The organism is Streptomyces sp. DH12 (genome assembly GCF_020873895.1).
Lineage (GTDB): Bacteria > Actinomycetota > Actinomycetes > Streptomycetales > Streptomycetaceae > Streptomyces.
In genome coordinates this window covers 57,672-113,828 of record NZ_JAHWGT010000023.1, presented here as the reverse complement: position 1 = coordinate 113,828, position 56,157 = coordinate 57,672, and the positions used below count along the sequence as shown (strand labels likewise).

General features: G+C 75.6%; 47 protein-coding genes (1 of these 47 cut by a window edge). 24 read left to right on the top strand and 23 right to left on the bottom strand.

Annotated elements, in window-relative coordinates; all coding sequences use genetic code 11:
• The first annotated feature begins 121 nt into the window (after positions 1 to 121).
• The 3 genes from LPA54_RS21780 to LPA54_RS21770 all read left to right on the top strand — a co-directional run bounded on the left by LPA54_RS21780 (position 122) and on the right by LPA54_RS21770 (position 3,630).
• The gene (locus LPA54_RS21780) at positions 122 to 1,273 is read left to right on the top strand and encodes a protein phosphatase 2C domain-containing protein (RefSeq protein WP_308112881.1); all 1,152 of its coding nucleotides are present in this window, start codon (positions 122 to 124) and stop codon (positions 1,271 to 1,273) included.
• Between the two features lie 27 nt (positions 1,274 to 1,300).
• Positions 1,301 to 3,043: a pyruvate dehydrogenase gene (locus LPA54_RS21775; protein ID WP_228980355.1), complete on the top strand. Its 1,743-nt coding sequence runs from the start codon at positions 1,301 to 1,303 to the stop codon at positions 3,041 to 3,043.
• A 167-nt stretch (positions 3,044 to 3,210) separates the two neighbouring features.
• A complete protein-coding gene (locus LPA54_RS21770) occupies positions 3,211 to 3,630 on the top strand; it encodes an ATP-binding protein (protein WP_228980354.1) in 420 nt (139 codons plus the stop codon).
• Positions 3,631 to 3,810: 180 nt separating this feature from the next.
• Here the strand turns inward: LPA54_RS21770 and LPA54_RS21765 are convergent, their stop codons facing one another.
• Positions 3,811 to 4,872, bottom strand: a complete 1,062-nt coding sequence (locus tag LPA54_RS21765) for a DUF2637 domain-containing protein (protein ID WP_228980353.1) — start codon at positions 4,870 to 4,872, stop codon at positions 3,811 to 3,813.
• A gap of 279 nt (positions 4,873 to 5,151) precedes the next feature.
• On the opposite strand from LPA54_RS21765, the gene LPA54_RS21760 reads away from it, so the two are divergent.
• A complete protein-coding gene (locus LPA54_RS21760) occupies positions 5,152 to 6,123 on the top strand; it encodes a carbohydrate kinase (protein WP_228980351.1) in 972 nt (323 codons plus the stop codon).
• A 34-nt stretch (positions 6,124 to 6,157) separates the two neighbouring features.
• Here LPA54_RS21760 and LPA54_RS21755 read toward each other — a convergent pair whose 3' ends face one another.
• On the bottom strand, positions 6,158 to 7,009 hold the full coding sequence (locus LPA54_RS21755) for a (2Fe-2S)-binding protein (RefSeq protein ID WP_228980350.1): 852 nt from the start codon (positions 7,007 to 7,009) through the stop codon (positions 6,158 to 6,160).
• Positions 7,010 to 7,159: 150 nt separating this feature from the next.
• On the opposite strand from LPA54_RS21755, the gene LPA54_RS21750 reads away from it, so the two are divergent.
• Positions 7,160 to 8,095 carry a GntR family transcriptional regulator gene (locus LPA54_RS21750; protein WP_228980348.1) on the top strand — a complete coding sequence of 312 codons (936 nt, stop codon included), beginning with the start codon at positions 7,160 to 7,162 and terminating at the stop codon, positions 8,093 to 8,095.
• Between the two features lie 14 nt (positions 8,096 to 8,109).
• Complete coding sequence (locus tag LPA54_RS21745; protein WP_228980346.1) at positions 8,110 to 9,213, top strand: hypothetical protein; 1,104 nt, start codon at positions 8,110 to 8,112, stop codon at positions 9,211 to 9,213.
• 46 nt (positions 9,214 to 9,259) lie between these two features.
• Here LPA54_RS21745 and LPA54_RS21740 read toward each other — a convergent pair whose 3' ends face one another.
• The 4 genes from LPA54_RS21740 to LPA54_RS21725 form a co-directional block, all read right to left on the bottom strand.
• Positions 9,260 to 9,664, bottom strand: a complete 405-nt coding sequence (locus LPA54_RS21740; RefSeq protein ID WP_228980345.1) for a ChaB family protein — start codon at positions 9,662 to 9,664, stop codon at positions 9,260 to 9,262.
• Between the two features lie 251 nt (positions 9,665 to 9,915).
• Positions 9,916 to 12,045, bottom strand: coding sequence for an FG-GAP-like repeat-containing protein (locus tag LPA54_RS42900; RefSeq protein ID WP_228980343.1), 2,130 nt, complete (start codon positions 12,043 to 12,045; stop codon positions 9,916 to 9,918).
• A gap of 273 nt (positions 12,046 to 12,318) precedes the next feature.
• A complete protein-coding gene (locus LPA54_RS21730; RefSeq protein WP_228980341.1) occupies positions 12,319 to 13,080 on the bottom strand; it encodes a hypothetical protein in 762 nt (253 codons plus the stop codon).
• Between the two features lie 282 nt (positions 13,081 to 13,362).
• Positions 13,363 to 15,219, bottom strand: a complete 1,857-nt coding sequence (locus tag LPA54_RS21725; protein WP_228980339.1) for a PucR family transcriptional regulator — start codon at positions 15,217 to 15,219, stop codon at positions 13,363 to 13,365.
• Positions 15,220 to 15,596: 377 nt separating this feature from the next.
• Here LPA54_RS21725 and LPA54_RS21720 point away from each other — a divergent pair, with 377 nt between their 5' ends.
• The 6 genes from LPA54_RS21720 to LPA54_RS21695 all read left to right on the top strand — a co-directional run bounded on the left by LPA54_RS21720 (position 15,597) and on the right by LPA54_RS21695 (position 22,974).
• Positions 15,597 to 16,487, top strand: a complete 891-nt coding sequence (locus LPA54_RS21720; RefSeq protein WP_228980337.1) for a xanthine dehydrogenase family protein subunit M — start codon at positions 15,597 to 15,599, stop codon at positions 16,485 to 16,487.
• Between the two features lie 3 nt (positions 16,488 to 16,490).
• Positions 16,491 to 17,081, top strand: a complete 591-nt coding sequence (locus LPA54_RS21715) for a (2Fe-2S)-binding protein (RefSeq protein ID WP_228980335.1) — start codon at positions 16,491 to 16,493, stop codon at positions 17,079 to 17,081.
• 5 nt (positions 17,082 to 17,086) lie between these two features.
• Positions 17,087 to 19,504, top strand: a complete 2,418-nt coding sequence (gene pucD, locus LPA54_RS21710) for a xanthine dehydrogenase subunit D (RefSeq protein WP_228980332.1) — start codon at positions 17,087 to 17,089, stop codon at positions 19,502 to 19,504.
• 323 nt (positions 19,505 to 19,827) lie between these two features.
• Complete coding sequence (locus tag LPA54_RS21705; protein ID WP_228980331.1) at positions 19,828 to 21,270, top strand: NCS2 family permease; 1,443 nt, start codon at positions 19,828 to 19,830, stop codon at positions 21,268 to 21,270.
• A gap of 52 nt (positions 21,271 to 21,322) precedes the next feature.
• A complete protein-coding gene (locus LPA54_RS21700) occupies positions 21,323 to 22,459 on the top strand; it encodes an XdhC/CoxI family protein (RefSeq protein ID WP_228980329.1) in 1,137 nt (378 codons plus the stop codon).
• A 98-nt stretch (positions 22,460 to 22,557) separates the two neighbouring features.
• Positions 22,558 to 22,974 carry a hypothetical protein gene (locus LPA54_RS21695; RefSeq protein ID WP_228980327.1) on the top strand — a complete coding sequence of 139 codons (417 nt, stop codon included), beginning with the start codon at positions 22,558 to 22,560 and terminating at the stop codon, positions 22,972 to 22,974.
• A gap of 67 nt (positions 22,975 to 23,041) precedes the next feature.
• On the opposite strand, the gene LPA54_RS21690 is transcribed toward LPA54_RS21695, so the two are convergent.
• Both LPA54_RS21690 and LPA54_RS21685 read right to left on the bottom strand, forming a co-directional pair.
• Positions 23,042 to 23,362, bottom strand: coding sequence for a 4a-hydroxytetrahydrobiopterin dehydratase (locus LPA54_RS21690; RefSeq protein WP_228980325.1), 321 nt, complete (start codon positions 23,360 to 23,362; stop codon positions 23,042 to 23,044).
• A gap of 1 nt (position 23,363) precedes the next feature.
• Complete coding sequence (locus tag LPA54_RS21685; RefSeq protein WP_228980323.1) at positions 23,364 to 24,620, bottom strand: Twin-arginine translocation pathway signal; 1,257 nt, start codon at positions 24,618 to 24,620, stop codon at positions 23,364 to 23,366.
• Between the two features lie 160 nt (positions 24,621 to 24,780).
• Here LPA54_RS21685 and LPA54_RS21680 point away from each other — a divergent pair, with 160 nt between their 5' ends.
• The 10 genes from LPA54_RS21680 to LPA54_RS21635 all read left to right on the top strand — a co-directional run bounded on the left by LPA54_RS21680 (position 24,781) and on the right by LPA54_RS21635 (position 32,468).
• A complete protein-coding gene (locus tag LPA54_RS21680; RefSeq protein WP_228980322.1) occupies positions 24,781 to 24,942 on the top strand; it encodes a hypothetical protein in 162 nt (53 codons plus the stop codon).
• Entirely contained in the window at positions 24,939 to 25,133 is a 195-nt protein-coding gene (locus LPA54_RS21675) for a hypothetical protein (RefSeq protein ID WP_228980320.1), read from the top strand. The genes LPA54_RS21680 and LPA54_RS21675 overlap by 4 nt, the downstream gene beginning before the upstream one ends.
• The gene (locus LPA54_RS21670) at positions 25,130 to 25,303 is read left to right on the top strand and encodes a hypothetical protein (RefSeq protein WP_228980317.1); all 174 of its coding nucleotides are present in this window, start codon (positions 25,130 to 25,132) and stop codon (positions 25,301 to 25,303) included. Before LPA54_RS21675 ends, LPA54_RS21670 begins: the two co-directional genes overlap by 4 nt.
• Before the next feature lie 364 nt (positions 25,304 to 25,667).
• The gene (locus LPA54_RS21665) at positions 25,668 to 26,768 is read left to right on the top strand and encodes a glutamate--cysteine ligase (RefSeq protein ID WP_228980315.1); all 1,101 of its coding nucleotides are present in this window, start codon (positions 25,668 to 25,670) and stop codon (positions 26,766 to 26,768) included.
• Positions 26,769 to 26,987: 219 nt separating this feature from the next.
• Positions 26,988 to 27,158, top strand: a complete 171-nt coding sequence (locus LPA54_RS21660; protein ID WP_228980314.1) for a hypothetical protein — start codon at positions 26,988 to 26,990, stop codon at positions 27,156 to 27,158.
• A gap of 82 nt (positions 27,159 to 27,240) precedes the next feature.
• Positions 27,241 to 27,414, top strand: coding sequence for a CsbD family protein (locus LPA54_RS21655; RefSeq protein WP_228980313.1), 174 nt, complete (start codon positions 27,241 to 27,243; stop codon positions 27,412 to 27,414).
• Positions 27,415 to 27,750: 336 nt separating this feature from the next.
• Positions 27,751 to 28,296, top strand: a complete 546-nt coding sequence (locus LPA54_RS21650; protein ID WP_228980312.1) for a (2Fe-2S)-binding protein — start codon at positions 27,751 to 27,753, stop codon at positions 28,294 to 28,296.
• Positions 28,293 to 29,288 carry a xanthine dehydrogenase family protein subunit M gene (locus LPA54_RS21645; RefSeq protein WP_228980311.1) on the top strand — a complete coding sequence of 332 codons (996 nt, stop codon included), beginning with the start codon at positions 28,293 to 28,295 and terminating at the stop codon, positions 29,286 to 29,288. The genes LPA54_RS21650 and LPA54_RS21645 overlap by 4 nt, the downstream gene beginning before the upstream one ends.
• A 47-nt stretch (positions 29,289 to 29,335) precedes the next feature.
• The gene (locus tag LPA54_RS21640) at positions 29,336 to 31,468 is read left to right on the top strand and encodes a xanthine dehydrogenase family protein molybdopterin-binding subunit (protein ID WP_228980308.1); all 2,133 of its coding nucleotides are present in this window, start codon (positions 29,336 to 29,338) and stop codon (positions 31,466 to 31,468) included.
• A gap of 37 nt (positions 31,469 to 31,505) precedes the next feature.
• Entirely contained in the window at positions 31,506 to 32,468 is a 963-nt protein-coding gene (locus LPA54_RS21635; protein WP_228980306.1) for a glutaminase, read from the top strand.
• On the opposite strand, the gene LPA54_RS21630 is transcribed toward LPA54_RS21635, so the two are convergent.
• Positions 32,437 to 34,527, bottom strand: coding sequence for an MMPL family transporter (locus LPA54_RS21630; RefSeq protein WP_228980304.1), 2,091 nt, complete (start codon positions 34,525 to 34,527; stop codon positions 32,437 to 32,439). The two genes, LPA54_RS21635 and LPA54_RS21630, sit on opposite strands and share 32 nt — an antisense overlap.
• A gap of 234 nt (positions 34,528 to 34,761) precedes the next feature.
• On the bottom strand, positions 34,762 to 35,256 hold the full coding sequence (locus tag LPA54_RS21625; RefSeq protein ID WP_228980302.1) for a MarR family winged helix-turn-helix transcriptional regulator: 495 nt from the start codon (positions 35,254 to 35,256) through the stop codon (positions 34,762 to 34,764).
• A gap of 154 nt (positions 35,257 to 35,410) precedes the next feature.
• Between LPA54_RS21625 and LPA54_RS21620 the strand changes: the two genes are divergently transcribed.
• Together LPA54_RS21620 and LPA54_RS21615 are read left to right on the top strand one after the other, a co-directional pair.
• A complete protein-coding gene (locus LPA54_RS21620; RefSeq protein ID WP_228980300.1) occupies positions 35,411 to 36,934 on the top strand; it encodes an SDR family oxidoreductase in 1,524 nt (507 codons plus the stop codon).
• Positions 36,931 to 38,301, top strand: coding sequence for a deoxyribodipyrimidine photo-lyase (locus LPA54_RS21615; RefSeq protein ID WP_228980298.1), 1,371 nt, complete (start codon positions 36,931 to 36,933; stop codon positions 38,299 to 38,301). Before LPA54_RS21620 ends, LPA54_RS21615 begins: the two co-directional genes overlap by 4 nt.
• A 143-nt stretch (positions 38,302 to 38,444) precedes the next feature.
• Here the strand turns inward: LPA54_RS21615 and LPA54_RS21610 are convergent, their stop codons facing one another.
• The 13 genes from LPA54_RS21610 to LPA54_RS21550 all read right to left on the bottom strand — a co-directional run.
• Positions 38,445 to 40,523, bottom strand: a complete 2,079-nt coding sequence (locus LPA54_RS21610) for an iron ABC transporter permease (protein WP_228980296.1) — start codon at positions 40,521 to 40,523, stop codon at positions 38,445 to 38,447.
• Positions 40,520 to 41,530 (bottom strand): ABC transporter substrate-binding protein, encoded by a 1,011-nt coding sequence (locus LPA54_RS21605; RefSeq protein ID WP_228980295.1) that lies wholly within the window; start codon positions 41,528 to 41,530, stop codon positions 40,520 to 40,522. The genes LPA54_RS21610 and LPA54_RS21605 overlap by 4 nt, the downstream gene beginning before the upstream one ends.
• Before the next feature lie 54 nt (positions 41,531 to 41,584).
• A complete protein-coding gene (locus LPA54_RS21600; protein ID WP_228980294.1) occupies positions 41,585 to 42,394 on the bottom strand; it encodes an ABC transporter ATP-binding protein in 810 nt (269 codons plus the stop codon).
• Complete coding sequence (locus LPA54_RS21595; protein WP_228980293.1) at positions 42,391 to 44,193, bottom strand: IucA/IucC family siderophore biosynthesis protein; 1,803 nt, start codon at positions 44,191 to 44,193, stop codon at positions 42,391 to 42,393. The genes LPA54_RS21600 and LPA54_RS21595 overlap by 4 nt, the downstream gene beginning before the upstream one ends.
• 71 nt (positions 44,194 to 44,264) lie before the next feature.
• On the bottom strand, positions 44,265 to 45,824 hold the full coding sequence (locus tag LPA54_RS21590; protein WP_228980292.1) for an aspartate aminotransferase family protein: 1,560 nt from the start codon (positions 45,822 to 45,824) through the stop codon (positions 44,265 to 44,267).
• Positions 45,821 to 46,606 (bottom strand): hypothetical protein, encoded by a 786-nt coding sequence (locus tag LPA54_RS21585; protein ID WP_228980291.1) that lies wholly within the window; start codon positions 46,604 to 46,606, stop codon positions 45,821 to 45,823. The genes LPA54_RS21590 and LPA54_RS21585 overlap by 4 nt, the downstream gene beginning before the upstream one ends.
• The gene (locus LPA54_RS21580; RefSeq protein ID WP_228980290.1) at positions 46,603 to 47,154 is read right to left on the bottom strand and encodes a GNAT family N-acetyltransferase; all 552 of its coding nucleotides are present in this window, start codon (positions 47,152 to 47,154) and stop codon (positions 46,603 to 46,605) included. Before LPA54_RS21580 ends, LPA54_RS21585 begins: the two co-directional genes overlap by 4 nt.
• Positions 47,151 to 48,875 (bottom strand): IucA/IucC family siderophore biosynthesis protein, encoded by a 1,725-nt coding sequence (locus tag LPA54_RS21575; protein ID WP_228980288.1) that lies wholly within the window; start codon positions 48,873 to 48,875, stop codon positions 47,151 to 47,153. The genes LPA54_RS21580 and LPA54_RS21575 overlap by 4 nt, the downstream gene beginning before the upstream one ends.
• On the bottom strand, positions 48,872 to 50,272 hold the full coding sequence (locus LPA54_RS21570) for a lysine N(6)-hydroxylase/L-ornithine N(5)-oxygenase family protein (protein WP_228980287.1): 1,401 nt from the start codon (positions 50,270 to 50,272) through the stop codon (positions 48,872 to 48,874). The genes LPA54_RS21575 and LPA54_RS21570 overlap by 4 nt, the downstream gene beginning before the upstream one ends.
• Complete coding sequence (locus LPA54_RS21565) at positions 50,269 to 51,774, bottom strand: aminotransferase class V-fold PLP-dependent enzyme (protein WP_228980369.1); 1,506 nt, start codon at positions 51,772 to 51,774, stop codon at positions 50,269 to 50,271. The genes LPA54_RS21570 and LPA54_RS21565 overlap by 4 nt, the downstream gene beginning before the upstream one ends.
• 17 nt (positions 51,775 to 51,791) lie before the next feature.
• Positions 51,792 to 53,132 (bottom strand): diaminobutyrate--2-oxoglutarate transaminase family protein, encoded by a 1,341-nt coding sequence (locus LPA54_RS21560; RefSeq protein ID WP_228980286.1) that lies wholly within the window; start codon positions 53,130 to 53,132, stop codon positions 51,792 to 51,794.
• Positions 53,133 to 53,445: 313 nt separating this feature from the next.
• Positions 53,446 to 55,827: a glycoside hydrolase family 65 protein gene (locus LPA54_RS21555; protein ID WP_228980285.1), complete on the bottom strand. Its 2,382-nt coding sequence runs from the start codon at positions 55,825 to 55,827 to the stop codon at positions 53,446 to 53,448.
• On the bottom strand, positions 55,824 to 56,157 hold the 3' end of the coding sequence (locus LPA54_RS21550) for an HAD family phosphatase (protein ID WP_228980283.1). 440 nt of this gene lie beyond the right edge of the window; only the last 334 of its 774 coding nucleotides appear in the window; its start codon lies off the right edge, out of view; the stop codon is at positions 55,824 to 55,826. The genes LPA54_RS21555 and LPA54_RS21550 overlap by 4 nt, the downstream gene beginning before the upstream one ends.

The following is a 56,157-nucleotide window of genomic DNA, read 5'->3' as shown; positions in this document are numbered from 1 at the left end:
GATTCGGCGAGCTCCGAGATGTAATCAAGTTGATTCGTCGGGAGGGTCAGTTTTGTATTAGAGAGAGCCTCAGAAGCAGTCAGTCTGGGATGGTGGCGGCACCGCGGGCATACGCTGGAGCGTGTTCGGCGCGTACTGCGTCGTGGCGCGCGACTCCGCGGAGGACGGGCGCGGGCCAGGCGGGCCGGCCGGGGCGCCACCCCGCGGCGGCGCCGCCGCCGATCCCCGCGCGCCCCTCGCCCCCGCCCACGTCGGCGATGGGCCGCCCCTCCGCGACCCCGAACCCACCGCCCTGCCCCAGGCACGCGCGGAGGGGCTGGGCGAACTCGTCCACGACACCGTGCTGGACGGGGCGCGGTACGGCACGTGCACGCTCCGCGCGGCCTCCAGCCGAGGTGACGCGGCGCGCCACCGCGGCGAACCCCGGCGCGACGCCCTGCTGACCGCCCGCTTCGGGACCGGTGACGACACGCTCCTGCTGCTCGCCGTCGCCACCGGCACCAGCGTCGGCGAGGCTTCCCACCAGGCCGCCGGCGACGCCTGCCGGTGGATCGGCGAGGCCGTCGGCCGCAGCCACGCCCGGCTCGCCCGGGACATCCGTGCCGGGCGCCGCGACGACCTCAGGTCGGGGCTGCACCGCCTCACCGACCGTGCCTGCGGCAAGCTCCGCGCCCGCGCCGGCGACCTCGGCGCCGAGCCGGACGCGTACACCGCCGACCTGCGCTGCCTGCTGCTGACCGCCGACCCCGACTGCCGTACGCGCGTCCTGTTCGGCGTCGGCGCCGGCGGCCTGTTCCGGCTGCGGAACGGTGCCTGGCAGGACCTGGAACCGCCGCGACCCGCGGCGGCCGCCTCCGGCGAGTCCGTCGACGGCTGCGGCTCCCCACCGCCCGCCCCGGGCGACGACGGGGCCGGCCCGGCGGGCGACCGGCTCACCCTGCGGCTCAGCGTGGCCCGGCACCCCGGCGCCCCGCCCGCCGAGGAGCCCGCCCCGGCCGCCGGCCCGGGGGAACGCCACCCCGCTCCGTCCGCGCCGCCGCCCGTGCCGTTCCGCTTCCGCGCCTCCGTCGCCCGCCCGGGCGACACCCTGCTGCTCGCGACCAGCGGCCTCGCCGAGCCGCTGCGCCGCGAACCGGCGTTCGCCGCCGAGCTGGCCGCCCGCTGGGGCCCGCGCGAGCGGCCGCCGGGCCTCGCCGCGTTCCTCGCCGACACCCGGCTGGGGGCCGAGGGGTACGCCGATGACCGTACGGCGGTGGCCGTCTGGGAGGCGTGAGACCGCGGGCCGTGCGTGGATGGTGCCATGGGCAGACAGAACGTGGCGGAACACTACGTCGACACCCTGGTCCGCGCCGGGGTCCAGCGGATCTACGGGGTCGTCGGCGACAGCCTCAACCCCGTCGTGGACGCCGTGCGGCGCACCCGCGGCATCGAGTGGATCCAGGTGCGGCACGAGGAGAGCGCCGCCTTCGCGGCCGGCGCCGAGGCGCAGATCACCGGCTCCCTCGCCAGCTGCGCCGGCTCCTGCGGGCCCGGAAACCTCCACCTCATCAACGGGCTGTACGACGCGCACCGCTCCATGGCGCCCGTCCTCGCGCTCGCCTCGCACATCCCGTCGAGCGAGATCGGCCTGCAGTATTTCCAGGAGACCCACCCCGACCAGCTCTTCCAGCGGTGCAGCCACTACTGCGAGATGATCTCCAACCCGCTCCAGACGCCCCGGCTGCTGCGGACCGCGATCCAGCACGCCGTCGGCCGCGGCGGCGTCAGCGTCGTCACCCTCCCCGGCGACGTGGCCGCCCAGCCGGCCCCGGAGGAAGCGGCAACGCACGACCTCGTCACCGCGCGCCCCAGTGTGCGCCCCGGCGACGCGGAGATCGACGCCCTGGTGCGCATGGTCGACGCCGCCGACCGGATCACCCTCTTCTGCGGCAGCGGCACGGCGGGCGCCCACGCGGAGGTCATGCAGTTCGCCGAACTGGTCAAGGCCCCGGTGGGCCACGCCCTGCGCGGCAAGGAGTGGATCCAGTACGACAACCCGTTCGACGTCGGGATGAGCGGTCTGCTCGGCTACGGCGCGGCCTACGAGGCCACCCACGAGTGCGACCTGCTCATCCTGCTGGGCACCGACTTCCCGTACAACGCCTTCCTCCCGGACGACGTGCGGATCGTCCAGGTCGACGTGAGGCCCGAGCGGCTCGGCCGCCGCTCCCGCCTCGACCTCGGCGTGTGGGGCGACGTCCGTGAGACCCTGCGCTGCCTCGTGCCCCGGGTGCGCCCCCGTACGGACCGGCGTTTTCTCGACAAGATGCTGAAGAAGCACGCCGCCGCGCTGGAGGGCGTCGTCCGCGCGTACACCCGCAAGGTGGAGAAGCACACGCCCATCCACCCGGAGTACGTGGCCTCCGTGCTGGACGAACTCGCCGCCGACGACGCCGTCTTCACCGTCGACACCGGCATGTGCAACGTCTGGGCGGCCCGCTACCTGACCCCCAACGGACGCCGCCGGATCATCGGCTCCTTCAGCCACGGCTCCATGGCCAACGCCCTTCCGCAGGCCATCGGCGCGCAGTTCACCGACCGGGGCCGCCAGGTCGTGGCCATGTCCGGCGACGGCGGCTTCTCCATGCTGATGGGCGACTTCCTGACGCTGGTCCAGTACGACCTGCCGGTGAAGGTGGTCCTCTTCGACAACTCCTCGCTCGGCATGGTCGAGCTGGAGATGCTGGTGGCCGGGATGCCCTCGCACGGCACGGCCAACCACAACCCGGACTTCGCCGCGGTCGCCCGGGCGGCCGGCGCCTACGGAGTGCGCGTGGAGAAGCCGAAACAGCTCGCGGGCGCCCTGAAGGACGCGTTCCGGCACAAGGGGCCCGCGCTGGTCGACGTGGTGACGGACCCCAACGCGCTGTCCATCCCACCGAAGATCCGCGCCGACATGGTGACCGGTTTCGCCCTGTCCGCCAGCAAGATCGTGCTCGACGGCGGCGTCGGCAGGATGCTCCAGATGGCCCGTTCCAACGTGCGGAACCTCCCGCGACCTTGACACCCCGCCGTGCCCCACTGCTCCCCTCCGTGCGCCCGCCCGTCCGGGCTTCGCACGCGTGACTGTCGGAGCAGGGGGGCATGGATCCCGTGAGCCTGTTCGAGGAGAAGGGCCGACAACGTGTGCGGGTGGGGGATATGAGTGGGCTTCAGGCAGGGGTCGGACCCATGGTGGACGGGCGTGACCGGTTACCCGGGGGGACACAGCTGAGGCGGCACGTCGGTGTCGGCGACCTCACGGCGGTGGCCGGCGTACGGCGGGGGCTGCGGGACATGCTGCGCGACCGGATCGCCCCCGAACCGGCGCACACCGCGGAGCTCCTCACGAGCGAACTGGTGACGAACGCGCTGATCCACACCGGACACGGCGCGGTCGTCACCGCCACCCTCGACGGGAACGCGCTGCGCGTGGAGGTCCGGGACTTCGTCCCCGACCTCCCCGACCCGTACGTCCCGGTCTCCGACGACGGCACGCACGGCAGGGGGCTGCTGCTGATCCAGGCGCTCGCCGACGCGTGGGGCATACGGGCGCAGGGCGTCGGCAAAGTGGTGTGGTTCGAGCTGACGGACGTGAAACCGCCCGAGTGAGCCGCGTACGCCGAGGGGCCCGCCCGTGGACGCGGGCGGGCCCCTCGGCGTACCGGCGGCGGGCGGAGCGCCGTCGCGGGCCACGCGGCCCGTGCGGAAGCGGACGCCTCAGCCGAAACGGGCACCTCAGCCGGAACGGGCACCTCAGCCGAAACGGGCACCTCAGCCGGAACGGGCACCTCAGCCGAACTGCTGTTCCAGGCTCTTCAGCTTCTGCTCCAGCGAGTCGAGCCGGGGGATGGCCTGGGTGTCGTCCTCCGCCGTCAGGTCGACGGTCCGCGACTCAGGTCCTTTCACCGCCTGGAGGGAGGGCCGGGAGGGTGCTGGCAGCTGTCCCGGCTCGGCTATGGCGGGCTCCGCGACGGACGCCCCCACGGCGGCCGGCGCGGAACCCTGCGGGGGGCCCAGGGCGGTCACGTCGACCTGGCGGCCGCCGCGGCCCAGCCCCCACGCGCGGTGCTGGCGGTTGAAGGCGCGCAGCCGCGCCCGGTCCAGCTTCTGCTGCTCGCGCCGGCGCCGGCGGTTCTCGTGCTTCTCCCGGCGGTCCTCGCGGACCTCCTCCACCGCGTCGTCCAGGGTGCGCACGCCCTCCAGGAGCATCAGCGACCAGGCGGCGAACGTCTCGCGGGGTGCCCGCAGCCAGCGGACGATGCGGATCTGCGGCAGCGGACGGGGCACCAGACCCTGCTCGCGCAGGGCCGCCCGGCGGGTCTGCTTCAGCGCCCGGTCGAACAGCACGGCCGCCGACAGCGACATCCCGGCGAAGAACTGCGGGGCACCGTCGTGGCCGAGCCCGCGCGGGGCGTGCACCCAGTTGAACCACGCGGCCGCCCCGGCGAAGAGCCACACCAGCAGCCGCGAGCCGAGCGCGGCGTCGCCGTGGCTGGCCTCCCGCACGGCCAGGACCGAGCAGAACATGGCGGCGCCGTCCAGGCCGAACGGCACCAGGTACTCCCAACCGCCCGAGAGGTTGAGGTTTTGCCGGCCGAAGCCGACCAGGCCGTGGAAGGAGAGCGCGGCGGCGACGGCCGCACAGCAGAAGAGCAGGAGGTAGGAGGCGATGCCGTAGACGGCCTCCTTGCGCCGTCGGCGCTCCTCGCTGCGTTCCCACGAGTCGTCGGCCGCGCCCTTGTCGCCGGCGGTGCGCCTGCCGCGCGCGAGCACCGCCACCGCCGCCACGGTGCCCGCGAGCAGCACACCGCCCGGGAGCAGCCAGTCCAGCGATATGTCGGTCAGTCTCATGCGGTGTCCCTCGCATCGCAGTGGTGCGTGTCGGTGCGCCATCTTGGTCGACCCGCGGGGCGCGTCACGAGGTTTCGGAACAAGAGAACGCCATCGGGGCCCCTGGGCCGCCGAATCGGGGCAATCCAGTCGAACTCATGTGCTGGGCGCCAGGGTCGTGTTCGACGTACTCCACCCGGGCGAGTGGCGTGGAACGCGGCACCCCCGCGGAACGCCCGCGGGCGGCCGGTGTGATGCTGGTACCCGCAGTGGCCGCTCCGGCCGTCGAGGGTGGAGATCATGACCAGTCAGCCCGTCACCGTGCTCGGCGAGTGCGTCGCCGACGCCTTCACCGACCCCGGCCGCACCGGCCCCGGCCGTGCCGCCGGCCCCGCGGGGCTCTTCCTGCGCGTGCTGCCCGGCGGCGGCCCCGCCAACACCGCGGTCGCCCTCGCCCGCCTCGGCACGCCTGCCCGTTTCCTCGGCAGGCTCTCCGGCGACGTCTTCGGCGACCTGTTCCGCGAGCGCCTCACCGCCTCGGGCGTCGATCTGACGCAGTGTGTGGCCGCCCCCGAGCCGAGCGCCCTGGCCGTGGCGGACCTGGACGTCCACGGCCGGGCGACGTACTCCTTCCTCGCCGAGGGCGCCGCCGACTGGCAGTGGACGGCCGCCGAGCTGGCCGCCGTGGAGCCGGCCGGGTCCGTCTGCGTGCACACCGGCTCCCTCGCCCTGGTCAGGGAGCCGGGCGGGCGCCGCGTCGAGGAGTACCTCGCCGTGGCCCGGCGCAGTGCCACGGTCTGCGTCGACCCCAACGTCCGCCCGCTGCTGGTGCGGCCGGCCGTCTACCGCGAGCGGATGGACCACTGGTGCGCGCTCGCCGACATCCTGCGCCTCAGCGAGGACGACCTCGGCGAGCTCCTCCCGGGCGTCGAGCCCGAGGACGCCTGCGACACCTGGCACGCCGCCGGGGCCCGGCTGGTGGTGGTCACGCGCGGCCCGCGCGGCGCCCTGGTCTCCCTCGACGGCGACCGCCGCACCGTCCCGGCGCCGCCCACCGACGTCGTCGACACCGTCGGCGCCGGTGACGCGTTCACGGCCGGACTGCTGCACGCGCTCGCGGGGCTCGGCCGGCTCGGCGGCCGGCTGGAGGACCTGACGCTCGACGAGGCCGCCGCCTGCTGCGCGTACGCGGCGCTGGTGGCCGCCCGCACCTGCGCGGTGCCCGGCGCGGACCCGCCGTGGGGCGGCGAACTGCCCCGCCCGCCGGGCTGACCCCGGCACTCGGGGCCGGGCGGACGGGAGCGCGTCAGGTCGCGGCGGCGGTCAGCCGGCGCACCCGGTCGGCGTCGCAGGTGCGCGGGCACGTCACGCACGTGTCCTCGGGGCGCAGCGTGTAGAAGAGGCAGCAGCTCGCCCGGTCGCGGGTGGGCAGCGGCCGGCCGTCGGGAGCGGACAGCTCGCGGAACCCGGCCGGACCCACGTACGGCTTGGCCGTGCCCGGCAGCAGCAGCTCCAGCTCGGCCATGGCCCGGGGCTCCTCGCCGAGCAGCCCGGCTACGTACCACAGGCCCTCGACGACCTCGTCCGTCGCCATGCCCCACAGGGCCCGCCCCCGTCGCCGCATCCGCGGCCCGAACCCGTCGAGCACCGGGCCGATGTGCTCGGCCACCGCCGCCCGCACCTCGGCACGCAGCGCCTCCTCGTCCGCCACGACGCGGGCGCCCGGAAGGCCCGCCGCCGGGTCGTCCGGCAGGCACGCGAACTCCCGCACCCGCACCGCCATCCGGCCCATGGCCCGCTGGAACGCCACGTCGCCGACCGGCACGCGCGGGACCCGGCGGTGCAGGAACCACGGCACCGTCACCAGCAGGCAGGCGGGCCACGCGTACCGGTGGAGGCCGAAGCTCGCGACGACGTCCGGACGGGCCTGCTTGCCGTAGTCGCGCAGCACCTGCGCGGCGTCCCACGAGAGGAACGCGTCGAGGGCGGGGCCGCCGGCCGCCAACTCGTCCGCGCCCACCCATCCCGCGCCGCGCGGCGTCGTCTCGTCCTCGCGCAGTTCGCGCACGCGCAACCCGGGGAAGACCTCGGCGAGGCGGGCGTACGACGCCGCGACGGGCGACGCGGGGACCGAAGGCAGCAGTGTGGGGAGGGACATGCAGGACCACCGAATCGCGATCGTTTGCAGGTTAGCCTTACCTTACCCGATCTGATCGATGTGTGCCCCGCCGCCCCGTGCGCCTATCGTGCACAGCGGGCCCCCGCACCGCGAGCCGGGCCACACACGCGCGGCGGCAGGAGGACCCGAGTGGAGCAGGGCAGGGCCCGGGGGGCCGCGGACCACCCCGAGCGGTGGCCGCACACCGCCGACCGCGTCCCGGAGCAGGCCCGCGGCGAGCACACCCACGGCGCGCACCCGCAGGGCCCGCACCCGCGGGACGCACACCCGCGGGACCCGCTCGCCGGGCAGGCGCACCCGCGGGACGCACACCCGCGGGACCCGCTCGCCGGGCAGGCGCACCCGCGGGACGCGCACCCGCGGGACCCGCGACCGGGAGACGCCCAGCCGCACCGCGGGTCCGCCTCGCAGGCTGGGGCCCCCGCTCCCGGCGGGCCCCGGCTCGTCCGGCGCCACTCCGTGCGCGGACAGGTCCTCGACGCGCTGCGCGCCGCGCTCGTCGGCGGCGAACTCGCCCCCGGCGCCGTGTACTCCGCGCCCGCGCTCGGCCTGCGCCTCGGCGTCTCCGCCACGCCCGTCCGCGAGGCGATGCAGCAACTGGCCGTCGAGGGCGCCGTGGAGGTCGTCCCCAACCGCGGTTTCCGCGTCGTCGAGCGCACCCCGCGCGAACTGCGCGAGCTCGCCGAGGTCCGCGCCCTGATCGAGGTACCGGTGATGCTGCGGCTCGCCCGTACGCTGCCCACCGGCCGCTGGGAGGAGCTGCGCCCCCTCGCCGAGGCGACGGCGGCGGCCGCGGTCCACGGCGACCTCGCCACGTACGCGGAGGCCGACCGCGCCTTCCACCGCGCGCTGCTCGGCCTCGCCGGCAACGAGCAGCTCGTCGCGGTCGCCGTCGACCTGCACCGCCGTTCGCAGTGGCCGCTCGTCAGCCCGCCCGCCACGCGCCGCGCCGACCTCGTCGCGGACGCCGCCGAGCACGGCGCCCTGCTCGACGCGCTCGCCGCCGGGGACCTCCCGGTCGTCGAGTCGCTGGTCAGGGAGCACTTCACGGGCGCCGGGAACTGAGGGCGGGCGGAACGGTGCGCGCCACGGTCTGGACGGTCGCCAACGCCCTCGGGGTGGTCGCGGGGACCCCCGGGGAACTCCTCACCGCGCTCCTCGCCGGGCCGCGCCGGCGCCCCGACCGCGTCGCGCTCCCCGCGGACGCGCCCGGCCTGCCGGAACTCGCCGCCGACCTGCGGGCCGTCGGCCGCGTCGAGGTGACCGTGGCGGGACCCGCACCGGACGGCGCCGCGCCCGGCGAGCAGCCGCCCCTCTCCGACCCGGCCGCCGTCTGCGCCGCCGACCCCGTACGGGTGACCCGGGCGTACGAGGCGGAGCCCGCCGGCCACGGCGGACTGCGCACGGCCTGGCTCCGCGCCGGCCAGGCACTCGTCCGGCAGGGGCAGACCCCCGCCACCCGCGCGCTCACCCTCCTGGCCGCCCTGCCCGCGGACGCCGTCCCGCGGCTGCGCCCCGCCCTGGCCGCCCTGGCCGCCGACGCGCCCTGGGCGGTGGCGGACGTGCGCGACGCGCGGGCCGGGGCGCTGACGGTGCGGGCGGGCCGCCTGGTCGAGGCGGACGACCCCCGGGCCCGGGCCGTGGCGTGTCTGGAGGACGGCACCGTGTTGACGCTCGACGAGCGCGGCCGTCTGCGTACCGCCGGCTCGGCCGCGCCCCGCCTGGTCGCGGCGGTGGCCGCGACCCTCGCGACGCACCCGGCGACGGCGCTCGCCGCGGCGGGCGACGCGGTCCTCACCGGGGACCGCATGGGCTCCGTCCACGCCTTCACCCTGGGCGGGCTCCACCAGGCTTCCCTGCACGCGGGCCGGGTCACCGCCCTGGCGGCGGCCGGGCCCCGCGTCTACAGCGGGGGCGACGACGGCACGGTCCTCGCGTGGCGGCCCGGCGCCGGGGACGGCGTCCCGGTGGCCCGCCGGCCCCACCCGGTGGTCGCCCTGCACGCCGGGCCGCGCACCCTCGCGGTGGCCTGGGCGGACGGCCTGGTGGAGCTGCGCGACCCGCGCACGCGCCGGGTCCGCCCCTTCCGTCCCGGCCCGGCCGTCCACGCGGTGGCCGTCTTCCCGGACGGCTCCCTGACGGTCGCCACCGACACCTCGACGGTCCGCCTGCGCCCCACCTGACCCGAGGCCCCCCGGCCGGCCGGCCGGGAGGCCGCCGGGAGCCGCGTCAGCGCTCGCGCGCCTGCCGGGTCCGGGTCCGGTTCTCCTTGCGCAGCGCCTCGGCCAGCTCCGCCTTCGACATCCGCGACCGGCCCTCGACGCCCAGGCGCCGGGCCAGCTCGTACAGGTGCCGCTTCGAGGCGTTCTCGTCGACGCCCTCGCCGCTGCGGGCCGGCCGGTCGCGCGGTGCGACGGCCCGGGGGTCGGAGGGGCCCTTGCGGCCCTTCTCCTTCTCCTCCCAGTGGTCGCCCACCTTCTCGTACGCGTGCTTCAACGCGCTGAAGGCGACGCGGTGCGCCCGTTCGCCCTCGCCGTAGCTCTCCACGGCCGAGTCGTGGGCCGCGATCCAGGTCCGCCGCGCGCCCTCCGGGGACCGCTCCAGCGTCGACGGCAGCTCCTCACGCCCTGGCACGGGACCTCACCTCCGCAACCACCCGGGGACCGGGACGCCCCCCGTGTGCCCCTCCCCACCCCACCGAAACACGCCCCCGGCGGGGGCGGCTCGGCCGGCCGGGGGTGCCGAAACGCCGGAAACAGGGAGACGGGGGCGCCGGAAGGGGGACGGGGGGCGGAAGGGGGACAGGGGCGCCGGAAAGGGCGGCGGGGGCGGCCCACCGGCCTCTGCCCGACGTGGGCCGCCCCCGCGCACGGTCACCGTGGCCGTCAGCGGCCGGAGTAGCGGTCCAGGAAGGACGTCCGGGCGAACTCCCACGAACTGGCCGTGGCGCTGGCCCAACCGACCTTGACGGCGTCGAGCGTGCCGTCCGCCTTCGCCGGCCAGGTGAACATCTTCACGTTGCCGTCGGTGTAGCCGTACATCGCACCGAGGTCCTCGCGCCCGTCACCGTTGTGGTCACCGACGACGATCTGCATCGCGGACCGGGTGAGGCTGCCGGCCGCGACGGACAGGGCGGTCCTCGGGGCGGCGACCGTTCCGTCGGCGTTGCCCTTCAGGACGAAGAAGCCGTCCCGGCCGTCGGTGTAGTCGTACCAGATCGCGGCGTCGTCCCGGCCGTCGCCGTCGAAGTCACCGGCGTGCACGTCGGCCCGGGCCCAGTCGCCGAAGGTGGGACCGTCCCAGGCGGCCTTCGGGGCGGCGAAACCACCGGAGGGCGTGGCGAGGAACGTCCAGAACTTCACGGCGGCGGCGTCGTAGTCGTACAGGACCCCGATGTCGTCGCGGCCGTCGCCGTTGAAGTCGCCGGTGACGTACTGGCTCTTCGACGCGGTCCAGTTGTTCGGGGCGGACCAGCCGGTGATCGGGGTGCGGAAGCCGCCGCGCTCGTCGGAGAGGAAGGTGAACAGGGTGTCCTTGCCGCTCGCGTAGTCGTACCAGGCGGCCACGTCGTCGCGGCCGTCACCGTCGAAGTCGCCGCTCTGCAGGCGGGCGCGGGACCACTCGAAGCTGCCGGCCGGCGCGGACCACGAGGGGAAGGGGGTCCCGAAGGTGCCGTTGGCGCGGCCGGGGTAGGTCCACAGCTTCACGGAGCCGTCGGGGTACCCGTAGAGCAGTGCGACGTCCGCGTGGCCGTTGCCGTCGAAGTCGCCGGTCACCTTCTTGACCCGGGCGTGGTCGATGCTGCCGGCGGGACTCACGTAGCCGATGCCCGGTGCGGCGAGGGCGCCGGTGGCCGAACCGGGGAAGCGGTGCAGCCGGTCGTGGCCGTCGGCGTAGTCGTACCAGTCGATCATGTCGGCCCGGCCGTCGCCGTCGACGTCGTTGCGGATGGACGTGCCCGTCGTCCACCGCGACGCGCCCTGGGCGTCGTACGCGACGAGGTTGCCGCGCTCCTGGAGGACGAGGGCGCCGCCGGCCGCGCCGGTGGCGGCACGCCACAGGGTGGTGGTGTCGGCGGCGTCGCGGACGGCGAGTTCGCCGTCCGCGCCGAACACCGCGGTGGCGCCGGCGTGACCGCCGGTGCCGGCGGACCACAGGACCTGGCCGGTCCGGGAGGTGACGGCCAGCTTGCCGTCGGTCCCCATGGTGAGCGTCGCGGTACCGGAGGCGAGGGACTCACCGGAGCGCAGGCGCTGCCCCGCCGCGAGACGGGCGCCGGAGGCGACGTCGTCGGTCCGCGTGGCCACGGCGCCGTTGCGCGTCTCGTCGACGCCGAAGCAACCGCCCTGCCAGGACCGGCTGCTGACGCCGACCAGCTCCGGCACGCCGTCGCGTTCGCGCAGGACGGGACCGCCGCTGTCACCGCGGCAGACCGAGTCGGCGGCGGTGCTGCCGGCGATGCCGAGCGCCGTCGCGTCGACGGAGTCCACGCCGAAGGAGGCCACGTGGAGCCGGTCCGGGACCCACTGGCTCTTCGTGCGCCCGTAGCCGGCGACCTTCAGGGAGTCCCCGCCGGCGGCGGGGGTGGTGGCCATGGCCACGGGGGTGATCCCGGTGGCGGGCGTGGCCAACCGCGCGAACACCAGGTCCCGTCCGGCGCGCGGCAGGAGCCGGACGACCTCGGAGACGTGACCGCCGGTGGTCGCCGTCAGGTCGGCGCGGCCGATGGTCGCCACCGTCTTCCACGCCGGTGCGCCGGGGGCCACCTGGCCGCCACTCTGCGGGTCGGCGGCGAAGCAACTGGCCGCGGTGGCCACCCAGTACGGGTCGACCAGGGCGCCGGAGCAGGCGCGGGCCTGTTCGCCGGTGCCTATCTGCAGGTGGGCGGTGAAAGCGTGGGCGGTGTCGGTGACCGGTGTACCGACGATCGCCTGCGCGGGCGTCGGGGCGGTCACGAGACCGACCGCGACGGCGGCGACGACGGCCACCCCCGCGCGTGGACGGGATCCGTGCACTGTGGAGTCCTTCGTGATGTCGGAAGCAGTGGGCTCGCCGCGCGGGCGAGCGAACCAGGCCGGGGCGGCGGACGATGCCCTGCGAAAGACGTGCACGTTCCCCCCGGAACCCCCCTGCGGCGCGCGTGGTCGTCGCGTGCCGCTCCCCGCGCTTGACGCGCCGCGAACCTACCACTCCGTCAAGGGAGGGCGACAGTCCGTCACCCGGCGGTCTCCCGGCGGAGACCGCCGCCGCACGGCCCGCGCCCGCCGGAGCGGTCCTTCGGGGGCCGGTCAGGCCGCCGGGTGCGGGGCGAACTGCGTCGCCAGCCACGTCGGTACGCCGCCGAGGAGCCGGAACAGCCGCTGCGCCTCCGCCCGCAGGCGGCTCGCCTCCGGTTCCGGCTCGGCGTCGGCCAGCGCGGCCAGCGCGGGGGCCGTGCCCACCAGGTAGCCCAACTCCTCGCGCAGCCTCAGCGACTCGGAGAAGCCGTGCCGGGCCTCCGCCAACTCGCCCTCCCGCAGCGCGAGTCCGGCCAGGTGCCGCCAGGTGAACGCCAGCAGCAGCGTGTCGCCCTGGGCGGTCGCCGCAGCGTGCGCGCGCCGGTAGGCGGCGCGGGCCGCCTGCGGCGCGTCCGCCAGGTACTGGGCGACCAGCCCGCGCCGGAAGTCCAGCAGCGCGCGGCGCGGTGAGGACGGTCCGAGCAGCGCCGCGGAGCGGCCGAGCGCCGCCCGCGCCTCGTCGGCCCGGTCCCGCACGCCGTGCAGGGTGGCGGCGTACGCGAGGTAGCCGCGCTCGCAGGCGGCGGCGCCGCGCTCCTCGTCGTCCTGCGCGACGGCCTCGGCGGCGCGCAGCGCGTCCTCGGCGTCCGCCCAGCCGGCCTCGGTGTACAGGCACCGCTCGATCAGCAGCGAGGCCCGCTGGACCGCCACGGTCGGGTCGTCGGCCGTGGGGGTGAGCAGGGCGGCCGCGTCCGCCCAGCAGCCGCGGGAGCGCAGCCGCCATACCGCGGTCTGGAGGGGATCGTCAGCATCGGTCGTTCCGGAACCAGACATGGCGGTATGCGCCACGTTGCCCTCCCCGAGCGCACCATCGAGCTGTTGGGACGGACGCATCACAGCACGGAACGGCACACCCGGCCAAGGGGTCAGGTGAATTGATTCACAATCACCCGGCGGGCGCGCGGGGCCGCGGACCGCCCCCGGGGCGAGCGGAGGCGGGGCGCGGCGGGAGCGAACGGCGCCGGGAGCGGTGGGGGAGCGGCGGTGCGGCGGTGGGCCGTCGTTCCCTCGGAAGAGTGAAGCGTGGTGAGGGTGTGGACGTGCCGCCGTCCGTGCTCAGGACATCCGCAGCGCCAGGAAGAAGTCCAGCTTGTCCTCCAGCCGGGACAGGTCGCGCCCCGTCAGCTGCTCGATCCGGCCCACCCGGTACCGCAGCGTGTTCACGTGCAGGTGCAGCCGCGCCGCGCAGCGCGTCCAGGAGCCGTCGCAGTCGAGGAACGCCTCCAGGGTGGGGATCAGCTCGGCGCGGTGGCGCCGGTCGTAGTCGCGCAGCGGGTCCAGGAGCCGCGCGGTGAACGCCCGGCGCACGTCGTCCGGCACGAACGGCAGCAGCAGGACGTGCGAGGCCAGCTCGTGGTGGCCGGCCGCGCAGACCCGGCCGGGGCGCGCCGCCGCGACCCGGCGGGCGTGCCGGGCCTCCTCCAGCGCGCCCCGCAGCCCCTCCGCGGAGTGCACGGCGGCGCTGACGCCCAGGGTGAGCCGCCCGTCGTCGGCGAGGCCCGCCGACAGCGGCGTCCGCACGGCGGCCAGCAGCGTCTCGGCGTGCAGCCCGAACGCGCCCGCACCCGCGCCTGCGCCGCCCGCGCCGGAGCCGCCGGTGCCGCCCGCACCCGCGCCGCCGGTGCCGCCCGCGCCGGAGCCGCCTGAACCGGCGGCCGAGCCCGCGCCGCCCGCGGTCGCGCCGCCGTCACCCGCGCCCGCCTCCCCGGCGGTGCCGTCCTCGGCGTCCCCGTGGGGTCCCGTGGCGCCCGGCGCCGCCGGGGCGGTGGCGGGCAGCGGTACCAGCGCGACCGCCTCGTCCCCCGAATGGGCGACCGCGATGCGGTCGGCCGAGTCCGGCCCGCTCGTCGCCGGGTCGACGAGGATCTCCTCGAGCAGCGACTGGGCGACCGGGCCGGTCTCGACGGCGCCGTCCTCGCCCCACTCGACGCGGGCGACGACGACCTGCCAGTGCGGCGCGGTACCGAGCCCCGGCAGCAGCACGGGCGCGGCGACCCGCAGCCGGGCGGCGATCTCCGCCGGGGCGGCGCCGGTCTGCACCAGCTCCAGGACCTCCTGCGCCAGCCGGCGGCGGACCGTGCGCGCGGCGTCCCTGCGGTCGCGCTCCACGGCGATGAGCTGGGTGACCCCCTGGAGGAGGTCCAGCCGGGCGGCCGGCCAGTCGCCCGCGTCGGCCTCCACGGCCAGCAGCCAGTCCGAAAGGACCGTCTCGCGGACGTCCCTGGCGGCCGGCGCGGCCCCCCGTCCGGTGTTACGGATCGGGAAGAGCGAGTACGTCGAGCCGCCCACCTGCGCCCGGTGCGGGCCGCGCCGGCCGGTGCGGGTCGCGGCCAGGTGCTCCCCGGCCAGTACCGCGCCGACCTCGGCGGGCAGCGGGGTGCCGGCGCCGGCGATCCGCCGGCCGGTGGGGGAGAGGACCCAGGCCCGCAGGTCCAGGTCGGAGCCGAGCAGGTCGAGCACCACCTCGGGGCCGCCCCCGGTCGGCCCGGAGGTCATCAGCCGCCTGTGGCGATCGACGACGGCCGCCAGGTCCCCCGCGCGCTCGCCCGACACCTGTCGAACGACGTGCTCGGTGATCGTTGCGAATGCGACTGATTCGTTCACTGCGAAGAGCGGAAGGCGGTGGCGCAAACACGCCTGGACGAGGTCGTCCGGGATCGCGCCCAGCTCCGCTTCGCCGGCCGCGAGACCGGCGACCCCGGCGGCCGCGAGGATGCGGACGAACGGCTCCGAGTCCGCCTCGTCGCGACGCCAGGCCAGACCCGTGAGCACCAGCTCGCCGCCGGACAGGTACCGGCTGGGATCCCTGAGGTCCGTGGTCATCACGCCGCGCACGGTGCGGTCGAGCTCGTCCTCGCCGCCGAGCAGCCGCAGGCCCAGCACCTCGGTCTCCAGCAGTGCGCGCAGCCGCATGTCGTCGCCGCCGATCCTTCTCGTGGTGTCTCGTTGTGGACGGTGGGCCCTCGCCACCGTTTCCGGGGGGAAACGAAGAGGTTACTGATCCCCGCCTTTCGTTCGAATCTACAAGACCGGGGGTGCCGCCAGCCAACTCCTTCATGGTTTCGGTGACTGCACCGGGTGGAGCACCGCTGGGTGTACTGGGGCCACCAAGCGTTAACAGCAGATGAACACCTCATCGAGGGCCGGCCGTCCCCCGCGCCCCGGCGAACAGCCCCGATCACACCGATCCGCCGATCCCGGCGCCCACGCACCACCGGCCTCCGGGCCCGGGCGGCGGGGTACCCGGGGAGAAGCGCGGACCACGTCGTCACGAATGAAGAGAGCCACTCATGGACTTCCTTCGCCCCGCCAGCTGGGAGGAGGCGCTCGCCGCCAAGGCGGAGCACCCCACGGCTGTGCCCATCGCGGGTGGCACCGATGTCATGGTCGAGATCAACTTCGACCACCGACGGCCCGAGTACCTGCTGGACCTGAACCGCATCGAGTCCCTCCGTGAGTGGGAGGTCGGCGAGGAGAACGTCCGACTGGGCGCCTCGGTCCCCTACACCCAGATCATGGAGCGGCTGCGGGCCGAGCTGCCCGGCCTCGCCCTCGCCTCCCACACCGTCGCCTCGCCGCAGATCCGCAACCGCGGCGGCGTCGGCGGCAACCTCGGCACCGCGTCCCCCGCCGGGGACGCCCACCCGGCGCTGCTCGCCGCGGGCGCCGAGGTCGAGGTCGAGTCGGTGCGCGGCAGCCGGTTCATCCCCATCGACGAGTTCTACACGGGGGTCAAGCGCAACGCCCTCCAGCCCGACGAGCTCATCAAGACCGTCCACATCAAGAAGGCCGACGGCCCGCAGCAGTACTCCAAGGTGGGTACCCGCAACGCCATGGTGATCGCGGTCTGCGCCTTCGGCATCGCCCTCCACCCGGAGACCCGCACGGTGCGCACGGGCATCGGCTCCGCCGCGCCCACGCCGGTCCGGGCGCGCGAGGCCGAGGAGTTCCTGAACGCCGCGCTGGAGGAGGGCGGCTTCTGGGACAACGGAAAGATCATCACCCCGTCGATCGCCAAGCAGTTCGCGCAGCTGGCCTCCGCCGCCTGCAACCCGATCGACGACGTCCGCGGCACCGCCAGGTACCGCCGCCACGCCGTCGGCATCATGGCCCGCCGCACCCTCGGCTGGACCTGGGAGCAGTACCGCGGCAGCGCCCGCACGCTGGAAGGAGCTGCATAACCCATGCGCGTCAACTTCACCGTCAACGGACGCCCCCAGCAGGCCGACGACGTGTGGGAGGGCGAGTCCCTCCTCTACGTCCTGCGCGAGCGCCTCGGACTGCCGGGCTCGAAGAACGCCTGCGAGCAGGGCGAGTGCGGTTCCTGCACCGTCCGCCTCGACGGCGTCCCCGTCTGCTCCTGCCTCGTCGCCGCCGGCCAGGTCGAGGGCCGCGAGGTGGTCACCGTCGAGGGCCTCGCCGAGTACGCCAGGCAGCGCGCCGACGGCGGCTGCGCCACCGGCGCCTGCGGCACGGGCCTGGACGACGCCAAGCAGTGGTCCGCCCGCGGCACCGACTCGCAGACCGGCGAGGGCGCCCCGCTCTCCCCGATCCAGCAGGCGTTCATCGACGCGGGCGCCGTCCAGTGCGGCTTCTGCACCCCCGGCCTGCTCGTCGCGGCCGACGAGATGCTGGAGCGCAACCCGTCGCCGTCCGACGAGGACATCCGCGAGGCGCTCTCCGGCAACCTCTGCCGCTGCACCGGTTACGAGAAGATCCTGGACGCCGTCCGCCTCGCGGCCGCCCGTCAGGAACGTCAGGGAGAGGCGGTCTGACACCCATGACCACCGCGCAGAACACCCGGGCCGCGGCCACCCCCGCCGGCACGCCCACCAAGGTCACCCAGGGCGCCCAGGGCACCAAGGGCGGCATCGGCGAGTCCACCCTCCGACCCGACGGCACCCTCAAGGTCACCGGCGAGTTCGCCTACTCCTCGGACATGTGGCACGAGGACATGCTGTGGGGCCAGATCCTCCGCTCCACCGTCGCCCACGCCGAGATCGTCTCCATCGACACCTCCGAGGCCCTCGCCCAGGCGGGCGTGTACGCCGTCCTCACCTACGACGACCTGCCCACCGAGGTGAAGAACTACGGCCTGGAGATCCAGGACACCCCGGTACTCGCCAACGGCGTCGTACGCCACCACGGCGAACCGGTCGCCGTCGTCGCCGCCGACCACCCGGAGACCGCCCGGCGCGCCGCCGCGAAGATCAAGGTCGAGTACCGGGAGCTGCCGGTCGTCACCGACGAGGCGTCCGCCCTCGGCCCCGGCGCGCCGATCCTGCACCCCGGCCGCGACGACCACCACTCCGGGCACGTCCCGCACCCCAACATCGTGCACCGCCAGCCGATCGTCCGCGGCGACGTCGAGGCGGCCCGCGCGCGGGCCGACGTGATCGTCGAGGGCGAGTACACCTTCGGCATGCAGGACCAGGCGTTCCTCGGCCCGGAGTCCGGCCTCGCCGTACCCGCCGAGGACGGCGGCGTCGACCTGTACATCGCCACCCAGTGGCTGCACTCCGACCTCCGCCAGATCGCCCCCGTCCTCGGCCTGCCCGAGGACAAGGTCCGCATGACGCTCTCCGGCGTCGGCGGTGCCTTCGGCGGCCGCGAGGACCTGTCGATGCAGATCCACGCCTGCCTGCTGGCGCTGCGCACCGGCAAGCCGGTGAAGATCGTCTACAACCGGTTCGAGTCGTTCTTCGGCCACGTCCACCGCCACCCGGCGAAGCTGTACTACGAGCACGGGGCGACCAAGGACGGCAAGCTCACCCACATGAAGTGCCGGATCGTGCTGGACGGCGGCGCCTACGCCTCCGCCTCCCCGGCCGTCGTCGGCAACGCCGCGTCCCTCTCGGCCGGCCCGTACGTCATCGACGACGTCGACATCGAGTCCATCGCCCTCTACACCAACAACCCGCCCTGCGGCGCCATGCGCGGCTTCGGCGCGGTCCAGGCGTGCTTCGCCTACGAGGCGCAGATGGACAAGCTGGCCGCGAGGCTCGACATGGACCCCGTCGAGTTCCGCCGGCTCAACGCCATGGAGCAGGGCACCATCATGCCGACCGGGCAGCCGGTCGACTCCCCGGCGCCCGTGGCCGAGCTGCTGCGCCGCGTCAAGGCCCGCCCGCTGCCGCCGGAGCGCCAGTGGGAGTCCACCGAGGGCGCCGACGTCCGCGCGCTGCCCGGCGGCCTGTCGAACACCACCCACGGCGAGGGCGTCGTCCGCGGCGTCGGCTACGCGGTCGGCATCAAGAACGTCGGCTTCTCCGAGGGCTTCGACGACTACTCCACCGCCCGGGTGCGCATGGAGGTCATCAACGGCGAGGCCGTCGCCACCGTGCACACCGCCATGGCGGAGGTCGGCCAGGGCGGCGTCACCGTCCACGCCCAGATCGCCCGCACGGAACTGGGCGTCACCCAGGTGACCATCAACCCGGCCGACACCCGGGTCGGCTCCGCCGGCTCCACCTCCGCCTCCCGCCAGACGTACGTCACCGGCGGCGCGGTGAAGAACTCCTGCGAGCTCGTCCGCGAGAAGGTCCTGGAGATCGGCCGCCGCAAGCTCGGCACCTACCACCCCGCCTGGGCCACCGCCGAGCTGCTGCTCGAAGGCGGCAAGGTCGTCACCGACGGCGGCGAGGTCCTCGCCGACCTGGTCGACGTGCTGGAGGACGAGGTCGTCGAGATCGAGGCCGAGTGGCGCCACCGGCCGACCGAGCCGTTCGACCTGCGCACCGGCCAGGGCAACGGCCACGTCCAGTACTCGTTCGCCGCCCACCGCGCCGTCGTGGAGGTCGACACCGAGCTGGGCCTGGTCAAGGTCATCGAGCTGGCCTGCGCCCAGGACGTCGGCAAGGCCCTCAACCCGCTCTCCGTCATCGGCCAGATCCAGGGCGGCACCACCCAGGGCCTGGGCGTGGCGGTCATGGAGGAGATCATCGTCGACCCGAAGACGGCGAAGGTGAAGAACCCCTCCTTCACGGACTACCTGATCCCCACCATCCTCGACACCCCGACCATCCCGGTCGACGTGCTGGAACTCGCCGACGAGCACGCCCCCTACGGCCTGCGCGGCATCGGCGAGGCCCCGACCCTGTCGTCCACGCCGGCCGTCCTCGCGGCGATCCGCAACGCGACGGGCCTGGAGCTGAACAGGACACCGGTACGCCCCGAGCACCTCACCGGCACCGCGTAGCCCCTGGCGGGCGACGCCCCCCGAACCTCCGGGCGGTGCGCGGCTCCCGGGAACGTCACAGTCCCCCGGCCCGGCCCGCACCGTCCGGAGCACCGAACCACCGCACCGCCGCAGGGAGACCCCCACAGGCACGTCGGACCGATCGGACCGCACCGCTCGCGGTCCCCGCACCCACCACCCCCCATCCCCCCACCCCCAGCGCAGAACCCCGTCCGTCTCGGGCCGTTCCCCCGGGTCGTGCAGCCAAGCACCATCCCAAATCCCGCGCACGGGCCCGGAGTCGGAGCCCGCGGGTGCCCCTGTGAACCTTGGGAGTAGGCACCATGACCCAATCGTCAGTGGAGCCGAAGACCGTTCCGGAAGACGCGGCCGAAGGCACGCGCATCCCCGCCGGACGATCTTGGCTCGATCGGTACTTTCACATCACGCACAGAGGATCCACCGTCGCGCGCGAGGTGCGCGGCGGCGTCACGACCTTCATGGCCATGGCGTACATCCTCCTGCTCAACCCGCTGCTGCTCGGCGGCGAGGACCTGCTCGGCAACAAGCTGAGCCAGCCCGCCCTGATCACGGCGACCGCCCTCGCGGCAGCGGTCACCACCCTGGCGATGGGAATCATCGGCAAGGTCCCGCTCGCGCTGGCGGCGGGCCTCAGCGTCGCGGGTGTCGTCTCCACCCAGGTGGCGCCCCACATGACCTGGCCGCAGGCCATGGGCATGTGCGTGATCTACGGCGCGGTGATCTGCCTGCTGGTGGTCACCGGTGTCCGCGAGGTCATCATGAACGCCATACCGCTGGCCCTGAAGCACGGCATCACCATCGGCATCGGCCTGTTCATCGCGATGATCGGCTTCGTCAACGCCGGCTTCGTCGGCAAGGGCCTGGGTGGCGGTCCCGTCGCCCTCGGCGTCGGCGGCTCGCTCACCGGCTGGCCGGTCGTGCTCTTCACCGTCACCCTGCTGCTGATCTTCATGCTCCAGGCGCGGCGGGTCCCCGGCGCGATCCTGCTGGGCATCGTGGTCGGCACCGTCATCTCCGTCGTCGCCACCGCCACCGGTCTCATCGAGGAGGAGGCGTGGGGCGGCAAGGCGCCGGTCCTGCACGGCGGGTTCGTCGCCATGCCGGACTTCTCGCTCTTCGGCCAGGTCGAGTTCGGCGGCTGGGAGAAGCTCGGTTACGCCGCCGTCGGCATGATTGTCTTCACCCTGGTGCTGGCCGGCTTCTTCGACGCCATGGCGACGATCATCGCCGTCGGGCAGGAGGCCAAGCTCGCCGACGCCTCCGGCCGCATGCCGGGCCTCAACAAGGCGCTGTTCATCGACGGCGCGGGCGGTGCGATCGGCGGCGTCACGAGCGCCTCCGGGCAGACCGTCTTCATCGAGTCCGCCACCGGCGTCGGCGAGGGCGCCAGGACCGGGCTGTCCGCCTCGGTCACCGGCCTGTTCTTCGCCGCGTGCCTCTTCTTCACCCCGCTGACGCAGCTCGTGCCGGGCCAGGTGGCCTCCGCCGCCCTGGTCGTGATCGGCGCGATGATGCTGCAGAACGCCCGCCACGTCGACTGGGCCGACTGGTCCGTCGCCGTGCCGGTCTTCCTCACGGTCGTGCTGATGCCGTTCACGTACACCATCACCACCGGTGTCGGCGCCGGCGTCATCGCCTTCTGCGCGATCAAGGCCGCCCAGGGCAAGTGGCGCGAGCCCAGTGTCCTGATGTGGATCCTCTCCGCGGTGTTCGTCTTCTACTTCGTGACCGGCACCGGCCACTGACGGACCCCTCCACCCCCTCCGCACCACCGCTCCGGACCCCAAGGAGGCCGCCATGCTGGACATCGCCGAGGAGCTCGGCCAGTGGGTCGAGCAGGGACGCGACTTCGCCGTCGCCACCGTCGTGGCGGTCAGCGGCAGCGCGCCCCGGCAGCCCGGCGCCGCGCTCGCCGTCGACCGCGACGGCACGGCGATCGGCTCGGTCTCCGGCGGCTGTGTGGAGGGGGCCGTGTACGAACTGTGCCGGCAGGCGATCGAGGACGGCGACACCGTCCTCGAACGCTTCGGCTACAGCGACGAGGACGCCTTCGCCGTCGGCCTCACCTGCGGCGGCGTCATCGACATCCTCGTCACCCCCGTCCGCGGCGGGGTGCTCCCCGCCGCGCTGGCCGCCGCCGCCCGCGGCGAGTCGGCGGCCCTCGCCCGGGTCGTCGACGGCCCGTCCGACCTCATGGGCGGCGCCCTGCTCGTCCGCCCCGACGGCGCGTACGAGGGCGGCCTCGGCGGCCACCCGGGCCTCGACCGCACCGCCGCGGCCGAGGCGCGCGCCCTGCTCGACGCGGGCCGCACCGGCACCGTCACCATCGGCGAGGAGGGCGCGCGCTGCGGCCGGCCGCTGACGCTGCTCGTCGAGTCCAGCGTCCCCGCGCCCCGCATGATCGTCTTCGGCGCCATCGACTTCGCGTCGGCACTCGTGCGGGTCGGGAAGTTCCTCGGCTACCACGTCACCGTGTGCGACGCCCGACCGGTCTTCGCGACCGCCGCCCGCTTCCCCGACGCCGACGAGATCGTCGTCGGCTGGCCGCACGAGTACCTGGAGGGCACCCGGGTCGACGCCCGGACCGTGCTGTGCGTCCTCACCCACGACGCCAAGTTCGACATCCCGCTCCTGCGGCACGCCCTGCGCCTGCCCGTCGCGTACGTCGGCGCCATGGGCTCCCGCCGCACCCACGAGGACCGCAACCGGCGGCTGCGCGAGGTCGGCGTCACCGAGCTCGAACTGGCGCGCCTGCGCTCCCCGATCGGCCTCGACCTCGGCGCCCGCACCCCGGAGGAGACCGCCCTGTCGATCGCCGCCGAGATCGTCGCGGCCCGCCGCGGCGGCAGCGGCGTCTCCCTGACCGGCGCGCACACCCCCATCCACCACGACGGCCCGGCCGGCCCGACCGGCCGCATCGACTCGGTGGCGTGAGCGCCCCGGCGGCGGGCCGCGCGGGTGGGACGTACTCGGGCGGACCTTGAGTACGCGCACTCAGGCCGGCGGCCGGGGTGGTCCGCGAGGCTGATGCCATGCGACGACCTTCCCCATCCGCCGTCCCCCAGCTGGGAACCGGCCTCCTACTGGCGCTGCTGACCTCCGCGGTGTGGGCCGCGTGGCTGGGCTGGGACCAGCACCGCGACGTGCAGCCCGACGGCTCGACGACCGGCCCGTACGAGGCGTGGCAGGTGATCGGGCTGGTGGCGACCCTGCTGGCGCCGGTGGCCTGGGCGGCGTACCGGCGCCACGTCGTCGCGGCGGTGCTCGGCCCCACGGCGGGTCTGACCGCCGCCGCCTTCCACGACTGGTCGGACGACGGCAGCGGCCTCTTCGTGATCGGAGTGGGGCTGGTCTTGGTGGGAACCCTCGCCGCGACCACCGCCGTCACCGCCGTGGTCGCCGCCGTGACGCGGACCGGCCGCCCCGCGGGCGGGGCCCCCGGGGCGTAGACGCGCCGCTCCGCCCGGTCGCCGCGAGGGCTCAACTGCGGCGCCTGGCGCTGCTCCCGCCCGCGGGTCAGGCGTCCAGCGGCTCCGCGCCGTGCGCCCGGGCGATCGCGTCGATGCGCTCCGCCAGGTCGAAGTCGGCCGCCGTCAGCCGGTGCCCGGCGTCATGAGTGGTGATGCCGAACCGGACCCGCCCCCACCGCAGGTCGATGTCCGCGTGATGACCGATCAGCCTCTCCACGTCCGCGACGTGCACGATCATCGCCACACCACCGTGATACCGGATCGCGTACGACCGGGTGATCTCATGCCCCGCCCGCCGCCACCCTGGTACCCGGGCCAGGGCCGCCTGGATCTCCGCGTCCGTCAGCGGCGCCTTCTCGTCCGACACGTCAACACCCCTCCCGCACAGGAGCCAGGGCCTCCCGAAGGTCCCGGCCTACCGGGGCATCGTGCCACGGCCGCATCGCCCGCTCTAGGGCCACCAGCTCGCGCCCCATCCGCGCGGACCTCGTCTCTGCCGCGATCGTCGCAGCTTCCCGGGCGATCTCCACCGCCTGCTCCGGCTCGCGCGCGTTGGCCGCAGCGGTCGCGTACCGAGCCATGTACACCCCGCGGTCTCGCCGCGCCGTCGCCGGGACCGCGTCCAGCACCTGGGTCCACAGCCCGACCGCCTCGGTACCGAGCCCGAGACGGCCGTAGCAGGTCGCCCGCTGAATCTCCAGGTAGCCGGGCGTCCGCCTGCACGCGTTGCCCCACGGCAGGTCATCGTCCACGCGGAGCAGCAGCCCGTCGGCACCGTCGATCAGCCGGTCGACGGCCGCCCGGTCCCCGGTGAGGCTCGCGCCGTGGGCCTGCTGCTGCATCGCCATGATCCGAATCTTCGGGACCAGGCGCGTCGCGTCGTCGAGTGCAGCCTCGCACAGGTCGATGACCGCCGGCCCGTCTCCGAGGTCGGTCCGGACGAACGCCTGGTTGACGAGGCTGTACGCGATGAGGTGCGGGTCCCGTGACCGCATCGCCATCTCCTGCGTGATGCCTCGCCAGAAGCCGGCCCCGGTCATGTCCCCTGAGTCCTGGTAGAGCCAGCCGACGAGCGCCGCGTAGGCGGCCCCGACCCGGAGCAGGCCCCGGCGGGTCTCGCCGGCCGCGGACCGGGTGAGCTTGTCGATCAGCTGGTATTGCGCGGACACCGTGCCGATCAGGTCGTGCGGGCCGAGGAACATGTCGGCTCGGTAGTGCCCTTCCATCTGCTGCTGGAAGTAGTCGATGAGCGCCGGGTCGACATGCTGGCGCGCGGTGGGCCCCGGCGTGAGAGCAGCAGCGGCGATGGTGGCGAGCCCGCTGTCGGCCGGGGCGGGGTTGTCGTGGCGCTCGGGGCGGATCCACCCGGGGGGCGAGGTGAAGCCGAGGTCCTCCGGCCATGCGCCGAGCGCGTCGTGGAGGACGATGGCGGTCTGCTCGGAGGGCCACCCCGGCCGGGCCCCCTCCCAGCGGCGCCAGGTGCGCGCCGAGACGGCGAACTGCCGGTCGCCGAGGAGCTGGCGTCCGTGCTCGCTGAGTGCGTCGGCGGCCTGCTCCATCGTGCGCCAGCCGGGGCGGAGCCGGGCAGCGCGGAGTGCGTCGTTTCGTGCTGAGGGTGTCGCCATCGGGGGTGCCTTCGGCCGTGGCCGCCACGTGGCCGCGCAGTGGCCACGGGATGACCTATCTGCTGGTCAGGGGGTCCGTCCATCATCGGCGTGAACGGTCGGGGATGCACCGGTTCTGCGGAAGTACCCCTCCATCGATGCCTGCGGGGAGACAGCCGTGATGACGATCAAGGTGTACGAGGTGCGCAAGGACGGCACCACGGCCACGGTGCGGGAGCGGCAGGACGTCGAGCCTGCGGCGGACGCCCCGGTGTCGATGGCGTACCCGCCGTGCACCTGCCCGCGCTGCCGCGGCGCCGCGCCGGCCGAGGCCGCCCGGTGACCCCGCCCGCGACGGAGCAGGACACCGGCCGGTCGGCGTACTGCCACGCGGACGGGCACGAGTTCTGCCACCCGCAGGACGTCTACGTGCAGCGCCCCGGAGGGAAGCGGTATGGGCCGGTGCTCACCCTCACCTGCACCTGCCGTTGCCACCGGGGCAAGACCCGTCGAGCGCGGGGCGAGAGCCGGTGACCGGGCCGGAGCCGCGGATCTGCGCGCACTGCCACCGGGTCATCGATGGGCCGGCCGACACGTTCGTCCCGGACGCCGCGTCCGGCGCCCAGCCGGCGCAGCACTTCCACCCGGGCTGCTACTCGCCGGACAGCTGGTGGGCGCCCGCGCGGGCCCGGTACCAGCGCTGAGACCGCCCCGGCCGGAGCCTGCCCCGCGGGCTCCGGCACGCCGGTGCCGGGGCGTCGGCGCGGGCCGAGCCCCCGGAGTCCGGGCAGGTGCTGCCGGTCGGGCGCCCCCGGGGTGCCCCGGCCCGGGTGCGGAGTGGGGGAGGAGGGGCTGCTTCGCACGTCGGGGGCGTCAGGGGGGTGAGCGTCGCGGCTGTTCCGGCCGGGGGCGGCGGGAACTCGCCAGATCCCGGCGACGGGCTCCCGGGGCGGTGCGCGGCGGAGCCGGGCCGGGGATGATGGTGCGTCCAGCACGTCCGCACGTTCGGCAAGTCCGGCAGTTCCGTCAGTTGTCCCCCACAGGATGCGACCGGAAAGGCGGGTTCTTTTGCGCAGTGTCGGAGTGGAGGAGGAACTCCTCCTGGTGGACCCGCGATCGGGGCAGCCGCGCGCTGTCGCCGAGGAGGTACTGGCCCTGGCCGCCCGGCGGTACGAGGGGCGGGAGCACTCCTTCACCAAGGAGTTGCAGGGCCAGCAGCTGGAGTTCGGGACGCTGCCCCGGACCTCCATGGGCGACCTGGCCGCCGAGGTGGAGCGGTGCCGGGCGGACGCCGCGGACCTCGCCGGCGAGGCGGGCGTCGCCGTCGCGGCCCTGGCGACGTCGCCGCTGCCCGTGGACCCCTCGGTCAGCGAGGGCCGGCGGTACGACTGGATCAGGGAGAACTACGCGGTCACCGCCCTCGAACAACTCACCAGCGGCTGCCACGTCCACGTCTCGGTCGCCTCGGACGAGGAGGGCGTGGCCGTCCTCGACCGGATCAGGCCCTGGCTCTCGGTGCTGCTCGCGCTGAGCGCCAACTCGCCCTTCTGGCAGGGCGGTGACAGCGGCTACCACAGCTACCGAAGCCGGGTGTGGGGCCGTTGGCCCTCGACCGGGCCCGTCGAGACGTTCGGGTCCGCCGACCGGTACCACCGGCGGGTGCGCGAACTGGTCGCCACGGGTGTCCTCCAGGACGAGGGGATGATCTACTACGACGCCCGGCTCTCGCGCCACTACCCGACCGTCGAGATCCGGGCCGCCGACGTCTGCCTGGACGCCTCCACGACGGTCCTGGTCGCCACGCTCGCCCGGGCGCTCGTCGACACCGCGGCACGGCAGTGGCGGGAGGGCACGCCACCGGCGGAGCACGGCATCGGACTGCTGCGGGCCGCCGCCTGGCGCGCCGCCCGCTCCGGTCTCGACGGCGAACTCGTCCACCCGGACACCATGCGGCCGGCGCCGGCCGAGCGCGTCGTGCAGGCCCTCTTCCTCCACGTCGAGGCGGCACTGGACGAGAACGGCGACCTCGCCCCGGCGCGCAAGGCCCTCGACGGGCTGCTGAGCGGCGGCAACGGCGCGCAGGTCCAGCGGCGGCTGCTGCGGCGGTACGGCGACCTGCCGTCCGTCGTCGCCGAGTGCGTCCGGCGCACGCAGGAGGGGGTGCGCTGACCCCGGGCGCCCGGGGTGGGAGCGGGGTCCGGGGCCCGGGGTGGGGGCGAGGGCGACGGGTGCGCCGGGGGCGGGCGGTCGGGGGTGTCCGCCGGTGGCGGGCGTGGGGGCGGCGTACGCGTGTGCGACGTGGTGTGCATGATCCGCGCCGTACCGGGCAGACGGGCGAGCGCCGGACCCCCGGCCCCAGCCGTCCCGCGCGCACCGAGGAGCACACCCGTGACGACCCGCCCCCACACCCCCGGTTCCCCGATCTACGACCGGCTCGTAGAGGAGCACGGCGACGTACTGGACGAGGTGAGAAGGCTCGCCGAGACCGCCCACGAGCAGGCCGAGCGCATGCTCGACTGGGACGCGCTCGACCTGCCGCGGGAGCGGGACCAGTCCTGAGCGTCCCGGTTTGCCTGATCGGCCCCGGGGCAGGCGCGCTGTGCCGGGACCGACCGACGACAGGGACCAGGGAGGACGAGCCATGTCCGCGAAGCGCAAGGCGTCCCCGAAGGCACAGCAGCTCAAGGGCGCCGTGAAGGAGAACGTGGGCCGCGCCGTCGGCGACGAGGAGATGGCCGCCGAAGGCAGCTCGGAGCGGGCGAGGGGCGAGCTGCGCGAGGCGGGGAAGAAGGCGAAGAAGGCGTTCACGCGCTGACCCCACGATCGGCGCCGGGCGCCACCCCGGGAGCGATCCCCGGGACGGGGCCCCCGGGATGGGGCGCCCGGGATGGGCGCCCGCGCGTGAGGCGGCCCGCTCCCCCCCCCCCCCGGGAGCCGGTCGCCACGCGCGCGTGGCGGACCCCGCCGCCCCCGTGCCGTCGCCCGGTCGCCCGTCCGCCGGGCGCTCGGCGTGCCGGGACGGGTGACCTGGCTCAGGCTGGACACGTGGCCGCGCACCACACGGCGCGCCCCCGCCGCACCACACCGCGCATCCGCCCGCCGACCGTCCCCGCCGACCACCGCAGCCCCCGCCCCCGGAAGGCCCCGCACCGTGCAGCCGACGTCGCCCCCGCCCGACCCGTACCACTCCGAGATCGTCCTCCGGGTGAACGGGACGCCCCGCACCCTCACCGTCGACCACCGGGCCACCCTGCTCGACGTGCTGCGGGAAGCGCTCGACCTCACCGGGGCGAAGAAGGGGTGCGACCACGGGCAGTGCGGGTCCTGCACCGTCCTCGTCGACGGGCGGCGCGCCAACGCCTGCCTGATGCTCGCGGTCGCCCAGGACGGGTGCGACGTCACCACCGTCGAGGGGCTCGCCGACGCGGACGGCACGCTCCACCCCCTCCAGCGGGCCTTCCTCGACCGGGACGCGTTCCAGTGCGGCTACTGCACCCCCGGCCAGCTCTGCTCGGCCGTCGGCATGCTCGCCGAGGCCGCCGCCGGGCACCCCTCGGCCGTGACCGGGGACGACGCGCCCCCCACCCAGGACGCCGCCCTCAGCCGCGAGGAGATCCGCGAGCGGCTGAGCGGCAACCTCTGCCGCTGCGGGGCCTACCCCCACATCGTCCAGGCCGTGGAGGACGTGTCCCGGTGAAGCCCTTCGCGTACGTCCGCGCCCGCACCGTCGGGGAGGCCGCCGCCGCCCACGCGGCGCACCCCGGCGCCCGCTACCTCGGCGGCGGCACCAACCTCGTCGACCTGATGAAGCTCGGCGTCGAGACGCCCGACGCCCTGGTCGACATCACCGGCCTGCCGCTGGACGAGGTGGCGGAGCTGCCCGACGGCGGTCTGCGCGTCGGCGCGACCGTCCGCAACAGCGACCTCGCCGCGCACCCCCTGGTCCGCGACCGCTACCCGGCCGTCTCGCGCGCCCTGCTCTCCGGCGCCTCGGGGCAGCTGCGCAACGCCGCCACCACCGGCGGCAACCTCCTCCAGCGCACCCGCTGCCCGTACTTCCAGGACCTCACCAAGCCCTGCAACAAACGCGTACCCGGCAGCGGCTGCGGCGCCCGGGACGGCGTCCACCGCGACCACGCCGTGCTGGGCCACTCGGACCTGTGCATCGCCACCCACCCCTCCGACCTGGCCGTCGCGCTCGCCGCCGTCGACGCCGACGTCGAGCTGCACGGCCCGGACGGGGCCCGCACCGTGCCCGTCGCCGCCTTCCACCGCCTGCCCGGCGACCACCCCGAACTGGACACGGTCATCCGCCCCGGCGAGCTGGTCACCGGCGTGACGCTGCCCGCCGCGACGGCGGGGCTCCCCTCCACCTACCGCAAGGTCCGCGACCGCGCCTCGTACGCCTTCGCGCTCGTCTCCGTCGCCGCCGTCCTCGACCTGGACGACCGGGGCGCCGTGCGGCACGTGGGGCTGGCGTTCGGCGGGCTCGCGCACCGGCCGTGGCGGGCCCGCCGCGCCGAGGAGGCCCTGCTCGGCGCGGCCCCCACGGCCGCGCACGTCTCCGGCGCCGTCGCCGCCGAACTCGCCGTCGCCGAACCGCTCCGCGACAACACCTACAAGGTCGCCCTCGCGCAGCGGCTCGCCGAGGACGTCGTCGGCGGCCTCGCCGGCACCCCCCGCCCCTGACCGGAACCGGAACCGGCACCCCCGACCCTGACCGGAGAAGGACCCCCATGGCCGCCACCCCGCACACCCTCGGCGCCCCCGCCGAGCGCATCGAAGGCCGCGACAAGGTCACCGGCGCCGCGCGGTACGCCGCCGAGCACACCCCGCCCGGCTGCCTCCACGCCTGGCCCGTCGCCGCCGGGATCGCGTGCGGCCGGGTCACCGCCGTCGACACCGCGGCCGCCCTGGCCCTGCCGGGCGCGGTCGCCGTCCTCACGCCGTTCGACGCGCCCCGCTTCGCCGCGCCGCCCGACGACGCCGAGCTGGACGTCCTCCAGTACGACGCCGTCCCGCACCGCGGCTGGTACGTCGCCCTCGCCCTGGCGGAGACGCCGGAAGCCGCCCGCGCCGTCGCCGACGCCGTCCGCGTCTCCTACGCCGACCCCGGCGACGAGCCGGAGCCCCACGACGTCGTCCTCGCCGAGGACCACCCGGAGGCGTACATCCCCGAGAAGGCCAACGGCGGCCAGCCCGGACACCGCGAGCGCGGCGACGCCGCAGCCGCCTTCGCCGCCGCCCCCGTACGCGTCGACACCGCCTACCGCGTGCCGCCCCTGCACAACCACCCCATGGAGCCGCACGCCGCCACCGCCCACTTCTCCGGCGGCCGGCTCACCGTGTACGACTCCTGCCAGGGCGGCAACGCCGTCCGCTCCGTCCTCGCCGCCCTCTTCGACCTGCCCGAGGACAAGGTCACCGTCGTCGCCGAACACGTCGGCGGCGGCTTCGGCAGCAAGGGCACCCCCCGCCCGCACGTCGTGCTCGCCGCGATGGCGGCGATCCGCACCGGCCGGCCCGTCAAGCTGGCCCTGCCCCGCCGCCACCTGCCCGCCGTCACCGGGCACCGCGCCCCCACCCTGCACCGGCTGCGGCTCGGCGCCGAACGGGACGGCACCCTGCTCTCCCTCAGCCACGAGGTCACCACCCACACCTCGCGCATCGCCGAGTTCGTGGAGCAGGCCGCGGTCCCCGCCCGCGTCATGTACGGCTCCCCGAACAGCCTGACCACCCACCGCGTCGTCCCCCTCGACGTGCCCACCCCGTCCTGGATGCGCGCGCCCGGCGAGACCCCCGGCATGTACGCCCTGGAGTCCGCCGTGGACGAGCTGGCCGACGCCCTCGGCATGGACCCGGTCGAGCTGCGCGTCCGCAACGACCCGGCCACCGAGCCCGACAGCGGCCGCCCCTTCAGCAGCCGCAACCTCGTCGCCTGCCTGCACGAGGGGGCGCGCCGCTTCGGCTGGGCCGACCGCGACCCGCGCCCCGCCGCACGCCGGGAGGGCCCCCTCCTCGTCGGTTCGGGCGTGGCCGCCGCCACCTATCCGGCGTACGCCTCGCCGTCCACCGCGTCGGCCACCGCCCACCCCGGCGGCACGTACACCGTCCGCGTCAACGCCACCGACATCGGCACCGGCGCGCGGACCGTCCTCGCGCAGGTCGCCGCCGCCGCGCTGGCCGTACCTCTGGACGCCGTGCGCATCGAGGTCGGCAGCACCCGGCTGCCGCGCGCGCCCCTCGCGGGCGGCTCCTCCGGCACCGCGTCGTGGGGGTGGGCCGTCCACCGCGCCTGCGCCGACCTGACGGCGGCCCTCGCCGCCCGGCAGGACCCGCTGCCGGACGAGGGGCTGACCGTCACCGCCGACACCTCCGACGAGGCCCGCCGCACCCCTCCCTACGCCCGGCACGCCTTCGGCGCCCACTTCGCCGAGGTCCAGGTCGACACCGTCACCGGTGAGGTGCGGCTGCGCCGCATGCTCGGGGTGTTCGCCGCCGGGCGGATCCTCAACGCGCGCACCGCCCGCTCCCAGCTCGTCGGCGGCATGATCATGGGGATCGGCATGGCCCTCACCGAGGGCAGCACGATGGACGCCGCCCACGGCGACTTCGCCGAGAGCGACCTCGCCTCCTACCACGTGCCCGCCCACGCCGACGTGCCCGCCGTCGAGGCGCACTGGATCGACGAGGACGACCGGCTGCTCAACCCCATGGGCAGCAAGGGCATCGGCGAGATCGGCACGGTCGGCGCGGCGGCCGCCGTCGGCAACGCCGTCCACCACGCCACCGGCGTCCGCTTCCGCGAACTGCCCCTCACCCCCGACCGGATCCTCCCGGCGCTCACCGGGACCGCCCAGCCGCGCTGAGCGGCCCCCGCGGGGCCGCGCACCGGGGGCGTGCACAATGGGCCCCGAACACGCCATCGCACACGCCGGAGTGAGCACGCCCGTGGCCCCCGCCTTCCAGCCCGTCCTCGACCAGATCGCCGCCGACATCGCCGCCCGGCCGGGCCGCGGCCGGCCGGCGGACTACATCCCGGCGCTCGCGGAGGCCGACACCCGCCGCTTCGGCATGGCCGTCGCCGAACTCGACGGCACCGTGTACGGGGTGGGGGACTGGCGGCGGCCGTTCTCCGCCCAGTCGATCACCAAGGCGTTCACCCTCGCCCTGACGCTCTCCCTGGAGGGCGAGGCCCTGTGGGAGCACGTGGGGCGCGAGCCCTCCGGCAACCCGTTCAACTCGCTGGTGCAGCTGGAGTACGAGCACGGCATCCCGCGCAACCCGTTCATCAACGCGGGCGCCCTCGTCGTCACCGACCGGCTGCACACCCTGACCGGCGACGCCTCCGGCACGCTCCGCGCGTTCCTGCGCGCCGAGAGCGGCAACCCGGCCCTCGACTTCGACGAGGACGTCGCCGCGTCCGAGGCCGCGCACGGCGACCGCAACGCCGCCCTCGCCCACTTCATGGCCTCGTACCGCAACGTCGGCAACCCGGTCGGGGAGCTGCTGGAGCAGTACTTCCGCCAGTGCGCCCTGGAGGCGTCCTGCGCCGACCTCGCCCTCGCCGCCGGCTTCCTCGCCCGGCACGGCGTGCGCGCCGACGGCTCCGCGCTGCTCAGCCGCAGCGAGGCGAAGCAGGTCAACGCCGTCATGCTGACCTGCGGGACGTACGACGCCGCCGGCGACTTCGCCTACCGGGTCGGGCTGCCCGGCAAGAGCGGCGTCGGCGGTGGCATCATCGCCGTCGTCCCCGGCCGGTGCACCCTGTGCGTGTGGAGCCCCGGCCTCGACGAGCGCGGCAACTCCGTCGCCGGGGTCGCCGCGCTCGACCGGTTCACGACCCTGACGGGCCTGTCCGTGTTCTGAGGGCGCTGGGCCACCAGGAGACCGGCCCGATGTCCCGTACGAGCGCCGGCACGAGCAGCGACCGCACGACGAGCGTGTCGAGGAGCACGCCGAAGGCGACGATGAACGCGATCTGGACCAGGAACGCCAGCGGGATCACCGCGAGCGCGGCGAACGTCGCGGCGAGCACCACGCCCGCCGAGGTGATCACCCCGCCGGTCGCGGTCAGACCGCGCAGCACCCCTTGCCGGGTGCCGTGCAGGAAGGTCTCCTCGCGGACCCGCGACATCAGGAAGATGTTGTAGTCCACGCCGAGGGCGACGAGGAAGACGAACCCGTACAGCGGGACCGAGGCGTCCGTGCCGCTGAAGCCCAGCACCCGCTCGAAGACGAGGGCCGAGACCCCCAGCGTGGCCAGGAAGTTCAGCGCCACGGTCGCCACCAGCAGCACCGGCAGGAGCAGCGAGCGAAGCAGCCCCACCAGGATCAGCAGGATGATCAGCAGCACCACCGGCACGATCACCTCGCGGTCCCGCTCGGCGGTCCGCTGCGTGTCGTACTGCTGCGCCGTGTAGCCGCCCACCAGGGCGTTCGCGCCCGGCACGGCGTGGACCGCGGTCCGCAGGCGCGCCAGGGTCTCCTTGGCGGCGTCGCTGTCGGGGGCGTCCTGGAGCGTGGCGTCGACCTGGACGCGGCCGTCCACGGTCAGCGGCGGTCCGCCGGGGCGGCCGGACGCGGTGACGGGCACGGCCGAGTCGACGCCGCGGGTCGACTCGGCGGCGCCGGTGACCGCGGGCAGGGCCGCCGCGTCCGCCACGATGACGGCCGGGTTGCCCGACCCGCCGGGGAAGTGCTCGGCGAGCACCCGGCCCGCGGCCACGGACGGGGCGTCGTCGACGAAGATCTCGTCCAGCGGCACCCCCCGCGCGGTGAGGGTCGGGGCGAACGCCGCGCACGCCAGCAGCGCCGCGAGGGTCACCGCCCAGACGCGGCGCGGGGCCCGGTCGACGAGGGCGGCGACCCTCGTCCACACGCCGTGCCCGGCGCCGTCGGTGCCGGGCTTCGGCGCGGCCGGCCAGTACGCCCGGCGGCCCAGCAGGACCAGGACGGCCGGCAGGAAGGTCAGCGCCCCGAGGACCGCGCAGACGATGCCGATGGCGCCGGCCGGGCCCAGCGCGCGGTTGTTGGTCAGGTCGCTCAGCAGGAGCGCCAGCAGCCCGAGGGCGACCGTCGCCGCGCTCGCCGAGACGGGGCCGAACGACTGGCGCAGCGCGGCCCGCATCGCGGCGTACCGGTCCTCGTGCCGGACCAGTTCCTCGCGGAACCGGGCGGCGAGCAGCAGGGCGTAGTCGGTCGCGGCGCCGATGACGAGGATGAACAGGATGCCCTGCACCTGGCCGTCGACGCGCAGGACGTCGGCGTCGGCGAGGACGTACACCACCGCGCACGCCAGGGCCAGCGCGAACACCGCGCACAGGATGACCGCCAGCGGCAGCAGCACGCTGCGGTAGACCACCAGCAGGATGAGCAGCACGGTGGCGAGGGCGACGCCCAGCAGCAGGCCGTCGATACCGGCGAACGCCTCGCCCAGGTCGGCCTGGGTCGCCGCCGGTCCGGCCAGCTGGGCGCGCGTGCCGGGGACGGCGCCGGCGGTGTCGCGGACACGGTCCAGCACCGCCGGCAGTTCGTCGTCGAGGTCGGGCGCCAGCCGCAGGGCGCCCCGGAGGGCCTCGCCGTCCTCGGAGGGCAGGGCGGGGGAGGGGCGGCCGACGACGCCGGTCGTGCCCGCCAGCGAGGCCAGCGCCCGGGTGGCGTCCGCGCGCAGGCCGGGCGCCAGGCGCCCGCCGTCGGCGGCCGTCCACACGACGACCAGCGGCAGCGACTCCTCCTGGCGGAAGGCGCGCTGCGCGTCGAGGACGCGGGTGGACTCGGCGTCCTCCGGGAGGAAGGCCGCCTGGTCGTTGGTGGCCACCTCGCCGAGCTTGCCGGCGTACGGGCCGAGGCCGCCGCCGACGGCGAGCCACACGGCGATGAGGAGGGCGGGTAGCAGCCGGCGGGCGAGGGCCGGGAACGCGGACATGGGTCTCCTGCGGAAGAGGGAGTCGTCCCGGGAGCCGCCCCGGAGGAGTCGGCTCGCCGATCGTCTCGAGAATCATCTCAACGACAAACTATCTCAATGATTGAGTTATATGCCCGGGAGGGTCAGAGAGGACCCCGCCACGCCGGAAGGACCGCCGGGCCGGAGGGGCCCGCCACGCCGGAAGGGACCGTCACGCCAAGCGGAGAGGGCCACCGGCCGCGCCCGCCTACCCGGTCAGCGCCGCGGCACGCCCTCGGCGCCGAGCTCCTCGTTCAGGACCGTGAGGAACCGCAGCGCCACCGCCAGCTCCTCCGGCGCGAACCGCTCCCGCGCGGCCTCCGTCGCCCGGGCCAGCGGCTGGAAGAAGGCCCGCGCGGCCCCCCGCGCCCCCTCGGCGTAGTGGAGGTGGACCACGCGCCGGTCCGCGCTCTCCCGCGACCTGCGGATGTGCCCCGCCCGCTCCAACCGGTCCACGCACGCGGTCACCGCGCCCGAGGTCAGGCCCAAGTGCTCGCGCAGCCGCCCCGGCGTCATCGGCTCCGTGGCGTCCAGGATGGCGGCGAGCGCCTGCACGTCCGTCGGGTGCAGGCCCTGACTCGTCGCGAAGCCGTGCACCAGCCGGTTCACCTCGCCGTTCATCCGGCGCAGCTGCACGGCGAAGGCCTGCAGGTCCGCCGGGTGCCGCTCACCCCGCGCCCCGCCGTCGGCCCGCTCGTCCCTCGTCACCACCTGGTCAGCCTATAGAAACCCGCGGGTGCGCATCCGCCCGCACCGGCCGGGCGGAACACCGGACGGGGGAACACCCACCAGGGGCGCCGCCGGACGGGCGGAACACCGGGAGGCGGTCCACCGTGGGAAGAGCACCACACGAGACGGAGGCGCCATGACCGACACCACCCCGGGGCCCGACCGGCCGCCCCTGTGCCTGGTCACCGGCGCGACGGGGTACATCGGCGGCCGGCTCGTGCCCGAACTGCTCGCCGCCGGCCACCGCGTCCGCTGCCTGGCCCGCTCGCCCGGCAAGCTCCGCGACCACCCCTGGGCCGGCCGCGTGGAGATCGTCCGGGGCGACGTCACCGACGAGGAGTCGGTCACCGCCGCCATGAGCGGCGTCGACGTCGCCTACTACCTCGTCCACTCCCTCGGCACCGGCAGCGGCTTCGAGGACACCGACCGCCGCGCCGCGACCCTCTTCGGCGCCCGGGCCCGCGCCGCCGGCGTCGGCCGCCTCGTCTACCTCGGCGGGCTCACCCCCGCCGGGGTCCCCGCCCACCGGCTCTCCGCGCACCTGCGCTCCCGGGACGAGGTGGGGCGCATCCTCCTCGACTCCGGCGTCCCCACCGCCGTGCTGCGCGCCGCCGTCATCCTCGGCTCGGGCTCCGCCTCGTTCGAGATGCTCCGCTACCTCACCGAGCGGCTGCCCGTCATGGTCGCCCCCAGCTGGGTCGGCACCCGCATCCAGCCCATCGCCGTCCGGGACGTCCTGCGCTACCTCGTCGGCGCCGCCCGACTGCCCGCCGAGGTGCACCGGGCCTTCGACGTCGGCGGCCCCGACGTCCTCACCTACCGCGACCTCATGCGGCGCTACGCCGCCGTCGCCGGCCTCGGCCGGCGGGTCATCGTGCCCGTACCCGTGCTCAGCCTGCGCCTGTCCAGCCTGTGGATCGGGCTGGTCACGCCCGTGCCCGCGTCGATCGCCCGGCCCCTCGCCGACTCGTTGCGCCACGAGGTCGTCTGCCGGGAGCACGACATCGCCCGGTACGTCCCCGACCCGCCCGGCGCCCCCATCGGCGTCGACGAGGCGCTGGCGCTCGCCCTGCGCCGCGTCCGCGAGGCGCGGGTCACCACCCGCTGGTCGTCCGCCTCCGTGCCCGGCGCCCCCAGCGACCCGCTGCCCACCGACCCGGACTGGGCGGGCGGCAGCCTGTACACCGACGAGCGGGAGCGGCTGGTCGACACCGACCCCGAGCGGCTGTGGCGGGTCATCGAGGGCGTCGGCGGCGACAACGGCTGGTACTCCTTCCCCCTCGCCTGGGCGGTGCGCGGCTGGCTCGACCGGCTCGTCGGCGGGGTCGGACTGCGCCGCGGGCGCCGGGACGCCGCGCGGCTGCGCGCCGGCGACTCGCTCGACTTCTGGCGCGTCGAGGAGATCGAACGCGGCCGGCTGCTGCGTCTGCGCGCCGAGATGCGCCTGCCCGGCCTCGCCTGGTTGGAGATGTACGCCGACCGTGACGAGCAGGGCCGCACCCGCTACCGGCAGCGGGCCCTGTTCGCCCCGCGCGGTCTGCTCGGCCACGCCTACTGGTGGAGCGTCTCGCCGTTCCACGCCGTCGTCTTCGGCGGCATGGCCCGCAACATCACCAAGGCCGCGGCCCACTCCGCGGCCGCCCACGGGAGCACCCCGTGACCACCGCCGTCGTCCTGTTCACCGCCGACCTGCGGCTGCACGACCACCCGCCGCTGCGGGCCGCCCTGCGCGCCCACGACACCGTCGTCCCGCTCTTCGTCCGCGACGAGGGCGTCACCGCCGCCGGGTTCGCCCCGCCCAACCGCGCGGCCTTCCTCGCCGACTGCCTCGCCGACCTCGACGCGGGGCTGCGGCGGCGCGGCGGGCGGCTCGTCGTCCGGTCCGGGCGCGTCGCCGACACCGTCGCCTCGGTGGCCGCCGAGACCGGCGCCACCGAGGTGCACACGGCCGCCGACCACAGCGGCTACGCCCAGCACCGCGAGGAACTGCTCCGCACGGCCCTCGCGGCCGGCGGGCGGCGGCTCCTCGTCCACGACGGGGTGGGCACCGTCGTCCCGCCCGGCGAGGTCACCCCGCAGGGCTCCGACCACTACGCCGTCTTCGGCCCGTACCTGCGCCGCTGGTCCGCGCGGCGGCCCCGCGAACCCCTCGCCGCGCCGCGCGCCGTGCCCGTGCCGGACGGCGTCCGCTCCGAGGAGCTCCCGGCCCGCTCGGACGTACCCGGCACCTCGCCCGGGCTCGCCGCCGGCGGCGAGGGCGAGGGCCGCCGGCGGCTCACCGCCTGGCTGCGCGACGGCGTCGACGCGTACGGCGAACGCCACGACGACCTGGCCGGCGACGCCACCTCCCGCCTCTCACCGCACCTGCACTTCGGGACCGTCTCCGCCGTGGAGGCCGTCCACCGGGCGCGGGCCCGGGGCACGCCCGGCGCCGAGGCGTTCGTCCGGCAGTTGTGCTGGCGGGACTTCCACCGCCAACTCCTCGCCGCCCGCCCCAGCGCCGCCCGCGACGACTACCGCACCCGCCACGACCGGTGGCGCGACGAGCGGACGGCGGCCGGCGACATCGAGGCGTGGCGGCGGGGCCGCACCGGCTACCCGGTCGTCGACGCGGCCATGCGCCAACTCGCCCACGAGGGCTGGATGCACAACCGGGCCAGGCTCGTCACGGCGAGCTTCCTCACCAAGACCCTCTACGTCGACTGGCGCGTCGGCGCCCGGCACTTCCTCGGGCTGCTGGTCGACGGGGACATCGCCAACAACCAGCTCAACTGGCAGTGGGTGGCGGGCACCGGCACCGACAGCCGCCCCCACCGCGTCCTCAACCCGGTCCTCCAGGGGCGCCGCTACGACCCGGAGGGGGACTACGTGCGCCGCTGGGTACCGGAGCTGGCCGGCGTCACCGGCCCCGCCGCGCACGAGCCGTGGAAGCCGGCCGTCCGGGAGCGGATCGGCGACGGCTACCCGCCGCCGATCGTGGAGCTCCCCGCGGCCCTGGCCCGCTTCCGCGAGGCCCGCGGACGCTGAGCCAGCGCCGCCTCGCCCCGCCCGGCCCGCCCCGCCTCGCCCCGCCTCGCCCCGCCCGGCCCGCCCCGCCCGGCCTGGCCCGGCCTGGCCGGAGCCGGCCGATCACCCGGACGACGGGGCGGGGCGGCGCGCAGGGCCGTACGTCACCCCGCGCGGTGGCCGCGCCGCAGCTGCCACACGAAGTACGGCGTGCCGATGAGCGCCGCCAGCAGCCCCGAGGGGATCTCCGCCGGGGCGATCGCCGCCCGGCCCACCGTGTCCGCGGCGACCATCAGCGCCGCGCCCGCCAGCGCCGCCGTCGGCAGCAGCCGGTGCGTCCGCGAACCGACCAGCATCCGCGCCGCGTGCGGCGCGACCAGGCCGACGAACGCCACCGTCCCGACCACCGCCACCGCGCACGCCGCCAGCGCCACCGCGAGGGCCAGCACCGCCAGCCGGGTGCGCTCCAGCGGCAGGCCCAGCGTGCGGGGGGTGTCCTCGCCCAGCGCCAGCAGGTCCAGCCGGCGGAAGGCGAGCACCACCAGCGGCACCCCGACCACCGCCGCGCCCGCCAGCACCGACAGGTCGGTGGTGTCCCGGGCGTACGTCGACCCCGACAGCCAGGTCAGCGCCTGCGCCACCTGGAAGCGCGCCCCCACCACCAGGTAGTTGGTGGCGGCCGTCGTCAGCGCGAAGGTGCCGATGCCGACCAGCACCAGCCGCTCCGGCGCCACCGACCCCTTGCGCAGCGACAGCCCGTACGTCAGCGCGAACGCCGCCGCGCCGCCCAGGAGCGCCGCGACCGGCAGCGCCGCGTACGGCACCGACGGCAGCGCCACCAGCACCAGCGCCGCGGCGAATCCGGCGCCGCCGCTGACGCCCATCACGGTGAGGTCGGCCAGCGGGTTGCGCGACACCGTCTGCACGATGCCGCCCGCAACCGCCAGCAGCGCCCCGGCGAGCGCCGCCACCAGCAGCCGCGGCAACCGGTACTCCAGCACCACGCCCCGCAGCAACTCGTCACCGCCGCCCGCCAGCAGCCGCGGCAGTTCGGCGAGCGGGACGGAGATGTCCCCGAGGACCAGCCCGCCCGCCAGCAGCGCGCACACCGCCGCCACCCCGCCGAGCAGCAGCGCCGGGTACGGCAGCCGCCGCCCGCGCCGCCCCGGCATCACGGTGCCGGGCGCGGCCGGCTCGGCCGGCAGGCGGCGGGCCAGCCACAGGAACAGCGGCGCGCCGAACAGCGCGGTCACCACGCCGGCCGGGACCTCGTTGCCCGTCGGCGACGTCACCCGCGCCAGCAGGTCCGCCCCCAGCAGCAGCGTCGCGCCCCACACGGCGGCCGCCGGCACCAGCGCCGCGTGGCGCCGCACCCCGGCGAACCGCACGAGGTGCGGAGCCGCGAGGCCCACGAAGCCGATCGGGCCCGTCACCGCCACCGCGCACGCCGTGAGCAGCACCGACAGCAGCACCGCCGTCAGCCGCACCCGCCCCACGCGCACACCGAGGCCCCGCGCCGTCTCGTCGCCCGTCCCGAGGATGTCCAGCGTCCTGGCCAGCAGCAAGCCGCCCAGCAACCCGGCGGCGAGCAGCGGCAGCACCGCCACCGACCGGGCGCTGTCGGCCACCGCGAGGGAGCCGTGGCCCCAGAAGAACACCGCACCGGTCTCCTCCTGGAACAGCACGACCAGCACCGCCGTGACGCTCGACAGGGCGAGCGTCACGGACACCCCCGCCAGGACCAGGTGCGCCGGCCGGCCCCGCGACCCGCCGGCCACGGTGTGCACGAGCGCGGCGGCCAGCAGACCGCCGACGAACGCCACCCCGCCGCGCGGCAGGTCGCCCAGCGAGAACCCGGTGATCGCGCTGACCGCCACCGCCAGGTACGCGCCGGCCGTCACGCCCAGCGTGTCCGGCGACGCCAGCGGGTTGCGCACCGACGACTGCAGCAGGCACCCCGCCACCGCCAGCGACGCCCCGGCCACCAGCCCGGCCAGCGTCCGCGGCAGCCGCCCGCCGAGCAGTACCGACCGGGCGTCGGCGTCACCCCCGCCCAGCAGCACCCGCAGCAGATCCCCCAGCCCCACGCCGCTGCGCCCGTACCCGAGGTGGGCCACCGCCACCACCAGCAGCGCGAGCACGCCGCCCAGCACGACCGCGGCCGGGCCGATCGGGGGGCGGTGCGCCCTCCCGGCCGGCCCCGGCGCGGCGGTCCTCACCGGACGCGTCGCGATCCCGGTCATGAAGTGAGCGCGCCCGCGATCTCGTCGGCCACCTGCCCGGTGGAGAACGGCCCGCCGAAGAACCACGTGCCCGGGTCCAGGGCGTGGACCCGCTTGCCCTTGGCGAAGTCCAGGCTCTGCCACAGCGCGTTCTTCGGCAGCGACCCGGCGAACACGTCGTCGTCCTTCGCGGCGACGTACACCAGGCTGGACTTCTCGACCGGCTTCAGGCCCTCGATGTCGACCTTGCTCATGCCGTACGCGTCGGCCTTCCCCGACCAGGCGTTCCTCAGGCCGAGCCGCGGAAGCAGGCCGCCCGGGATGGTGGAGTCGGTGAGGACCTCCACCACGGCGGCGCCGTCCGTGGTGTAGCCGCGGGCGACGGTCACCGAGGCGCCGCCCTTGCCCGCGTCGGCCAGCTTGCGCCGCGCGGCGTCGACCTTGGCGTCGAGGTCCTTGAGCGCCTGGTCGGCCGCGTCGGCCTTGCCGACCGCGGTGCCGATCTTCTTCAGCGTCGCCCGCATCTCCTCGTACTCGCTGTCCGTGGCGTACGGGTCGAACATCAGCGTCGGCGCGATCTTGTTCAGCTGCTCGTAGTTGGCCTCGGAGCGCACCTTGGAGGTGATGATCAGATCCGGCTTCAGCACCTTGATCGTCTCCAGGCTGGGCGCCTGCCGGGTGCCGACGTCCTTGACGTCCTTGCCGAAGCGCGGGCCGCCGGTGACCCACTGGTCGTAGCCCTTCACGTCGGCCACGCCGGCCGGGGACACCCCGAGGGCCAGCAGGTCCTCGGCGTAGGTCCACTCCAGCGCGACGACCTTCGCCGCCGGCTTCTCCAGCGTGGTGGAGCCCTTCAGGTGGGTGACGGTGACGGCTCCGCCGTCCTTCCCGCCGCCGCTGCCCTTCGTCGGCGACCCGCCGCCCGCCTCCTCGGCGGCGGAGCCGCAGCCGACGGCGGTGACGGCGAGCGCCGCGGCGGCGAGGAGGGCGGTCAGGGCGGTCCGTGCGGCCCGTGGTGGAGTGCGCATGAGCGAGGTTCCTTTGCTCGTTCGGGTGGTGCGGTTCCGTGGTGCGGTCGTGCGTCAGGTGGCGGCCGCCGCCGACGGCTCGCGCCAGGTCGGCAGGCAGGTCGGCACACCCGTGTGGGGGTCGTGGGTGACGGTCGTGTCGATGCCGAAGGCGGTGCGGACGGTCTCCTCCGTCAGCGCCTCGGCGGGTGTGCCGGAGGCCACGATCCGGCCCCCGGCGAGCACGACCATCGCGTCGGAGAACGCGGCGGCCTGGTTCAGGTCGTGCAGCACCACCGCCACGGTGATGCCGTGCTCGTCCGCCAGCCGCCGCACGAGCCGCAGCACCTCGATCTGGTACCGGATGTCGAGGTACGTCGTCGGCTCGTCGAGCAGCAGCAGACCGGTCCGCTGGGCCAGTGCCATGGCGATCCACGCCCGCTGCCGCTCGCCGCCGGACAGCCGGTCCAAGGTCCGCTCGGCGAACGGGCGCAGGTTCGTCGCGTCCAGCGCCCAGGCCACGGCCTCGCGGTCCTCCCGGCCCGCGCCGCGCGCCAGCAGCCCCTGGTGGGGGTGGCGCCCGTAGGAGACCAGCTCCTCCACGGTCACCCCGGCCGGGACGATCGGCGACTGCGTCAGGAAGCTCAGCTTGCGCGCCAGCTCCCGCGGCCGGTACTCCGCCAGGTCCCGCCCGTCCAGGACGATCCGCCCGCCGTCCGGGGTGTGCAGCCGGGCCAGCGCCCGCAGCAGCGTGGACTTGCCCGAGCCGTTGGGCCCGACGAGGGCGGTCACCTCACCGGGGGCCAGGGCGACGGCGATGCTCCGCGCGACGGGCTCGCCGCCGTGGCCGAGGGTCAGCTCCGACGCGCTGATCTCGATGCTCACGACAGCGGGTTGGAGACGGTGCCGTTCGGGCGCAGCGCGTGGCGCAGCGCCCGGTCGACGTAGCGGGTGACGACGAGCCGGTCGGTGTTGAACGGGTAGCGGGGGAACTCGCCGGCGAGCATGTCGTACTGCGCGAACCGCTCCGCCTTCTCCGGAAACCGCTCCTGGTACGACACGACCGCCTGCCGCACCAGCTGCCAGAACCGCTCCTCCGCCACGCCCAGCTGCTCGGCGACGAGCGGCGCCAGGTACCGGAAGTGGCCCAGCAGCAGCTGGTCCACCACGTGCTGGCGGATGACGACCGGGTCCTTGCGCGGCAGGACGTGGTCGTAGCCGTCCGGTTCCGGTCCGCGCTCGGGCACCGGGGTGTGCGAGACGGACACGTCGTCGACGAAGTCCTTCAGGAACAGCCGGCGCGGCACGTCGTCCCCGTCGTACCCGATCAGGGTGTTCTGGCCGTGCGGGTTGAAGGTGATGCCGTACGTGTACATCACGTGCAGCACCGGGTGCATCACCGTCTCGAACAGCCGCGACAGCCACTCCTCGGCCGGCAGCCCGGAGGCGCGGGCCAGCTCCGCCGCGAACGCCGTGCCGTGCTCGTCGACGTACAGCAGCGACGCGAACGTCCGCACCCGCTCGCCCTCGTCCCGCCGCGACGACACCGACTCGCGCCAGATGCACCCGAGCGTCTCCAGGTGCTGGTACGGCACGTCCGGCACCCCGTCCAGGTAGGGGTGGCGGACCGTCACCGACGCCACCTCGCCGAGGAACACCGTCCGCAGCTCGTCGCGGAGCAGCGGGTCCCGGCCGAGCAGGCCCGTCAGCCACTGGGTGGTCAGCGGCGCGCCCTGGGTGCAGTGCGGCGGGATGCCGCGCCAGATCAGCGTGTTCACGATCTTCAGGGGGAGTTTGACGTCCCAGCGGCCGCGCTCGGACACGTTCGTCATCGTCCGCACCGACTGCTGCGGCAGGTAGGCGTCGGCGCTGTCGCCGAGGGGGACGATCCGCCGCTGCGCGATCTCGCCCGCGAACAGCACCTGCACGGCGTGGTCCCACTGCCACGGGTGGACGGGCATCCACACGTACGCGTCCGGGTCGCCGCCCGCCGCCTCGATCCGCGCGCGGAACGAGGCGACGGTGCCCTCGTCCAGCTCGTGCTCGACGACCGCCCGCTCGCTCAGCTCCGGCGTGCCGCGGAACTCCGCCAGGCCCCGGTGCACGGCGATCCACCGCAGCGCCACCGTCCGCCCCGACTCCGGCGCGTACGCCCGCACGTCCGTCGCGGAGAACCCGATGCGGCCCTTGTTGGCCACGAGCGTCGGATGGCCCGTCATGGCGGACTCCAGCTCGGCGTGGTCCAGTTCCCGCAGCTCGGCGGCGGTCCGCCCGCCGTGAGCGATGCGGGCGGCGTCCACGGCGAGGGTCGCCGACACCTCGGTCAGGTACATGCCCAGGGTCGGCGCGTCCGTCCCGATCGTGTCCGCGCAGTCGACCAGGAACTGCTGGGCGTCCCACGCCGGGGTGGCGATCTCGTTGCCGAGCAGCCCGGCCGCCCCGCGCGTGACGGAGGACCCGTCCACGCGCCAGGAGTCCAGCGCGCCCCGGGTCGCGGAGAACGCGTACGAGACGCCGCTGTCCAGGTCGACACGGAAGCGGCCCGGCGTCTCCAGCTCCAGGGGCTTGACCAGCTCCTCGAACGCGAACTCGGAGAGCGTCTTGGCGAGGAGCCTGCGGTTGGCCTCCCGCCACGCGTCGGGGGACACGTCGGCGAGGTCGGGGACGGGGTGGCCGTCAGTCATACGGGCTGTGCCTTTCTCGTGAGGGCGCCGGTTCTTCTTCCGGCCCTTGTGCTGCTCCACTCCGCGGCGCTTCATGCGGCGGTCCCTTCCTCCTCGACGGCCCGCCCGGCTCGGACGACCGCGTCGAGCAGGTCGTCGACGTCGGTCGTGCGGGCCTGCGGGTTGAGCAGCGTCAGCTTCAGGTGGACGGTGCGGCGGCCGTCGCCCTGCGCCACGTCGGTCCGGCCGACCAGCGCGTGGCCGGTGCGCAGCAGACGGCGGCGCAGGGCGCCGTTGACCGAGTCGGACGCCGCCGGGTCGCGGGTGGCGTACCGGAAGACGACCGTGGAGAGCGTCGCCCCGGCGGTCAGCGCCAGCGCCGGGTGCGCCGCCACCGCCCGCTCGGCGTGCCGCGCCAGGTCGTGGCAGGCGTCGAGCATCCCGCCGACCCCGTCGGTGCCCAGCGCCAGGAAGGTCGCCGCGACCTTCAGCGCGTCCGCGCGGCGCGTCGTCTGCAGCGACAGGCCGAGCAGCCCGTCGTACCCGGCCTCGCCGTCGTCGTCCGGGTTCAGGTAGGCGACCCGCAGCCCCGTGGTCGGTGCGAAGTCGGCCGCGTCGCGGGCGAGCAGGACGCTCGCCGCGGCCGGCTGCCAGGCCGTCTTGTGCAGGTCCAGGGTGACGGTGTCGGCCTCCTCGATCCCGGCGAGCAGCGGCCGAAGCCGGCCGGAGAAGAGGGCGCCGCAGCCGTACGCCGCGTCGACGTGCAGCCGCACGCCGTGCTCCCGCGCGACCGCGGCGACCTCGGGCAGCGGGTCGACCGAACCGTAGTCGGTGGTGCCGGCGGTGGCGACGACCGCGACGGGCAGCCGCGCGGCGGGGTCGACGTCGCGCAGCGCCGCGTCGAGCGCCTCGGGGCGCATCCGGTGCCGCCGGTCGACGGGCACGGTCCGCACGGCCTCCTCGCCCAGTCCGAGCACCGCGCAGGCGCGGGCGACGGAGAAGTGGGCCAGTTCGGAGCAGAGGACGAGCGGCGCGAGACCGAACCCGCTCAGCCCGCCGCTGCGCACGTCGCGGACCTTCGCCGCGGCGGCGTCGCGGGCGATGAGCAGCGCCTGGAGGTTCGACGCGCTGCCCCCGGGCGTGAGCACGCCGCCCGACTCGGGGCCGTACCCGGTCAGCCGGCACAGCCCCCTCACCAGCCGCCGTTCGATCTCGACGGCGTACGGGCCGGAGTCCCAGGTGTCGACGGACGCGTTGAAGATCCCGGCGAGGACGTCGGCGGCGGCGGCCACGGCCAGCGACGGCGGCTGGAGGTGGGCGGCCGCGCGCGGGTCGGCGAGGTCCACGGTGGTCTCCGCGCAGGCCCGGGCGAGCGCCAGCACGGCGTCGCGGCCGGCGCCTGCGCGCGGCACCACCCCGTCGGGGAACTGCTCGTCGACCAGGCGCGTCAGCTCCTCCGGGCTCAGCGAGGGCAGCGGCCCGCCGCGGCGGCGCAGCCCGGCGGCGGCCTCCCTGGCGATGTCGCGCACCAGGCGGCCCAGTTCGGCGAGACCGGCGGGCGAGGCCGCCAGCAGGTCGGGTTCGAGCAGCGGCGAGGGCCCGGACGCGGGCCCGGGTATCGGGTCGGACAGGGCACTACCGGGCATCGTCATGGCAGGTCATTCCTGTAGTCCCAGGCGGGGGCGGGCAGCAGGGCCAGCACCGCCAGGTGCGGCAGCACGAACAGCAGCGTCGCGGTGCCCGCCGACGCCCCGGCGCCGGTGACGTACTCGGTGAAGTACGGCCGGGCCGCGTACACCGCGACCGCCGTCACCAGCACGTACCCGGCCAGCCGCCACACGCCGCCGCCGGCGGGCGCCGCCACCGCGGGGCCGGCGGGGACGGCCACCGGGCGTAGCAGCCGTACGCACGCCAGCAGCAGCACCGCCTCCACCACGGCCAGCAGCGGCAGCGCGGTGCGCGGGTCGGGCACCGACACGACCAGGCCGCCCAGCAGCGTCGCGGCGACCGAGGCCGCGTGCAGCACGGCCACGTACTGGACCACCCCGGGCAGCACCCCGCGCGGATGGCTGCGCGCGAGGCCCGGGTAGGCCAGCAGGACGACCGCCTTCGCGGCCACGAGCAGCACGGACACCCCGGTGAACACCGCGTACGACGGGGCCAGCACGAGTGCCGCGGTCAGCAGCACCGCCGCCGTCTGGCCGACCGTCACCAGCCGCACCAGCGGCACGCGCCGGCAGGCCCGCCCCCACAGGGGCAGCGCCACGACGGCCGACACCTGGCAGACCACCAGGAACAGGCCCGTCGCGGCCAGCGTCTGCACCCCGTACGCGGCGCGGAACAGCGCCGGGTAGAACGGGGCCAGCGCCGACTGGGTCACCATGTGCAGCCCGGCCGCCGCCAGCAGCACCGGGCGCCCGTGCGCCCCCGTCATGCCGTGCGCTCGCGGACCATGAACGCCGCCCGCTTGCCCGGCAGGTCGATCTGCCGCGCCATCCGGAACCCGGCCCGCTCGAAGGCGCGCAGCGAGCGCGCGTTGCGGATGTCGGGCTCGGCGACGACCCGCTCGGCGTACGGGTCGGTGCGCAGCTGCCAGTCCGACACGGCGCGCAGCAGCACCGCCCCGAGCCCGCGGCCCCGGTACGCGGACGGGCCGAGCAGCAGGTGGACGCCGGCGTCGCGCGGCCGGGAGGCGTAGTGGTGGCGCAGCGGGTCCAGGTCGGCCCGGTACAGCTCCCAGTAGCTCATCGGCGTGCCGTCCACGCACCCGACGTACGGCGTGGAGTGCGAGCTGGCGACCTGCTCGCGCAGGTAGGCGGCGACCCGCTCCACCGGCTGGGCCATCTCCCAGTACTCGGCGACCTCCGGGTCGTTCATCCACCCGTGGACCAGCTCGGCGTCGGCGGCCGGGTCGACCGCCCGCAGCGCGAACACGCCCTGCTCCAGCACCGTCTCGGCGATGACGAGGGGCCCCCGCGTCACTTGCGCACCTCCACCAGGGGGTTGGGGATGTCGACGTACACGGACTGCTCCTCCAGCGGGCCCGTCAGCTCGTCCATGCCGCGCACCCGTGTCAGCAGGTTGGCCTTGCAGCGCAGCGTCGGCTCCTCCCGCAGCAGCGAGGCGAGGCGCAGCCGGTCGCCGTGCGCGGCCGCGGCGTCCGCGAGGAACCGGTCGGCGTGCCGCAGCAGCCGCACCTCGTCGGCGAGCCCCTGGGAGCCGAGCGCGCCGGCCAGGCCGAGCATGTTGTTGATGCCGACGTAGTAGGCGAGCCGCTCGTCGATGACGTCGTCCGCGACGTACGTGCCGAGGTCGCGGCCGACGCCGGGCACCCAGCCGTACAGGGCGCCGCTGCGGTCGGGGGAGAAGTAGTAGCCCTGGTTGTCGCGGTAGCGGCCGCCGGCCGGCCAGCCGTCGCCGTCCAGCGTGACCAGCGTGTTCTGCTGGTGGGCCTCCAGACCGAGCCCGTACGCCGCGTACAGCCACAGCACGGGCCCGACGACCCGTTCGGCGTACCGGGCGAACCACTCCTCGGCGACGTCGGCGACGGGCCGGCCGGTGCGCGCGGCGATGCCGTGGACGAGGGAGGCCAGCCGGGAGCGGCCGTCGGGCAGGTCGGGCCGGGGCGCGACGAGGCCGGCGACGCACTCGGCCTGGGCCGCCGCGTCCGCCGGGAACGGGTTGGCGCGCACGACCACGTCCAGGCCGGTGTCCCCGCCGCCGTCGGGCGTGGCGTCGACCGCGAGCCACGCCGGGTCGCGGACGATCGCGAATCCGGGGTGGGCGGCGTGCAGCGCCCGGCCGAGGCCGGCGGTGAGGAGCCGGTCGACGGCGAGGCCCCGGTGCAGCTCCGCGCGCATGTTCTCGCGCCGCGAGTTGGTGATCCGCAGGCCCAGCGAGAACTTCAGCATCACCGGGGCGTCGGCCCGGTACAGCGTCCGCACCGACGAGGTCGCCGACCAGGCGGGGCCGGCCGGACCGAGGTCGTGCAGCAGCCCGGCGTCCAGCAGGGCCCGCACGGCGGGCCGGTGGACGACGTCCTGCGCCTGCCACGGGTGGGCGGGGACCAGGACGCTGCCCGACGGGCGGGCGGGGGCGTCGCCGGCGAACCCGGCGAGGAGGTCCTCGGCGCTCCGGTCGAGGGAGGAGTCGGCGCGCACGACCGACGGGTCGGCGGCGAACCAGTGCAGCGGGAAGGCGCCGCGGACCTCGGGGGAGTAGCGGGCGGCCTCCGTGTCGGTGAGCCCTTCGCGGCTCTTCGGCGTCGGGTGCAGCGGGTGCCCGGTGATCAGGGACTGCTCGGCGGCGAGGAACGCGGTGGTGCCGGCCGGGTCGTCGGGCGCCGCCCGCCGGGCCCGGACGAACTCGGTGACGCGCCGCACCGAGTCGCTGACCCGCCCGGTCAGGTCCGCCACGGAGGCCGGGTCGCCGTCGGCCGCCTCGACGCCCAGCAGCGCGGCGAGCGCCGTCGCGGAGGCGGGCGTGCCGGAGGGGAGCCGGGCGGGTCCGAAGCGGTGCCAGCCGACCGGTGACCAGTACCGGACGGGCACCTCGACGGCCGTGCCCGACGCGGGCAGCTCCAGGCGCAGCACGTCGCCGTCGGGCCGCTCCACTCCGGTCTCCCGCACCCAGCAGCGCAGCAGGTTGTCGACGGCGGCCCGGTCGGCCTCCGTGACGGGGTCGAGGGGCTGGATCTCGCTCATGCGCACTCTTTCTGGTCGTCGGCGGATCGGGACGGGTCCGCGCAGGCGCGGGTCCCGGCGAGCCCGAAGGTCGTGAACGCCGTCCGCTCGGGCAGCGGGTAGGCGGGCCGCCCGGTCAGGGCGTTGAGGATCACCGCGGAGCGCCAGGCGGCCAGCCCCAGGTCGGGGGTTCCGACGCCGTGCGTGTGCCGCTCGGCGTTCTGCACGAAGACCGCCCCGCCGACCTTGTCGTCGAGGACCAGCCGCTGGTCGCGGCCGACGAGGGGCCGGCCGGCGCCGTCCCGGGAGATGTGCGGGCCGAGCGCTTCGAGCAGCCCGTCGACGGGCCGCTCGGCGTAGCCGGTGGCGAGGACGACGGCGTCGGTGGCCAGTTCTCCCCGGGACCCCTCCTCGGTGTGCTCCAGGGTCAGCCGCACCCGGCCGCCGCGCTGTTCGGCGGCCGTGACGGCGACGCCCGGGGTGAGGGTGACGTCGGGCCACCCGCCGGTGAGGGCGCGCCGGTACAGCTCCTCGTGGATGTCGCCGAGGGTGTCGGTGCTGACGCCCTTGTACAGCTGCCACTGCGCCGGCAGCAGCCGGTCGCGGGCGGTCTCGGGCAGGTCGTGGAAGTAGCGCGTGTAGTCGGGCGTGAAGTGCTCCAGGCCCAGTTTGCTGTACTCCATCGGCGCGAAGGCCGGGGTGCGGGCGAGCCACGTCAGCCCCTCACTCCCGTGGGGGCGGGCCCGCAGCAGGTCCAGGAGCACCTCCGCCCCGGACTGGCCGGCGCCGACGACGGTGACGTGCCCGGCGGTCAGCAGCCGGTCGCGGTGGGCGAGGTAGTCGGCGGAGTGCAGCACGGGTGCGTCCGGGTCGGCGGCCAGGGCGCGCAGCGGCGCGGGCACGTGCGGGGCGGTGCCGACGCCGAGCGCGAGGTGCCGGGCGAGGACCGTGCCGGTGCCGAGGGCGGCGCCGTGCTCGTCGAGCCGGGTGTACCGCGCCGCGTACGCCTCGCGGTCCTCGTCCCAGGCGACCGCGTCCACGCGGTGGCCGGAGCGGCAGGAGGGCAGCTCCTCGCTGACCCAGCGGCAGTACGCGTCGTACTCGGCGCGGGGTATGTGGAACCGCTCCGCGAAGTAGAACGGGAAGAGCCGCTCCTGGGTGCGGATGTAGTTGAGGAACGACCACCGGCTGGTCGGGTCGACGAGGCTCACCAGGTCGGCGAGGAACGGCACCTGGAGGGTGGCGCCCTCGATCAGCAGGCCCGGGTGCCACCGGAACGCGGGCCGCTGGTCGAGGAAGACGGCGTCGAGCCCGGGCACCCCGTCGGCCAGCGCGGCCAGCGACAGGTTGAACGGGCCGACGCCCACGCCGAGCAGGTCGACGGTCCTCGGCTCCTCGGCGGCTTGCTCGGTCGTCATCGGGGTCCTTCCGGTTCCTGGGGGTGCGTGGTGCCGGTGCGGGCGGCGGTGGCGGCGACCAGGTCGAGCAGGCCGGCCAGGTCCTCGCCGGCGGCCCGCGGGTGGAGCAGGGTGGCCTTCAGCCACAGGCGGCGGGTGCCGTCGGCGTCCTCGGCGACGGCCCGCCCCACGACGGCGCGGCCCTCGGTGAGGAGCCGGCGGCGCACCTCGGCGACCAGCGCGTCGCCGTCCGCCGGCGCCGCGGCGTCCGCGGCGGTGGGGCGGAACAGCACGGTGCTGATGCCGATGCCGCCGGGGCGGCGGCGCAGCCGCGGGTGGTCGTCGACGAGGGCGGCGAGCTCGTGCGCGGCGTCGACGCAGTGCTCGACGAGCGCGCCGAGACCGTCCCGGCCGAGGGCGCGCAGGGTGGCGGCGACCTTCAGCACGTCGGGGCGGCGGGTGGTGCGGATGGAGCGGCCGAGCAGGTCGGGCAGGCCGGCCTCGCCGTCGTCGTCGGCGTTGAGGTAGTCGGCGCGCAGCGCCAGCGGGGCGAGCGCGGCGCCGTCGGCCACGGCGAGGACACCCGCCGCGACCGGCTGCCAGCCCAGTTTGTGCAGGTCGAAGGTGACGGAGGTGGCGGCGGTCAGCCCGTCGAGGCGGGGCGCGAGCCGCTCGCTGAACAGCAGCGGCCCGCCGTACGCGGCGTCGACGTGGAGTTCCGCGCCGTGCCGCGCGGCGACGGACCCCAGCTCGGGGAGGGGGTCGACGAGCCCCTCGTCGGTGGTGCCGGCGGTGGCCACGACCAGGGCGGGCCCGGTGGTGCGGGCGAGGGCCCGGTCGACGGCCGCCGGGTCGAGCCGTCCGCCCGGGGCGGCCGCGGTGACCGGCTCGGGCAGGTCCAGCAGCCAGGCGGCGCGCCGCACGCTGTGGTGGGCGTTGGCCCCGCACACCACCCGCACCGTGGCGGTGCCGGCGGCGCGGGCCCGTTCCCGGGCGAGGAGCAGCGCCACGAGGTTGGACTCGGTGCCGCCGCTGGTGACCAGCGCGTCGGCCGTCGCCCGCCCCGGGTAGACCAGGTCGGCGAGGGCGGCGGTGACGTCCTGTTCCAGCACCGCGGCGGCGGGCGCCTGGTCCCAGGAGTCCATCGAGGGGTTGAGCGCGGCGGCGGCGAGGTCGGCGGCGGCGGCCACCGCCAGGGGCGGGCAGTGCAGGTGGGCCGCGCACCAGGGGTCGGCCGGGTCGGCCGCGCCCTCGGCGACCGCCCGTACGACGGTCCGCAGGGCCTCCTCGGCGCCGGTCCCCCGCTCGGGCAGGACGGGCGCGCAGGCGGCGCGTAACCGCCGGGCGACCGCGGCGGGGCCGCCGCCGGGCAGCGGCCCGCCCCGCGCGGCGGCGCCCTCGGCGAGCGCGTCCAGCACCACCGAGGTGAGCTTGCCGAGCGCGTACGCCCCGTGGGCGCCGCCCGCGACGGCGAGGTCGACCTCACCGGGGCCGGCGGGCGGGTGGCCGCCGGCCTCCCCTATGCCGTCCTCCCTGCGGGTCACCGGACGCTCGCCAGGGCCGCGGCGAGGCGCTCCACGACGGAGTCGGCCTGCTCGTCGGTGAGGACCAGCGGCGGCAGCAGCCGGACGACGGTGTCGTCCCGCCCGCCGAGCTCCAGCAGCAGGCCCCGCTCGACGCAGGCCGCGCGGACGGCGTGGGCCAGCACCGGGTCGCCCGGGGCGACGCCGTGCCGGTCGGGGGCGGCGTCCCGGTCGACCAGCTCGACGCCGATCATCAGGCCCCGCCCGCGCACCTCGCCGAGGACGGGGTGCAGGGCGGCGATGTCGCGCAGGCCGCGGCGGATCCGCTCGCCGAGTTTCAGGGCGCGTTCCGCCAACTGCTGCTCGGCCACGGTCCGCAGGGTGATCTCGCCGGCGACCATGGCGAGGGTGTTGCCGCGGAAGGTCCCGGTGTGGTGGCCCGGGCGCCAGGTGTCGAGCTCGGGGCGGTACGCGATGAGGGCCAGCGGCAGGCCGCCGCCGACGGCCTTCGACGTGACGAGCACGTCCGGGGTGACGCCCGCGCGCTCGCACGCCCAGTAGTGCCCGGTGCGCCCCACGCCGGTCTGCACCTCGTCGACGACGAGGACGATGCCGTGCTCGGCGGTGATGCGGCGGACCTCCCGCAGCCAGCCGTCCGGGGCCTCCACGACCCCGCCCTCCCCCTGGACGACCTCCAGGATGACGGCGGCCGGCGCCCCCACCCCGCTGCTGGGGTCGGTGATCAGGCTCTCCAGCAGCCGTGCCGACAGCTCCCCGGACCGCTCGGCGTCACCGGTGCCGAAGGGGCAGCGCAGCCCGTAGGGGTAGGGCAGCCGGGTGACCGGCACGCCGTCCGCGCCGACCGTGCCGCTCATGCGGGGCGGCCCGGAGACGGCGGACGCGCCGAGGGTCATGCCGTGGTAGGCGCCGGTGAAGGCCACGGTCCCGCGCCGGCCGGTGGCGTGCTGGGCCAGTTTCAGCGCCGCCTCGACGGCGTCGGTGCCGGCGGGGCTGCAGAAGTGCAGCCGCGCGGTGTCGCGCAGCCCGCCGGGGAGCCGGCTCAGCAACTCCCCGCTGAACGCGTCCTTCTGCGGGGTGATCATGTCGAGGGTGTGCAGCGGTGCGCCGGAGGCGAGGACCGACTGGAGCGCGGCGACGGTGCCGGGGTGGTTGTGCCCGAGCGCGAGGGTGCCCGCGCCGGAGAGGCAGTCCAGGTAGGTGCGTCCGTCGGCCCCGGTGATCACCGCGCCGGCGGCGTGCACGGGGGCGACGGGCAGGGTGCTTGCGTAGGTACGGGCGGAGGACTCGCGTCGCTCCTGGCGCTCGAGGAGCTCGGCGCGCAGCGCACCGTTCGGCATGGCGGATGCCCTTCGGTCGTGTTGCGGGGGTCGCGCACAAGGCGCACGCGCGGCGGGCGCGGTGGGGGCTCCCACCGCCGCCTACGGAAAGTTAGGTTAGCCTAACCTGCGAAAAGATCAAGGCCCCGCGACGACGCGCCGCGTCAATCAGGTCGTCAACTACCCATTGCGCGCCCCTCTTTAAGCCCCGTGCGCCCCCTTCGCCACCCCCGCGCCCCTCTGACGCCCCGCCGGAAACACCGCCACGCGGCCCCCCGACCACACCCACCGGCCTCCACCGCCCCGCGGCAGCGGCAGCCGCGACCGCGACCGCCTACTCCGGCAACGGCAGCCGCACGGACCGCCCCGGCTCGATGGACACCGCGCACCCCGGCAGCTCGATGTCGATCGGCGCGATCCCCGACTCCGGCACGGTCACGTGCAGGCTCTCCGGGGTCATCCGCAGCCGCACGCCCCAGTGGCCGTGGAAGCGCAGGGTGAAGTCGTACTCCGACAGCTCCGGCAGCGGCACCGGGTCGAGGCGCAGCCGGCCGCCCCGGGTGTCGAGTCCCGTCAGGCCCCGCTGCACCAGGTCCAGCGTGCCCGCCATGGCACCGAGGTGGATGCCCTCGCCGGTCGTCCCCCCGTGCAGGTCCGCGATGTCCGCGACGAGCGCCTCCTGGACGAACTCCCACGCCTCCGCCCGCCGCACCCGCGCCAGCACCCACCCGTTGACCAGCACGCTCAGGGTCGAGCCGTGGCTTGTGCGCCGCAGGTAGTACTCGACGGTCCGCCACCACGTCCCGTCGTCCAGCACGTACCCCAGCCGCCGCATCAGCGCGCGCAGTTCGGCCGGCGGGAAGAGGTAGCCCAGCATCAGCACGTCCGCCTGCTTCGACGCCTGGTAGCGGTTGACGGAGTCGCCCTCGGCCTCCAGGATCCGGTCCAGCCGCCGGATGTCGCCGTACCGGTGCCGCAATCCCTCCCAGTCGAGTTCGGCCAGCTCTCCGTACCCGTGGAACTGGCTGATCACCCCGGAGTGGAACGGCACGTGCAGCCGGCGCGACACGTCGTCCCACAGGGCCAGTTCGCCCTGGTGCAGCCCGGTGCGCTCCTCCAGCTCGCGCCGGCGCGGCTCCGGCAGCTCCGTCATCAGCTCCAGCGCCCGCGCCAGCACCCACGCCGCCGTCACGTTCGTGTAGGCGTTGTCGTCCAGGCCCGGCCGGTCCGCGCCCGGATAGGCGTCGTGGTACTCGTCGGGCCCCATCACGCCGAGGATGCGGTACCGGTCGAGGTCCGCGTCGTAGGTGGCCGAGTCGGCCCAGAACCGGGCGATCTCCAGGAGCATCTCGGCGCCCCTGGTGTGCAGGAACTCGGTGTCCCCGGTCGCCTCCCCGTAGCGCCACACGTTGTACGCGACCGCCGAGCCCACGTGGTGCTGGAGGTGGGAGTGGTCCGGCAGCCAGCGGCCGGAGCGCGGGTTGAGATGCAGCTGCTGGGTCTCCTCCCGCCCGTCGCTCCCGCTCTGCCACGGGTACAGCGCCCCGGCGCGGCCCGCGTCGCGGGCGGAGAAGCGGGCCCGCTCCAGCCTGCGGTGCCGGTAGGTGAGCAGCGCCCGGGACACCTCGGGGAAGTGCAGGTTCAGATAGGGCAGGACGAACAGCTCGTCCCAGAAGACGTGCCCCCGGTACGCCTCGCCGTGCAGTCCGCGCGCCGGGACGCCCACGTCCAGGTCGGCGGTGTGCGGCGACAGCGTCTGCAGCACGTGGAACAGGTGGAGCCGCAGGATGCGGCCCGCCGCGTTCGGCACGCGCAGCTCCGCGCGGCGCCACAGCTGCTGCCAGGCCGTCCGGTGCGAGGCCAGCAGCTCCCCGAAACCGGGGGCGCGGCCCACCCGGTCCACCGCCGCGTGCAGCGGGTCCGCGATCGCCGGGTCGCGCGAGGTGTGCAGCGCCACGACCTTGTCGACGACGACGGTCGTGCCCGGCGACAGCACCAGGCGCGCCCGCTGCGCGACCCGCCGGTCGCCGTGCACGACCTCCAGGCCGGCCGGCGCCGTCGTCCGCGCGGCGAGCCCGATCCGGATGCCGGAGGAGGCGGTGCGGCACCGCAGCCACACCCGGCCGTCGGCGGCCTCGCCGGTGCCGACGTCCTCCAGGTGGCGGGAGGAGAGCTGCCGGTAGCGGGCGACCCCGGTGTTGGCGACCGACCCGTCCAGCTCGACCTCCACCTCCAGCGCCCCCGCCCAGTTCTCGGCGGTGAACTCGGTGCGCAGCGCCGCGAGGTGCGGGTCGCCCATGTGGACGAGCCGCAGCTGGCGCACGGCGAGGCGCCGCCCGCCGTCGTCCTCGTAGCGGCTGCGGCGCTCCAGGGTGCCGCCGTGCAGGTCGAGGGTGAAGGCGTGGTCGGTGAGGTACTCGTGCGCGGGCGTCAGCCAGGGGCCGGGCTCGTCGCCGTCGGCGACCCGGTAGCGCACGGGCAGCCAGTTGGGGAGGTTGACCATGTCCTCGTTCTCGACCCGCCGGCCCGCCACCTCCGAGGCCAGCCGGTCGTAGCACCCCGCCGCGTAGGTGCCGGGGTAGTGCGTGCCGTCGGCCGCGCACTCGGGGATCGCGCCGCGCGTCGCGAAGTAGCCGTTGCCCAGGGTGCACAGGGCCTCCCGCAGCGCCTCGCGGTCGGGGGCGTACCCCTCGAACTCCCACGTCCAGTCCGTCACGAGCGCTGTCCCTCCCGTGGCGCGAGCAGCTCCGACAGGTCGCGCACGACGAGGTCGGCGCCGTGCCGGCGCAGCGCGTCGGCGCCACCCGGGCGGCCCGCGCGGTCGACGCCGACGACCAGCCCGAACCCGCCGCGCCGCCCCGCCTCGACCCCGGCGAGGGCGTCCTCCACCACCGCGCACCGCCCGGGCGGTGCGCCGAGCCGGCGAGCCGCCTCCAGGAACAGCGCCGGGTCGGGTTTGCCGGGCAGACCCAGCCGGGCCGCCTCGACGCCGTCCACCAGCGCGTCGAACAGGTCGAGCAGCCGGGCCCCCGCCAACACCTCCCGG

Bases quoted from the DNA above. Each gene is read 5' to 3' on its own strand.
- LPA54_RS21635 (WP_228980306.1), top strand. From the start codon at position 31,506: ATGGGCCCCGAACACGCCATCGCACACGCCGGAGTGAGCACGCCCGTG.
- LPA54_RS21590 (WP_228980292.1), bottom strand. From the start codon at position 45,824: ATGACGATGCCCGGTAGTGCCCTGTCCGACCCGATACCCGGGCCCGCG.
- LPA54_RS21655 (WP_228980313.1), top strand. From the start codon at position 27,241: ATGTCCGCGAAGCGCAAGGCGTCCCCGAAGGCACAGCAGCTCAAGGGC.
- LPA54_RS21560 (WP_228980286.1), bottom strand. From the start codon at position 53,132: ATGCCGAACGGTGCGCTGCGCGCCGAGCTCCTCGAGCGCCAGGAGCGA.
- LPA54_RS21640 (WP_228980308.1), top strand. From the start codon at position 29,336: ATGGCCGCCACCCCGCACACCCTCGGCGCCCCCGCCGAGCGCATCGAA.
- LPA54_RS21730 (WP_228980341.1), bottom strand. From the start codon at position 13,080: ATGTCTGGTTCCGGAACGACCGATGCTGACGATCCCCTCCAGACCGCG.
- LPA54_RS21610 (WP_228980296.1), bottom strand. From the start codon at position 40,523: ATGACCGGGATCGCGACGCGTCCGGTGAGGACCGCCGCGCCGGGGCCG.
- pucD (WP_228980332.1), top strand. From the start codon at position 17,087: ATGACCACCGCGCAGAACACCCGGGCCGCGGCCACCCCCGCCGGCACG.
- LPA54_RS21680 (WP_228980322.1), top strand. From the start codon at position 24,781: ATGACGATCAAGGTGTACGAGGTGCGCAAGGACGGCACCACGGCCACG.
- LPA54_RS21570 (WP_228980287.1), bottom strand. From the start codon at position 50,272: ATGACGACCGAGCAAGCCGCCGAGGAGCCGAGGACCGTCGACCTGCTC.
- LPA54_RS21725 (WP_228980339.1), bottom strand. From the start codon at position 15,219: ATGCGGCTGCGCGCACTGCTGGAGACCGAGGTGCTGGGCCTGCGGCTG.
- LPA54_RS21620 (WP_228980300.1), top strand. From the start codon at position 35,411: ATGACCGACACCACCCCGGGGCCCGACCGGCCGCCCCTGTGCCTGGTC.
- LPA54_RS21695 (WP_228980327.1), top strand. From the start codon at position 22,558: ATGCGACGACCTTCCCCATCCGCCGTCCCCCAGCTGGGAACCGGCCTC.
- LPA54_RS21775 (WP_228980355.1), top strand. From the start codon at position 1,301: ATGGGCAGACAGAACGTGGCGGAACACTACGTCGACACCCTGGTCCGC.
- LPA54_RS21685 (WP_228980323.1), bottom strand. From the start codon at position 24,620: ATGGCGACACCCTCAGCACGAAACGACGCACTCCGCGCTGCCCGGCTC.
- LPA54_RS21585 (WP_228980291.1), bottom strand. From the start codon at position 46,606: ATGACGGGGGCGCACGGGCGCCCGGTGCTGCTGGCGGCGGCCGGGCTG.
- LPA54_RS21595 (WP_228980293.1), bottom strand. From the start codon at position 44,193: ATGACTGACGGCCACCCCGTCCCCGACCTCGCCGACGTGTCCCCCGAC.
- LPA54_RS21720 (WP_228980337.1), top strand. From the start codon at position 15,597: ATGGACTTCCTTCGCCCCGCCAGCTGGGAGGAGGCGCTCGCCGCCAAG.
- LPA54_RS21575 (WP_228980288.1), bottom strand. From the start codon at position 48,875: ATGAGCGAGATCCAGCCCCTCGACCCCGTCACGGAGGCCGACCGGGCC.
- LPA54_RS21770 (WP_228980354.1), top strand. From the start codon at position 3,211: ATGGTGGACGGGCGTGACCGGTTACCCGGGGGGACACAGCTGAGGCGG.
- LPA54_RS21700 (WP_228980329.1), top strand. From the start codon at position 21,323: ATGCTGGACATCGCCGAGGAGCTCGGCCAGTGGGTCGAGCAGGGACGC.
- LPA54_RS21715 (WP_228980335.1), top strand. From the start codon at position 16,491: ATGCGCGTCAACTTCACCGTCAACGGACGCCCCCAGCAGGCCGACGAC.
- LPA54_RS21765 (WP_228980353.1), bottom strand. From the start codon at position 4,872: ATGAGACTGACCGACATATCGCTGGACTGGCTGCTCCCGGGCGGTGTG.
- LPA54_RS21705 (WP_228980331.1), top strand. From the start codon at position 19,828: ATGACCCAATCGTCAGTGGAGCCGAAGACCGTTCCGGAAGACGCGGCC.
- LPA54_RS21605 (WP_228980295.1), bottom strand. From the start codon at position 41,530: ATGCGCACTCCACCACGGGCCGCACGGACCGCCCTGACCGCCCTCCTC.
- LPA54_RS21760 (WP_228980351.1), top strand. From the start codon at position 5,152: ATGACCAGTCAGCCCGTCACCGTGCTCGGCGAGTGCGTCGCCGACGCC.
- LPA54_RS21755 (WP_228980350.1), bottom strand. From the start codon at position 7,009: ATGTCCCTCCCCACACTGCTGCCTTCGGTCCCCGCGTCGCCCGTCGCG.
- LPA54_RS21630 (WP_228980304.1), bottom strand. From the start codon at position 34,527: ATGTCCGCGTTCCCGGCCCTCGCCCGCCGGCTGCTACCCGCCCTCCTC.